The organism is Rugosimonospora africana (assembly GCF_016862975.1).
Taxonomy (GTDB): domain Bacteria; phylum Actinomycetota; class Actinomycetes; order Mycobacteriales; family Micromonosporaceae; genus Rugosimonospora; species Rugosimonospora africana.
Genome location: NZ_BONZ01000079.1, coordinates 1 through 51666 on the forward strand (window position 1 = coordinate 1; position 51666 = coordinate 51666).

The 51666-nt window shown below is 68.8% G+C and carries 49 protein-coding genes and 23 tRNA genes; 50 read left to right on the plus strand and 22 right to left on the minus strand.

What is annotated here, in order from left to right; translation table 11 throughout:
- From Raf01_RS36975 to Raf01_RS36985, 3 genes are all read left to right on the plus strand, one after another.
- On the plus strand, positions 1-511 hold a 511-nt coding region (locus tag Raf01_RS36975), incomplete at its 5' end, for a carbohydrate-binding protein (RefSeq protein WP_203922769.1).
- 66 nt (positions 512-577) lie between these two features.
- Positions 578-2704 carry a DUF4832 domain-containing protein gene (locus tag Raf01_RS36980; protein WP_203922770.1) on the plus strand — a complete coding sequence of 709 codons (2127 nt, stop codon included), beginning with the start codon at positions 578-580 and terminating at the stop codon, positions 2702-2704.
- Positions 2656-3105: a hypothetical protein gene (locus Raf01_RS36985; RefSeq protein WP_203922771.1), complete on the plus strand. Its 450-nt coding sequence runs from the start codon at positions 2656-2658 to the stop codon at positions 3103-3105. Before Raf01_RS36980 ends, Raf01_RS36985 begins: the two co-directional genes overlap by 49 nt.
- 60 nt (positions 3106-3165) lie before the next feature.
- Here the strand turns inward: Raf01_RS36985 and Raf01_RS36990 are convergent, their stop codons facing one another.
- Positions 3166-3780: a hypothetical protein gene (locus Raf01_RS36990; protein WP_203922772.1), complete on the minus strand. Its 615-nt coding sequence runs from the start codon at positions 3778-3780 to the stop codon at positions 3166-3168.
- Between the two features lie 228 nt (positions 3781-4008).
- Entirely contained in the window at positions 4009-4386 is a 378-nt protein-coding gene (locus tag Raf01_RS36995; RefSeq protein WP_203922773.1) for a VOC family protein, read from the minus strand.
- 391 nt (positions 4387-4777) lie between these two features.
- On the opposite strand from Raf01_RS36995, the gene Raf01_RS37000 reads away from it, so the two are divergent.
- From Raf01_RS37000 to Raf01_RS37110, 23 genes are all read left to right on the plus strand, one after another.
- Positions 4778-4850: transfer RNA gene (locus tag Raf01_RS37000), tRNA-Trp, on the plus strand.
- 131 nt (positions 4851-4981) lie between these two features.
- Positions 4982-5058: transfer RNA gene (locus Raf01_RS37005), tRNA-Gln, on the plus strand.
- Position 5059: 1 nt separating this feature from the next.
- Positions 5060-5132 (plus strand) — tRNA-Leu (locus Raf01_RS37010).
- Between the two features lie 12 nt (positions 5133-5144).
- A tRNA-Gly gene (locus Raf01_RS37015) sits at positions 5145-5217 on the plus strand.
- Positions 5218-5252: 35 nt separating this feature from the next.
- A complete protein-coding gene (locus Raf01_RS37020) occupies positions 5253-5696 on the plus strand; it encodes an HNH endonuclease (protein WP_203922774.1) in 444 nt (147 codons plus the stop codon).
- 38 nt (positions 5697-5734) lie between these two features.
- Positions 5735-5808 (plus strand) — tRNA-Gln (locus tag Raf01_RS37025).
- Positions 5809-5814: 6 nt separating this feature from the next.
- Positions 5815-5891 (plus strand) — tRNA-Leu (locus Raf01_RS37030).
- Between the two features lie 5 nt (positions 5892-5896).
- Positions 5897-5969: transfer RNA gene (locus tag Raf01_RS37035), tRNA-Thr, on the plus strand.
- A 4-nt stretch (positions 5970-5973) separates the two neighbouring features.
- Positions 5974-6049, plus strand: a tRNA-Leu gene (locus tag Raf01_RS37040).
- 11 nt (positions 6050-6060) lie between these two features.
- Positions 6061-6136 (plus strand) — tRNA-Ala (locus tag Raf01_RS37045).
- Position 6137: 1 nt separating this feature from the next.
- Positions 6138-6214 (plus strand) — tRNA-Asp (locus Raf01_RS37050).
- Position 6215: 1 nt separating this feature from the next.
- Positions 6216-6301: transfer RNA gene (locus Raf01_RS37055), tRNA-Ser, on the plus strand.
- A 1-nt stretch (position 6302) separates the two neighbouring features.
- Positions 6303-6375 (plus strand) — tRNA-Ile (locus tag Raf01_RS37060).
- 60 nt (positions 6376-6435) lie between these two features.
- Positions 6436-6518: transfer RNA gene (locus tag Raf01_RS37065), tRNA-Ser, on the plus strand.
- Positions 6519-6523: 5 nt separating this feature from the next.
- Positions 6524-6610: transfer RNA gene (locus Raf01_RS37070), tRNA-Ser, on the plus strand.
- A gap of 1 nt (position 6611) precedes the next feature.
- A tRNA-Lys gene (locus Raf01_RS37075) sits at positions 6612-6685 on the plus strand.
- Positions 6686-6764: 79 nt separating this feature from the next.
- Positions 6765-6839 (plus strand) — tRNA-Arg (locus tag Raf01_RS37080).
- Positions 6840-7066: 227 nt separating this feature from the next.
- A tRNA-Glu gene (locus tag Raf01_RS37085) sits at positions 7067-7145 on the plus strand.
- A 1-nt stretch (position 7146) separates the two neighbouring features.
- Positions 7147-7219: transfer RNA gene (locus Raf01_RS37090), tRNA-Asn, on the plus strand.
- Positions 7220-7314: 95 nt separating this feature from the next.
- Positions 7315-7388 (plus strand) — tRNA-Val (locus Raf01_RS37095).
- A 1-nt stretch (position 7389) separates the two neighbouring features.
- A tRNA-His gene (locus Raf01_RS37100) sits at positions 7390-7464 on the plus strand.
- A gap of 4 nt (positions 7465-7468) precedes the next feature.
- Positions 7469-7549, plus strand: a tRNA-Tyr gene (locus Raf01_RS37105).
- 2 nt (positions 7550-7551) lie between these two features.
- Positions 7552-7623: transfer RNA gene (locus tag Raf01_RS37110), tRNA-Arg, on the plus strand.
- A gap of 10 nt (positions 7624-7633) precedes the next feature.
- Here Raf01_RS37110 and Raf01_RS37115 read toward each other — a convergent pair.
- Complete coding sequence (locus Raf01_RS37115) at positions 7634-9175, minus strand: DUF4214 domain-containing protein (protein ID WP_203922775.1); 1542 nt, start codon at positions 9173-9175, stop codon at positions 7634-7636.
- Between the two features lie 405 nt (positions 9176-9580).
- Here Raf01_RS37115 and Raf01_RS37120 point away from each other — a divergent pair.
- From Raf01_RS37120 to Raf01_RS37135, 4 genes are all read left to right on the plus strand, one after another.
- Positions 9581-9651: transfer RNA gene (locus Raf01_RS37120), tRNA-OTHER, on the plus strand.
- A gap of 115 nt (positions 9652-9766) precedes the next feature.
- Positions 9767-11332, plus strand: a complete 1566-nt coding sequence (locus tag Raf01_RS37125; protein WP_203922776.1) for a TROVE domain-containing protein — start codon at positions 9767-9769, stop codon at positions 11330-11332.
- A gap of 211 nt (positions 11333-11543) precedes the next feature.
- On the plus strand, positions 11544-12518 hold the full coding sequence (locus Raf01_RS37130; protein ID WP_203922777.1) for a quinone oxidoreductase family protein: 975 nt from the start codon (positions 11544-11546) through the stop codon (positions 12516-12518).
- A 3-nt stretch (positions 12519-12521) separates the two neighbouring features.
- Positions 12522-13982, plus strand: a complete 1461-nt coding sequence (locus Raf01_RS37135) for an FAD-dependent oxidoreductase (RefSeq protein WP_203922778.1) — start codon at positions 12522-12524, stop codon at positions 13980-13982.
- 12 nt (positions 13983-13994) lie between these two features.
- On the opposite strand, the gene Raf01_RS37140 is transcribed toward Raf01_RS37135, so the two are convergent.
- Complete coding sequence (locus Raf01_RS37140) at positions 13995-15050, minus strand: L-dopachrome tautomerase-related protein (RefSeq protein WP_239134268.1); 1056 nt, start codon at positions 15048-15050, stop codon at positions 13995-13997.
- A 121-nt stretch (positions 15051-15171) separates the two neighbouring features.
- Between Raf01_RS37140 and Raf01_RS37145 the strand changes: the two genes are divergently transcribed.
- The gene (locus Raf01_RS37145) at positions 15172-15858 is read left to right on the plus strand and encodes a hypothetical protein (RefSeq protein WP_203922780.1); all 687 of its coding nucleotides are present in this window, start codon (positions 15172-15174) and stop codon (positions 15856-15858) included.
- Between the two features lie 124 nt (positions 15859-15982).
- Positions 15983-16519: an IPT/TIG domain-containing protein gene (locus tag Raf01_RS37150; RefSeq protein WP_203922781.1), complete on the plus strand. Its 537-nt coding sequence runs from the start codon at positions 15983-15985 to the stop codon at positions 16517-16519.
- 2 nt (positions 16520-16521) lie between these two features.
- Here the strand turns inward: Raf01_RS37150 and Raf01_RS37155 are convergent, their stop codons facing one another.
- Entirely contained in the window at positions 16522-17322 is an 801-nt protein-coding gene (locus Raf01_RS37155) for an SAM-dependent methyltransferase (RefSeq protein ID WP_203922782.1), read from the minus strand.
- A gap of 145 nt (positions 17323-17467) precedes the next feature.
- Between Raf01_RS37155 and Raf01_RS37160 the strand changes: the two genes are divergently transcribed.
- Positions 17468-18241 (plus strand): class I SAM-dependent methyltransferase, encoded by a 774-nt coding sequence (locus Raf01_RS37160; RefSeq protein ID WP_239134269.1) that lies wholly within the window; start codon positions 17468-17470, stop codon positions 18239-18241.
- A gap of 31 nt (positions 18242-18272) precedes the next feature.
- Here the strand turns inward: Raf01_RS37160 and Raf01_RS37165 are convergent, their stop codons facing one another.
- Positions 18273-19061: a phosphotransferase gene (locus Raf01_RS37165; RefSeq protein ID WP_203922784.1), complete on the minus strand. Its 789-nt coding sequence runs from the start codon at positions 19059-19061 to the stop codon at positions 18273-18275.
- Positions 19062-19204: 143 nt separating this feature from the next.
- Here Raf01_RS37165 and Raf01_RS37170 point away from each other — a divergent pair, with 143 nt between their 5' ends.
- Both Raf01_RS37170 and Raf01_RS37175 read left to right on the plus strand, forming a co-directional pair.
- Entirely contained in the window at positions 19205-20722 is a 1518-nt protein-coding gene (locus tag Raf01_RS37170; RefSeq protein WP_239134270.1) for a tannase/feruloyl esterase family alpha/beta hydrolase, read from the plus strand.
- Between the two features lie 208 nt (positions 20723-20930).
- Entirely contained in the window at positions 20931-22124 is a 1194-nt protein-coding gene (locus Raf01_RS37175) for an FG-GAP-like repeat-containing protein (RefSeq protein ID WP_203922785.1), read from the plus strand.
- A gap of 62 nt (positions 22125-22186) precedes the next feature.
- Here Raf01_RS37175 and Raf01_RS37180 read toward each other — a convergent pair whose 3' ends face one another.
- The 3 genes from Raf01_RS37180 to Raf01_RS37190 form a co-directional block, all read right to left on the minus strand.
- Positions 22187-24184, minus strand: coding sequence for a M1 family metallopeptidase (locus Raf01_RS37180; RefSeq protein WP_203922786.1), 1998 nt, complete (start codon positions 24182-24184; stop codon positions 22187-22189).
- Entirely contained in the window at positions 24181-26190 is a 2010-nt protein-coding gene (locus Raf01_RS37185) for a S53 family peptidase (protein ID WP_203922787.1), read from the minus strand. Before Raf01_RS37185 ends, Raf01_RS37180 begins: the two co-directional genes overlap by 4 nt.
- A 158-nt stretch (positions 26191-26348) precedes the next feature.
- Positions 26349-26987 carry a TetR/AcrR family transcriptional regulator gene (locus tag Raf01_RS37190; RefSeq protein WP_203922788.1) on the minus strand — a complete coding sequence of 213 codons (639 nt, stop codon included), beginning with the start codon at positions 26985-26987 and terminating at the stop codon, positions 26349-26351.
- 52 nt (positions 26988-27039) lie between these two features.
- Here Raf01_RS37190 and Raf01_RS37195 point away from each other — a divergent pair, with 52 nt between their 5' ends.
- On the plus strand, positions 27040-28185 hold the full coding sequence (locus Raf01_RS37195; protein ID WP_203922789.1) for an FAD-dependent monooxygenase: 1146 nt from the start codon (positions 27040-27042) through the stop codon (positions 28183-28185).
- A gap of 29 nt (positions 28186-28214) precedes the next feature.
- On the opposite strand, the gene Raf01_RS37200 is transcribed toward Raf01_RS37195, so the two are convergent.
- Together Raf01_RS37200 and Raf01_RS37205 are read right to left on the minus strand one after the other, a co-directional pair.
- Positions 28215-28883, minus strand: a complete 669-nt coding sequence (locus tag Raf01_RS37200) for a response regulator (RefSeq protein ID WP_203922790.1) — start codon at positions 28881-28883, stop codon at positions 28215-28217.
- A complete protein-coding gene (locus tag Raf01_RS37205) occupies positions 28880-29998 on the minus strand; it encodes a sensor histidine kinase (RefSeq protein WP_203922791.1) in 1119 nt (372 codons plus the stop codon). Before Raf01_RS37205 ends, Raf01_RS37200 begins: the two co-directional genes overlap by 4 nt.
- A 101-nt stretch (positions 29999-30099) precedes the next feature.
- Here Raf01_RS37205 and Raf01_RS37210 point away from each other — a divergent pair, with 101 nt between their 5' ends.
- Positions 30100-30870 (plus strand): ABC transporter ATP-binding protein, encoded by a 771-nt coding sequence (locus tag Raf01_RS37210; RefSeq protein WP_203922792.1) that lies wholly within the window; start codon positions 30100-30102, stop codon positions 30868-30870.
- Positions 30870-31643, plus strand: a complete 774-nt coding sequence (locus Raf01_RS37215) for an ABC transporter permease (protein ID WP_203922793.1) — start codon at positions 30870-30872, stop codon at positions 31641-31643. Before Raf01_RS37210 ends, Raf01_RS37215 begins: the two co-directional genes overlap by 1 nt.
- Before the next feature lie 82 nt (positions 31644-31725).
- Here the strand turns inward: Raf01_RS37215 and Raf01_RS37220 are convergent, their stop codons facing one another.
- Positions 31726-32952, minus strand: coding sequence for a cytochrome P450 (locus Raf01_RS37220; protein WP_203922794.1), 1227 nt, complete (start codon positions 32950-32952; stop codon positions 31726-31728).
- A gap of 154 nt (positions 32953-33106) precedes the next feature.
- Between Raf01_RS37220 and Raf01_RS37225 the strand changes: the two genes are divergently transcribed.
- Entirely contained in the window at positions 33107-34498 is a 1392-nt protein-coding gene (locus Raf01_RS37225) for a serine hydrolase domain-containing protein (protein WP_203922795.1), read from the plus strand.
- A 66-nt stretch (positions 34499-34564) separates the two neighbouring features.
- On the opposite strand, the gene Raf01_RS37230 is transcribed toward Raf01_RS37225, so the two are convergent.
- Positions 34565-36067 carry an FAD-binding oxidoreductase gene (locus Raf01_RS37230; protein WP_203922796.1) on the minus strand — a complete coding sequence of 501 codons (1503 nt, stop codon included), beginning with the start codon at positions 36065-36067 and terminating at the stop codon, positions 34565-34567.
- 300 nt (positions 36068-36367) lie between these two features.
- Here Raf01_RS37230 and Raf01_RS37235 point away from each other — a divergent pair, with 300 nt between their 5' ends.
- Positions 36368-36562 carry a hypothetical protein gene (locus Raf01_RS37235; protein WP_203922797.1) on the plus strand — a complete coding sequence of 65 codons (195 nt, stop codon included), beginning with the start codon at positions 36368-36370 and terminating at the stop codon, positions 36560-36562.
- A gap of 76 nt (positions 36563-36638) precedes the next feature.
- Here the strand turns inward: Raf01_RS37235 and Raf01_RS37240 are convergent, their stop codons facing one another.
- Both Raf01_RS37240 and Raf01_RS37245 read right to left on the minus strand, forming a co-directional pair.
- Complete coding sequence (locus Raf01_RS37240) at positions 36639-37400, minus strand: class I SAM-dependent methyltransferase (protein WP_203922798.1); 762 nt, start codon at positions 37398-37400, stop codon at positions 36639-36641.
- A 75-nt stretch (positions 37401-37475) separates the two neighbouring features.
- Entirely contained in the window at positions 37476-38324 is an 849-nt protein-coding gene (locus Raf01_RS37245) for an alpha/beta fold hydrolase (protein WP_203922799.1), read from the minus strand.
- A 161-nt stretch (positions 38325-38485) separates the two neighbouring features.
- On the opposite strand from Raf01_RS37245, the gene Raf01_RS37250 reads away from it, so the two are divergent.
- Both Raf01_RS37250 and Raf01_RS37255 read left to right on the plus strand, forming a co-directional pair.
- On the plus strand, positions 38486-39265 hold the full coding sequence (locus Raf01_RS37250; RefSeq protein ID WP_203922800.1) for an AraC family transcriptional regulator: 780 nt from the start codon (positions 38486-38488) through the stop codon (positions 39263-39265).
- 67 nt (positions 39266-39332) lie between these two features.
- On the plus strand, positions 39333-40124 hold the full coding sequence (locus Raf01_RS37255) for a hypothetical protein (protein ID WP_203922801.1): 792 nt from the start codon (positions 39333-39335) through the stop codon (positions 40122-40124).
- A gap of 38 nt (positions 40125-40162) precedes the next feature.
- Here the strand turns inward: Raf01_RS37255 and Raf01_RS37260 are convergent, their stop codons facing one another.
- Both Raf01_RS37260 and Raf01_RS37265 read right to left on the minus strand, forming a co-directional pair.
- Positions 40163-40831 (minus strand): DUF4097 family beta strand repeat-containing protein, encoded by a 669-nt coding sequence (locus Raf01_RS37260; RefSeq protein WP_203922802.1) that lies wholly within the window; start codon positions 40829-40831, stop codon positions 40163-40165.
- Between the two features lie 142 nt (positions 40832-40973).
- Positions 40974-41189 (minus strand): hypothetical protein, encoded by a 216-nt coding sequence (locus Raf01_RS37265; protein ID WP_203922803.1) that lies wholly within the window; start codon positions 41187-41189, stop codon positions 40974-40976.
- Positions 41190-41270: 81 nt separating this feature from the next.
- Here Raf01_RS37265 and Raf01_RS37270 point away from each other — a divergent pair, with 81 nt between their 5' ends.
- Complete coding sequence (locus Raf01_RS37270; RefSeq protein WP_203922804.1) at positions 41271-41939, plus strand: hypothetical protein; 669 nt, start codon at positions 41271-41273, stop codon at positions 41937-41939.
- Entirely contained in the window at positions 41845-42654 is an 810-nt protein-coding gene (locus tag Raf01_RS37275) for a septum formation family protein (RefSeq protein WP_203922805.1), read from the plus strand. The genes Raf01_RS37270 and Raf01_RS37275 overlap by 95 nt, the downstream gene beginning before the upstream one ends.
- A 50-nt stretch (positions 42655-42704) precedes the next feature.
- On the opposite strand, the gene Raf01_RS37280 is transcribed toward Raf01_RS37275, so the two are convergent.
- Entirely contained in the window at positions 42705-43541 is an 837-nt protein-coding gene (locus Raf01_RS37280) for a hypothetical protein (protein WP_203922806.1), read from the minus strand.
- Positions 43542-43673: 132 nt separating this feature from the next.
- Between Raf01_RS37280 and Raf01_RS37285 the strand changes: the two genes are divergently transcribed.
- A complete protein-coding gene (locus Raf01_RS37285; protein ID WP_203922807.1) occupies positions 43674-44477 on the plus strand; it encodes an SIR2 family NAD-dependent protein deacylase in 804 nt (267 codons plus the stop codon).
- A gap of 162 nt (positions 44478-44639) precedes the next feature.
- On the opposite strand, the gene Raf01_RS37290 is transcribed toward Raf01_RS37285, so the two are convergent.
- Positions 44640-45113: a P-loop nucleotide/nucleoside kinase family protein gene (locus Raf01_RS37290; RefSeq protein WP_203922808.1), complete on the minus strand. Its 474-nt coding sequence runs from the start codon at positions 45111-45113 to the stop codon at positions 44640-44642.
- 265 nt (positions 45114-45378) lie between these two features.
- Positions 45379-45573, minus strand: a complete 195-nt coding sequence (locus tag Raf01_RS37295; RefSeq protein ID WP_203922809.1) for a hypothetical protein — start codon at positions 45571-45573, stop codon at positions 45379-45381.
- 192 nt (positions 45574-45765) lie between these two features.
- Between Raf01_RS37295 and Raf01_RS37300 the strand changes: the two genes are divergently transcribed.
- The 3 genes from Raf01_RS37300 to Raf01_RS37310 all read left to right on the plus strand — a co-directional run bounded on the left by Raf01_RS37300 (position 45766) and on the right by Raf01_RS37310 (position 48177).
- On the plus strand, positions 45766-45987 hold the full coding sequence (locus tag Raf01_RS37300; protein ID WP_203922810.1) for a hypothetical protein: 222 nt from the start codon (positions 45766-45768) through the stop codon (positions 45985-45987).
- Between the two features lie 383 nt (positions 45988-46370).
- Positions 46371-47561 carry a serine hydrolase domain-containing protein gene (locus tag Raf01_RS37305; protein WP_203922811.1) on the plus strand — a complete coding sequence of 397 codons (1191 nt, stop codon included), beginning with the start codon at positions 46371-46373 and terminating at the stop codon, positions 47559-47561.
- 205 nt (positions 47562-47766) lie between these two features.
- On the plus strand, positions 47767-48177 hold the full coding sequence (locus Raf01_RS37310) for a hypothetical protein (RefSeq protein ID WP_203922812.1): 411 nt from the start codon (positions 47767-47769) through the stop codon (positions 48175-48177).
- Positions 48178-48393: 216 nt separating this feature from the next.
- Here Raf01_RS37310 and Raf01_RS37315 read toward each other — a convergent pair whose 3' ends face one another.
- Positions 48394-49809, minus strand: a complete 1416-nt coding sequence (locus tag Raf01_RS37315; RefSeq protein WP_203922813.1) for an amidase — start codon at positions 49807-49809, stop codon at positions 48394-48396.
- Between the two features lie 56 nt (positions 49810-49865).
- A complete protein-coding gene (locus tag Raf01_RS37320; protein ID WP_203922814.1) occupies positions 49866-50468 on the minus strand; it encodes a TetR/AcrR family transcriptional regulator in 603 nt (200 codons plus the stop codon).
- 54 nt (positions 50469-50522) lie between these two features.
- Between Raf01_RS37320 and Raf01_RS37325 the strand changes: the two genes are divergently transcribed.
- On the plus strand, positions 50523-51287 hold the full coding sequence (locus Raf01_RS37325; RefSeq protein WP_203922815.1) for an SDR family oxidoreductase: 765 nt from the start codon (positions 50523-50525) through the stop codon (positions 51285-51287).
- Positions 51288-51339: 52 nt separating this feature from the next.
- The gene (locus tag Raf01_RS37330) at positions 51340-51570 is read left to right on the plus strand and encodes a hypothetical protein (protein ID WP_203922816.1); all 231 of its coding nucleotides are present in this window, start codon (positions 51340-51342) and stop codon (positions 51568-51570) included.
- Positions 51571-51666: the final 96 nt, after the last annotated feature.

Below are 51666 nucleotides of genomic sequence, written 5' to 3' on the forward strand. Positions count from 1 at the left end.
CACCATCGCCACCGTGACCGCCACCCTCACCCTGAACGCCGGAACCACCAACACCATCACCATCGCCAACCCATCCGGCTGGGCACCCGACATCGACCGCATCACCGTTGCCACGGGTACCGCGCCGCCGCCCACCGGCTCGTACGAGGCTGAGGCGACCGGTAACGCCCTGGCCGGCGGCGCGGTCGTGGCGTCCTGCACCGGATGCTCCGGCGGCGCCAAAGTCGGGTACCTCGGCAACGGCGCCACCCTCAAGCTCACCGGCATCGACGGCGGCACCGGCGGTACCCGCACCATCACCGTCTCCTACACCTCCGCCGAAGCCCGTACTTTCACCATCGCCGCCAACAACGGCACACCCACCACCGTCAACGCACCCGCCACCACCGACTGGAACACCATCGCCACCGTGACCGCCACCCTCACCCTGAACGCCGGAACCACCAACACCATCACCATCGCCAACCCATCCGGCTGGGCACCCGACATCGACCGCGTCGTCATCAGCTGACCCGTTGCCATCCAAAGCGGGTGGGCCGACTTCTGTACGGCGGCCCACCCGCGGAAAGGAACGATCGTGTCCGCACCCCTCACGCGGCGCCGGTTGGCCGCAGCCCTGGCCAGCCTGACCGCGCTGGCAATAGTCGGTGTCGCCGGCCCGGCAGGCGCCGCCACCACCCGGACCGTCAGCTACACCGGCGACTTCGCCTCGGTCTTCACCAACCCCGACCGCGGCTTCCACAACCGGTACGAAATCATCAACGACGCCAACGTCAACGACTACGTCACCGCGCACAGCGAGGCAGGGTTCAATCCCGACGAGGTCGACCGCACCTTCGCCCGGGCGAAGGCCGACGGCGACACCCTCATCCACAGCTACGTGCACCTGGACAAGTACCAGACCGGCGACCTGCCCCAGGAGTTGCTCGACAACCTCGGCACCGGGCTGGCCGCGATCCGCGCCCAGGGCCTGAAAATCGTGCTGCGCTTCGCCTACACCTGGTCGGAGTACAGCGCCGTCACCGAAGCCCAGATCGACCGGCACATCGACCAACTCTCACCGGTCCTGACCGCCAACGCCGACGTCATCGACCACCTCGAAGCCGGGTTCCTCGGCGCGTGGGGCGAATGGCACGACAGCCCGTACACCGACGCGTTCAGCGCCGACCAGGCCCCCGTGCGGTACCGCATCGTCAAGAAGCTGCTGGCCGCCACCCCGGCAACGATCCCCATCGCCATCCGCTACCCCATCTTCGCGTACGAGTTCCGGCAACGCACCACCCCGCCCACCCCGTGCGGCCTGCCCGACAACTGCCTCATGACCCAGCAGGATCTCGACCGGCTCGGCTTCCACGACGACTGTTTCCTGTCCGACAGCGCGGACATGGGCACCTACGACCAGAACTCCTGGCTCGGCTGGTTCGACATCCCCACCAAGAAGAACTGGGTCTACACCGCCGCCACCTCCTACGGCGGCAACCAGGAAGTCGGCGGAGAGACCTGCGACGCCTCGGGCGGCGACGACGCCGCCGGCGTCAACGCCCAATACGAACTCAGCCACCAGCACTGGACCGAAATCAACGAGGACTACGCCCCGGTCAACATCAACATCTGGAGGTCGGCGAACCTGGCCGCATCCGGCAACGATCCCGCCGAGACCCTGTTCACCCGGGCCAAGCGCAAGCTCGGCTACCGGCTGCGGCTGGTCGACGCCACGTTCGACAGCACCGCCACACCCGGCCAGACATTCACCTTCGCGGCTCACCTGGTCAACGACGGCTACGCCGCCCCGATCCAGCGACGCACCGTCTACCTCACCTTCGACAACGGCACCCACCGCTACGACGTCCCGCTGCCCGGCGTGGACATCCGGACCTGGCTCGCCGGAACGGTCACCGTACCCACCCAGACCGTCAGCCTGCCGGGCGGCATGGCCGCCGGCAGCTACACCCTCGGCCTGTGGCTGCCGGACCAGTACACCAGCCTGCACAACAACCCCGCCTACGACATCCGGCTGGCCAACACCGGCACCTGGAACGCCACCACCGGCTACAACACCCTGGCCACCGGCGTCACCGTCGGCACCTGCCCCGGGGACTGCACACCGCCGACCACCCCGACGCTGACCCTGACCGGCAGCACCAGCAGCTCCGCATCGCTGTCCTGGACCGCCTCCACCGACAACGTCGGAGTCGCCGGGTATGACATCGTCCGCGACGGCACGAAGGTCGCCACCGTCACCGGCACCAGCTACACCGACACCGGCCTGTCACCCGGCGGATACCACTACAGCGTCAACGCCCGCGACGCGGCCGGCAACACCTCGCCCGCCAGCAACACCGTCAGCGTGAATGTCGGCTGCACCGACTGCTCCCCGCCCACCACACCGACCGGACTGACCTCGCCGTCCCAGACGTCCACCACCGTCACCCTGTCCTGGACCGCGTCTACCGACAACGTCGGTGTCACCGGCTACCGGGTCTACCGCGGCGCCACGCTGGCCGGCTCCCCCACCGGCACCACCTTCACCGACACCAGCCTGAACCCGTCCACCGCCTACACCTACACCGTCAGGGCATCCGACGCGGCCGGCAACACCTCGCCGGCTTCGGCCGCGTTGACCGTCTCCACCGGGCCCCGCCACCGGTCGGGCTGGTGCTCGATGACTTCGACGGCACCCCACCGTACCCATCCGCCGCCCTGAACGATCTGGGCAAGTGGACCGGCGGCAACTGCTTCGTCAACGGGGGCGGCTCCGGCGTCGAGGCCGGCGGAGCATTGGCGCTGCAGTACAACAACTGTGGCTGGTTCGGCAGCGACGTGAACACCGACCTGTCCGGCTACACCTACCTCGTCGTACGAGTCCGGGGCGCGGCCGGCGGAGAACAGGCACACTTCGACGTCAACCTGGGCGGCGTCACCAAAGTCTTCGGCAACTTCACCCTCGACGGAGGCGGCCACCCGACCATCACGACCTCCTACCAGGACATCAGGATTCCCCTGGTGGCAAACGGCATCAACCGCGCCGCACCGGGCCAGCTCGCCATGGGCTTCTGGTACGGCGGCGCCAGCAGCATCACCATCGACAGCATCACGTTCCAGTAGCCGAGCGACCGCTGGCGGACGGTGAGGCATCACCGCCGTCCGCCAGCGGCACGGCGCGCCCTACTTGTAGTACATCGGATCCGCTTCGCGGACGTTCGCCTTGGCCGGTGCCTTGACCTGCAGCGGCTTGCCCTGATCGCTCAGGGTCGTGGTCATGGTGAGCGTGGTGCCATTCGACGGCTCCAGCACGATGCGGATCTGGGACACCCGGCCCTGCTCGTCGGTCGTCGCGGTGAATGGCGCGTTACCGCCGCCGATACTCCACAGGCTGGGGGCGCCGATGGGCAGGAAGTTCGCGCCGCTGCCGTACGGGTCGAAATATCCTTGGTACGTATGGGGGTCGGGCTGCTCCACGGTGGCGATCTTTGTGATGAACTTCGCCAGGCCGGTCGGATCGGTCATGTCGAAGTACACGAGGCTGTCGTCCTTCTTCACTCGCGACAGGTCCAGGTGCACCCACGGCTCGCGGCTACTCTGGCGCTGATAGCTGTTGGTACCGACGACGATGCGCTGAAGCGTGCCCGCCGACGTGCCGCCGGTAATCGTGGTGGTCGCCTGGAAGAGTTTCGCGACAGGGTCGAATGCGCCAGTGGCCGACACGCTGCTGTTCTCGGGCAGGTTGCTCTTCACCGTGAACTTGTACGGCGCGGCTTGAATCCGCCGCAGCGCCGCCACCAACTCGTCCTGAGCCGGCGTGCTCTCCGGGGAGGGCGTGGACCGAGTTGACACTGGTACCGGATCTGGTCCGGTGTCGACGCTCGCACATCCGGTCGCCAACACGAGGACGCCGGAGAGGCCAAGCGCGAGTGAGACGATGGTACGGCGCACCGTGGATTCCCCGTTCCTCAATGGACACGCAGCCGGGCACGACAATAGCGAACCAACGCTCGCCGTCGACCTGCCCTACCAGATCTGGGAGTGTCGCTCGAAGGTCTCGGGGTCACTGTGCTGGGGAATGACGCACAGAAGGTGACCGCCCGGAGCGCGCAAGGTCCTGCAGTCGAGCCAACGACCCACCTCGACCGCTCCCAGTGCCACGAGTCGCGCCGTTTCCGCCTCGACGTCATCGGTTTCGATGTCGAGGTGGTAACGAGGTTCGGCGCGCACCTCCTGCACCGCCATGACAAGCTCCGGTAGAGCGCCCTCCAGCGCGGTGAACTGTTCCTCGCCGGGAACCGGTCGCGCCGGCGCTCCGAGTGCCTTCGACCAGAACGTAGCGGCGGCGGACGCCTCGCCGCTCGGCACGTCTACCAGCAGGGTCGAGAGTCGACTGCGGTGCATGCCGGCGAATATACCCGGAACACCGATCACCGCGGGGTCGCGAAAGGTCCTCCGCGTCGTCGCCACTCAGCGAGCGCCGCGCCGATCGAAAAACGCGTTGCCGTTCTCGATCACGATGCCGCATTGTAGGTGTCAGCTTCGGAACGCAGAGATACCGAGCAAGACGACGACTGGTGGGAGCCCGACCGTGAGGACCTGGAACGCAACGCACGCCCGGCGCCTGCCGGTGCTGCCTGCTGCGCTGCCCATGGTCCGACTCGAGTCGGCCAGCCAGTGCGACAAGCCGGAAGGTCACTACGCGGGCCGGTGGCGGACCTAGGGACGGAAGCTCCCTGAAGCCGCCCGCCCGCAAGGGAACCGGGCGGCTTTTTCGTTAGCGGCAAAACTTCATAGGGGTGTGGCGCAACTGGTAGCGCAACGGCCTCCAAAGCCGTCGGTTGCAGGTTCGAGTCCTGTCGCCCCTGCGAAAAGCCCCAGCATGCTGGCGGTACACGGCAACACGTTGAAAACTCCACAGTGGATGGCATAGAGAACGCCCGGTCGTCGCCGGTGGCAGCATCGACGACGGCCGGGTGGGGGGCGCAACCGCCCCCGTTCCGGGGTACGGCGTTGGCGTCCGTAACCGCGCTTTGAACGCGGAACCCGCAGGTTCGATTCCTGCACCCGGAGCCATGCCCCGGTAGCCCAACGGTAGAGGCGACGCGCTCAAACCGCGTTCGGTGCGGGTTCGAGTCCCGCCCGGGGTACCGCTGTTCCATGCGGATGTAGCGCAGTTGGTAGCGCGTCACCCCGCCACGGTGAAGGTCGCCGGTTCAAATCCGGTCATCCGCTCTTACTACCGCCGGACAGACAAGGGAGGTGACCCGGTGGACGCTGTTCTCGTCGTGAACGCAGACCTGGGGCCGCTGCACCGGGTCAGCGTGAAACACGCGATCCGGATGCTGTTGCGTCAGGTCGCGGAAATTCACGAGGCCGAGCCGGATCGGCTCATCGGCATCTACCCGATTCCTCGGGTGGTGCGGCTCGTGCAGTACGTCGTCACGAAGTGGCGTTACACCGCCGGGCCGGCCTGGTCCCGGTCGGGTGTCATCAACCGGGACGACGGACGGTGCGCGTACTGCGGCGGTCACGCGACGACCGTGGACCACGTCATGCCGCGTTCCCGGGGTGGCAAGAACAGCTGGCGCAACACCGTGGCCGCCTGCGGCGGCTGCAATCAGCGCAAGGGCGACCGGACGCCGGCCGAGGCACGGATGCCGCTGCGGTTCACCCCGCGGGTTCCGACGTGGGCCGCTCTCGTCGCACGCTGATGGTGGTCGGTGGGTCGCCGCGGCCCGCCGGCCCCCTTTGGGAGCTGGTCTAACAAGGTAGGACGCCTGCCTCTGAAGCAGGACGGTGGAGGTTCGAATCCTCCGCTCCCAGCTCGATGTCCTCGTGGCCCAACCTTGGGAGAGGCGCCAGGTCGAGAGCCTGGTCACGTGCGGGTTCGAATCCCGCCGAGGACACGCACGCCGACGAGGCGCGACTGGCAGCGCACCGGTCTTGTAAACCGGAGGGAGCGGGTTCGAGTCCCGCCGTCGGCTCGAAGCCCGGCTGGGCAAACTGGCAAAGCCGCCGCACTCAGACTGCGGAGATTCTCGGGGTTCGACTCCCCGGCCGGGTACGTACATTCATGGGCCTGTAGCTCAGCTGGTAGAGCGCCTGGTTTGCACCCAGGAGGTGGCAGGTTCAAGTCCTGTCAGGTCCACCATGGTGGCGCAGAGCAGCTGGAGTGCTCGCCTCCCCGTCAAGGAGGAGACCGCGGGTTCGAGTCCCGTCGCTACCGCCATGGAGGATTGGCCGAGTGGTAAGGCAGCGGGTTGCTAACCCGTAACGGGTCACACCGTCGTGGGTTCGACTCCCTCATCCTCCGCCATCCCGTCGTGGCCCAGCGGTTAGGGCACTGCTCTGATAAGGCAGCGATCGGTGGTTCGAATCCACCCGACGGGACGAGATGCAGAGTCCGCCGGGACCGAGAGGTCGCGGGTTCGAATCCCGCCAGCCGACGTTGGAGGAGCAAGCCGACTGGTGACGGCACCCCGTTCGAAGCGGGACGAGCGCAAGCCTTCGGGGTTCGACTCCCCGTTCCTCCGCCTGTGGTGAGGCCAGCCGATCGGCGCCGGCCGCGGTCCCGAAAACCGTTGGGGCACTGCCTGTGCGGGTTCGACTCCCGCCCTCACCGCCATGCGCCGCTAGCTGAGTGGTTTAGCACCGGACTCTTAATCCGGGGAGCAGGGTTCGATCCCCTGGCGGCGTACCACTTCCCCCGGCAGCTCGACGGATCGAGCAGCCCGTTTCTGCCGGGACGTGTGCGGGTTCGGGTCCCGCCCGGGGGTCTTCTCCTGCTAGCTCAATGGATAGAGCAGCGCTTTCCTAGGGCGTGGATCGGGGTTCGAATCCTCGGCGGGAGGCCATGTGTCGCTAGCTCATGCGTCGATTGTGGCGAACCGATCCAATCGTTCTGCAGTTCGACCACGTTCGCGGAACGAAGACGATGGGGATCGCCGAGCTCGTTCGGTACCACCAGCCCTGGGTGGTCATTGCCTCAGAGATCGCCAAGTGCGACGTGCGGTGCGCTAACTGCCACACCCGGAGGACGGCCAAGCAGCTCGGGTGGTGGAAGCATTTCAACCTGGCCCATGGCGCGGTAGACGAATTGGAAGAGTCGCCCGGCTTTCACCCGGGACATGTTGCGGGTTCAAGTCCCGTCCGCGCTGCCATTCCGTCATAGCTCAACTGGCAGAGCAGCCGGCTGTTAACCGGAAGATTGCAGGTTCGATCCCTGCTGACGGAGCGCATGGATGAGCTGGCTGGCTTCGGGACCGCCATTAGAACCAGCGGACACCCTCACCGGTGTCGTGGGTTCGAATCCCACCTCCTCCGTTTCATGCCCGTGTAGCTCAGTTGGGAGAGCGCTGCGTTCACACCGCAGAGGTTCCCAGGTTCGAATCCTGGCGCGGGCACGGTGACCGTGGTGTACAGGTGTGCACGCCGGGTTGTGGCCCCGGAAGGCGCGGGTTCGAGTCCCCGCGGCCACCCTCTTGGGAGCGCGCCGACGTTGGAGAGTCGGGCCTGTCTGTAAAACAGGTGCTTGTCTGAGGCGGTTCGAATCCGCCCGCTCCCACTGCCCCCGTAGCTCAGAGGAGAGAGTGCAACCCTCCGAAGGTTGAGGCGCCGGTTCGAGTCCGGTCGGGGGTACGACCGCTCTTTACAGGCACCCGTCGAGGTTGGTGTCCAGTGGAGTCGGGCTGAACGTACCCGACGCGTGGCCGCCGCGGATGTCGGCCGCGTAGTCGACCGCGGGGCAGCTTCCGGTGTGCACGTTGTGGACGAAGGACAGCTTGTTACCCGTCACCGTCGTGCCCACCATGCCGCTGACCGCCACGCCGGTGACCACCCGCGCGGAGAGCGAACCGGTGGTGTTCCCGGTGACCGAGCCGCCCGTACCGGTGTCGCTCGTGTATACCGTGGCGAACCAGGCCCGGGTGCCAACCGGTATGCCGATCACGAAGTGTGTGTCCGGGCCGGTCCACAGAGTGTTGCCCTCGATCGTGGCGCCGGTGAAGTCCCAGGTCGCCGGGGCCTGGCCGGCGGCCCGGAACAGCGGGTCGAGACCGATGCCGCCGTACATCGAGTTGCCGGCCGAGAGGACGGAGTTGTTGCGTACCACCGAATGTTGCGGGTGCGACGTGGTGCGGTACAGCACGATCGCGACGTCCGTCGAGTCGATGATCTGGTTGCCCGTGACCGTCGCACCTTCGCAGTCGTCCGCGATGCCGTCGGTCCAGGTGTTGGCCTGGTAGTTGTCGCTGGCGTATGCCGTGATCAGGTTGTCCGACGCGGTCGTGCTCGGGCAGGTGTACCCGTTGAAGTCTCCGAACAGGTACAGGTTCTGTGCGCCTTGGGAATCGCTGATGCGGTTGGCGGTGACCACGGTGTCCGGGCCGCCGTAGGTGACCACGTTGATCCGGCTGGGGTCCTCGTTGCCCGGGTTGCCCCGTGCCCCATCCACCCAGACGTTGCGCAGCGCACCTCCCTGCTTCACGACGACCAGCTTGTCGTTGAACGCGGAGCGGCGCACCAGCCGGCCCATCTCCGCGTAGTGGCGCGGGTCGGGCGCCCCCTGGGTGGTGAGCGTGACGCCGGACGGAACGGTGAGCGTGGAGGTCAACCACACCACCGCCTGCTGGGCCAGCACGACGGTGCCCCCACCCGCCGACGCGGTCGCGTCCAGCAGGCTCTGCAACGCGCTCTGGCTGTCGTTCGGGTGGCCCGCCACGCCGGTGAAGCCGCTGCCCGAGGTCGGCAGCGCGATGGCAGGCTGCGTGCCGAAGTGGTACGAGGAGCCGCTGCCGTCGACGACTCCGGAGCAGATCTGCGATACCAGCGTGGCGAATTCGCCGCCCGTGTAGAACTTCTGGACCACGGTGGCCCAGGACAGACCCGAAGCGAGCTGGTTCATCCAGTTGGTGAAGCCGGCCTGGTCGGGCTCGCGGTTGACCGAACCGCGGTATAGCGCCAGGATCCGGGCCGCGTTGCTGTATCCCAGGGCGTTGAACTCCGCCGAGGTGAACATCGTCTCGCCCTCGGTGGCAAGGTTGCCGGCGTTGCACCCGCCAGCCTGGCCGAACCAGCCGATCGCGGCCTGCCAGCCGGGCTGATCCGGGATCCGCCCGAGCGCCTCGGTGTATTGCTTCGCGATGAACTGTGCGGGCGCGTATGCCGAGGTGGCGGCCTCCGCGCGCGGCATGAAAAAGACCCCCGTGAGCACTACCGCCATCGCGAAGAGTGCTGCACTGTAACGCCGTCGCATGTCCCGTCCCCCCGTCGATCCGGACTCGGGTGATTGTACAGAGTCGATGCGACAACCCTTGAAATCGGTCGACGGCTCGAGTCCCCTGGCGGAGCTGCCATCCACTGTGAACACCGTGGGCGGGCCGGCCGCCCAGTCGCCCCTCATACCGGCGACCCGCCTGGATCGACACCAGGGCCCACGACAAGATGACCTGAAATGCCTTGCGTCGCAAGACTTCCGGCAGCTAGGGTCGTCGACAGCTCCTCGGTGCGAAGCCTTCGGGTACTTCAATTTCAACATTGAAAACTACCCCCGCGGGCGAGTTTTTCTCGGGGAGCCACAACTTCAGAGTGTGCGGGTGCCCGGTGCGCAGGTCGCGGTTACTTCGACTGATAATCGAGAGGTTGCAGGTTCGAGTCCTGCCGCCGGCATCGTGCCGGTGTAGCTCAAGGGCAGAGCACTAACGTTCCGAGACCGACTCCTTCTCGGGCACCCCACACTCTGGACGAAGGGCTCCCCCACGATGTTGGGAGGGAGCCCTTCGTCATGTCGAAGTTCAACATTGCCAAGCTCCGGCCGGCGCGCGGACGCGGTCCGGTCACGACAACCAAGCGCGGCGTCACCCACGAGGGTGCCCCGGGTTACGTGCGCGACGTCAAGGGCGAGCTGTTCATTCTCGCCGTGTGCAACCTGACCGGCGAGGACACGTTCTACGAGTCGGCCGGCCAACGCGACGACCGCTTCGCTCAGCTCGTCGGCGCCGTCGCGGTGGACGACGTCGCCTGGCTGCTCCGGTTCATCAAGTGGCTACGGACCGGGGCGAACCTGCGCTCGGCTCCCCTGGTCGCGGCCGCCGAGGCGGTCCACGCTCGGCTCGCCGCCGGCCGGGTCGGCGACAACCGCGCGCTCATCGACGCCGCGCTGAACCGGGCCGACGAGCCCGGCGAGCTGCTGGCGTACTGGCAGAGCCGGTTCGGCCGCGCGCTGCCGAAGCCGGTGAAGCGTGGTCTCGGCGACGCGGCCCTGCGGTTGTACGCGGAGTACCCGCTGCTCAAGTACGACACCGGCGCGAAGGGGGTCCGGTTCGCCGACGTGCTCTGCCTGGCGCACCCGGCCGGCCGCCGGGGCGGCCAGTCGAAGGACGACCTGTTCCGGTACGCGATCGACCGCCGCCGGGGCCGGGACGCCGCGCCGGCGGAGACGCTGGCCATGGTCCGGGCCAACGCGGCGCTCCGCGGGTTGGCCGACGGCGACCCGCAGGCGTTGCTGGACGCGGATCGGCTGCGGGCGGCGGGCATGACGTGGGAGGACGTCCTGTCGCTGGTCGGGTCGAAGCTGCCGAAGGCGAAGCTGTGGGAGGCGCTGATCCCGTCGATGGGCATCATGGCGCTCGCGCGCAATCTGCGGAACTTCGACGAGGCCGGCGTGTCCGACCGGGTCGCCGCGGCGGTGATCGCCCGGTTCACCGATCCGGCGCAGGTCGCGAAGTCGCGGATGTTCCCGTTCCGGTGGCTGTCGGCATACGAGGCGGCTCCGTCGCTGCGCTGGGGTCACGCCCTGGACCGGGCGTTGCAGGCGTCGTTGTCGAACCTGCCGGCACTGCCGGGCCGGACCCTGGTGCTGGTCGACACCTCGGGGTCGATGACCGGCCTGGGGCTGTCGGCGCGGTCGAAGGTCACGCCGCTCAAGACGGCCGCGGTGTTCGGTGTGGCGCTGGCCGCCAAGGGTGAGGCTGTGGACCTGGTCGGGTTCGCCAACGGCGTGTTCACTCACCCGGTCGGCAAGGGCGCGTCGGTCATCCGTGAGGTCGACCGGTTCGTCAAGCGGTCCGGTGAGGTCGGGCACGGCACGAACATCGCCGGGTCGCTGCGGGCGTCGTACGCCGGCCACGACCGGGTGGTGATCGTTTCGGACATGCAGACCATGGGTCGGGACGTGTCGACCGCGATCCCGGAGTCGACCATGATGTACGGCTTCAACCTCGGCGGTTACCGGGTCACGGCGCTGAACACCAGCCGATCGAACCGGGTGGAGTTGGGTGGCCTCACGGACGCGACGTTCCGGATGTTGCCGCTGATCGAGGCCGGCCGGAACGCCGACTGGCCGTTCTGACGCGTTCCGACCGGTCTGGCTCGGCGCCGTCCGGCGCCGAGCCACGACGCAGACCAGTCGGGAAGACCGGGCCCGCCACCAGCCGGTGGCGGGCCCGCCTGCCTGCGCGCCCCAGCGAATTCTTCGACGTGCCGATGCTCGCGACACCCCTTGCAATGGTTCGTATCACCAACTAAATTAGTTTGTGTCGCCAATCTATTGGGGAGTACCGATGGACATCACCGCCGCCGTGGTCCGCTCCTTCGACCACCCGCCCCGCTACGAATCGTTCGATCTGCCCGCAACCACCGGCGAGGACGAAGTGGTCCTCGACGTGCTCGCGGTCGGGCTGCACCCCCGGGTGCGCACCGGTGCCTCCGGCCGGCACTACACCAGCACCGGCAAGCTGCCGATGGTCCCGGGCGTCGACGGAGTCGGCCGGCTTTCGGACGGCCACCTGGTCTACTTCGTGGCCGACGACGAGCTGACCGGCCCGATGGCCACCCGTACCGTGGTCGACGCGCGCCGGTGCATCCCGCTGCCGGAGACCGTGGACGTGGTCAAGGTGGCCGCCGCGATGAACCCGGCCATGTCGTCCTGGGTGGCACTGCGCCGCCGGGTGCCGATCCAACCCGGCCAGTCGGTGCTGGTCCTCGGCGCCACCGGCAACGCCGGCCAGATGGCGATCCAGGTCGCCAAGCGGCTCGGTGCCGGACGAGTGGTCGGCGCCGGCCGCGACCGGGAGCGTCTCGCTCTACTCCCGAAGATCGGTGCGGACGCCACGGTCGCGCTCACCGACGACGCCAACGCCACCGACGCCGCGCTGGCCGAGGCGGCCGCCGAGGTGGACCTGGTGATCGACTACCTGTGGGGCAAGCCGGCCGCCTCCGCGATCATGGCGCTGCTGCTCGGCCGCTCGGACCGCGGTCGCGAGCTGAACTGGATCCAGATCGGCGCGATGGCCGGTCCCACCATCGAGCTGCCGTCCGTGGCGCTGCGCTCGGCGAACTTCCGGCTGCAGGGCAACGGGCAGGGTGCCGTGTCTGCCCGGGCCTACCTGCAGGAGCTGCCGTCTCTGACGAACGAGATCGACCGTGGCGGGATCGCGGTCACCGCGCGAGCGCTTCCGCTGGCCGACGTGGAGTCCGTGTGGACCGCCACCGAGGTACCCGGCGTCCGCACCGTACTGGTCACCGGAGAGGTCTGAGCCATGCCCGAAGTGATCATCTCCGGCGCCGGCCCAGCCGGTCTCACCCTGGCCATCGAACTGGCCCGGCGCGACGTGGATTTCCTGCTGATCGACAAGGCACCGGGTCCGTTCATCGGATCCCGGGGCAAGGGGATCCAGCCCCGGACTCTGGAAATCTTCGAGGACCTCGGCGTGCTGGACCGGATGGTCGCGGGCGGCGGCGAATACCCCGCCCAGCGCGTCTACACCGACGACGGCCCGGTCGACCGGCACGTCATGGAGCGCCAGGACCCGTCGCCCGCGGAGCCGTACCGCAATCCGCTCATGCTTCCGCAGTTCCGCACCGAGAGCGTGCTGCGCGACCGGCTGGCCGAGTTCGGCCACGCCCCGCGGTACCGGCACGAGTTGTTGGATTTCGAGGACGCGGGCGGCGGCGTGACCGCGCGGTTCGGCACACCGGACGGCGAGTCGACCGCGCGGGTCGCGTACCTGGTCGGCACCGACGGCGGCTCCAGCCTGGTGCGCAAGACGCTCGCCATCGGGTACCCGGGAAAGACACTCGGCGTCCGGGCGTTCGTAGCCGACGTGCATGTCGACGGCCTGTGCTCCGATGCCTGGCACACCTGGCACGAGGGCACGCCGCGGCAGATCGCGATGTGCCCGCTGGCCGGCACCGACCTGTTCCAGTTCCAGGGCGGCGTGCCGCTCGACGGCGAGGTGGACACCTCCGCCGACGGGCTCACCACGATGCTGCGCGAGCGCACCGGAAGTGCCGGCATCGTCGTCCGCGACGTGCGATGGGCCTCGGTGTACCTGATGGGCGCTCGGCTGGCCGACGCGTACCGAGCCGGGCGGGTCTACCTGGCCGGCGACGCGGCGCACGTACACCCGCCGACCGGCGGGCAGGGACTCAACACCAGCATCCAGGACGCGTACAACCTGGGCTGGAAGCTCGCCTCGGTGCTGCGTGGGGCACCCGAGTCGCTGCTCGACTCGTACGAGCAGGAGCGCCGGCCGATCGCCGAATCCGTGCTCGGGCTGTCGACCCGGCTGCTCGACGAGGCCGCACGACGCGGGATGCGACGCGACCGGGAGGCACAACAGCTCGATCTCGGGTACCCGCTCTCGCCGCTGGCCGGCCCCGGCGAACTTGCCGGGTACCGGGCACCCGACGCGCCGCTCACCGGTGCCGGCGGACAGCCCGTGCGCCTGTTCCAGCTCCTCGCCGGTCCACAGTGGACACTGGTTGGGTACGGGGTGCCCGGCACCCCGCAACCGCGCGCGGGGCTGCGCGTTCACACCACCGGTCTCCACGGCGACATCGTGGACAGCGGCGGCCACCTGCGCAGCGCGTACGCCCTGTCGCCCGGCGACTGGGTCCTCGTCCGGCCGGACGGATACGTCGCACTGGTCACGGCCGATTTCGTCACCGTCGAGTCCTATCTGGACCGGGTCGGGTTGTTCCAGCCGCGGAATCGATAGCAGAGTTGGCTGTCAGGCGTGGTCGTTGGCCGGCGGGCCCGCGTCGATGCGCATCTTGAAGATGCGAATCGGGTACTCGATGGCCTGCCGGCCCCCGGCGAACACGGCGGCCCGGTTGAGCTGCGAAGAGGGAATCCACAGGAAGCCATCGCCGTCGACCCACATGGCGTCCGTCCAGATCAGCCGGGAGTCCTCGACAAGCGTGTCGATTCGCTTGTCCGGCCACAGCCGCAGAATGCGTCGGCGCTGGACATCGCCGAGGTAGATCACACCGTTGGCGTCGATGGCGGTACCGCCGGTGGTTCCGGCGTCCACCCACTCCTCGACCCGCTCGCCGAGCGACGCGGCCGGCACGTCCGCGTCGTCCAGCCACCGCGTCTCGATCCGCGACAACGGTCCAGAGGCCGGTTGAAAGTACAGGTACTCGCCATCCGGAGACACCTCCAGCTGGTCGGAGTGAATCCGTACTTCGTCGCCGTGCGGGTCGCGCAGTACCCGTCCGTCGGCGGACATCGGTCGCCGGTCGACCGTGCCCGGGTGGTGGTCGAGCGCACGGCGCAGGTCGCCGGTCGACCGGTCCAACACGATCAGCCCCGGCTGGCCCGAATCGGTGATGTAGACCAGGTCGCCGTTGAACCGGATGTCGCCGACATAACTGTGTTCCCCGGTCACCCGGCCGAGCTCGTACACGTCGATGACCTCGTCCGACCCGATGTCCACGACGACCAGCCTCGGGCCGTAGGGCACGCTGGGCGCGCCGAGGTCGGGGGCGCCCGAGTCGACGATCCACAGGTGCCCGTCGGGGCCGATGCGCAGGGCATTGACGCGGACGAAGTGGCCGGCCGGATCGTGGTCCTCGCGGACCGCGTTCCAGCTTTCGTCGGGGTACGGGCGCGTCGAGGAGTCCGCGGCTACCTCCGCCACCTGGACACCGGGGCCGTCCGCTGACGGGAAGCTCACGAAGCAGCGGCCGTCGGTCGTGGTGGTGACGCCGGTGCAGACGCGATCGAGCCGGTACGCCTCGATGAGGCGCGAATCCTGCCCGGTCGGGAGTTCGGTGGTACCCACTCCCCCGGTCTTCCCCGCCAGGCCGGAGGCAAACGGCACGGCCGGCGGCGAACGGCACGGCAACGGCGCCGGGCACCGCGCTCGGGACCGGTCCCAGAACCGGACCGTTAGGCTTCCGCGAATGAATCTTGGCACGGGCTGTCTCATCTTCTGCGTCAGCGTGATCCTGCTGGGTGCGATCATCGGAATGGCCCGCGCCCCCAAGGCCAAGGCCCGCCACAACGCCATCAATGACGCCATCCAGGCGATGGCATCCCAGTTCGGCTGGCGGTTCGATCGGAGCCCGACGCCGTACCTGAGCAGCATCCCGAAAATCAACAGCGTGCTGGGCGGGTACGGGGTCGACACCTTCGGAACCGCGATCAATGTCAAGCTCGTGGGCGAATGGCGCGGAGTGCCGATCACCGCTCTGCAGATCACCAATCGCAACACCGACCGCATCATGGTCGACGTGATCCAGACCAACACCATGCTGTTGGTGCCCCGCCCGGTGCCCGGACCGGACGTGGCGCTCACGCAACAAGGGCTGTCGTGGAAGAACTTCCTGGAGCGGGATCGGCAGGTCGGCTATCCGCCCTTCGACTCCCTGTACCACGTGCACGCCCATGACGACCGGGCCGCCCGTACGGTCATCACCCAGCCCATCGCCGAGTTGCTGGCCACCGACCCCCGGATGCGGGAGAGGGTGTTGTTCTTCGGTCCCCAGCATCTGGCGGCGTTGTTCCCCGGCCTCGTCGCCCAGCCGCGGGCCGTCGCGGCCACCGCGGACCTGCTGGTCCAGGTCGGGCAGCTGATGGCAGGCCGCTGACCGTCAGCGGCCCCCCACAAGCCATTCGCGCTTGCCGTAACTCCCCGTTTGCGGGCCCGTTACTCCGGTGAGCACTTCTCGGCCACTCGAGGAGGTTCCGGCTTCGCTGACACGGGGGAAAATCATGGGCTACTTCTGGCGGAAATCGTCAACGGCGTTACTGACACTCGCATTCACCGGCCTCGCGAGCTTCGGCCCGGCGCCCGCAGACGCGACAACCGGCGGTGCGAACGCCTCAGCCGGCTTCGCGAAGTCCGTCGAGCCACAGCCGATCGTGGGCATCGACTCGGTCACCCCCGACGAGGGATCGATGCGGGGCGGCTTCACCGTCACGGTCACCGGGGTCGGCTTCGCGCCGGGCCAGACCACCGTCCGGATCTGCGGCATCGACATCCCACCGGCCAGTGTCCCGGTCAACCCGCAGGGAAACATACTCACCTTCACCGCGCCGGCGTGCACGGCCGGGCAGACGCAACTTCTCGTCACCACGCCGACGGGTTCGGCCTCGACGGTGTTCGTGTACGACGAGGAGACCCTTCCGGTCACCGGCAGCCAGATCCGGGCGCCGCTCATGGCCGGTACGGGCCTGATCGTCGTCGGCGCGCTCACGCTTGTCCTGGCACGCCGCAGGCCCCGTACGGCGGCCGCCGTGACGAAGTGACGTCAGGGTTTCCTGCCGACGGCACCGAAGATCGATGCCTGCAACGGAGTGGGGTGCTCGGTGGCGTCCGGATCGGGTCGCCATTCGCTCACCGCGACTATGCCGGGCTCGACCAGTTCGAGCCCGGCGAAGAACTCGCCGAACCCGGCCCGGTCGCGCGGGTATACATCGGACTGGCCGCTGCGCAGCGTGGCGTCCCAGTTTGCGGCCAGTTCCGGAGTGAGGAACTCCTTGGTGGCGCAGGACATGGTCAGGTAGCTGCCCGAGGGCAGCGACCGGAGCAGCGTGTGCACGACGTCCCGCGCGTTCGCCTGGTCGGGTAGGAAGTGCGCGATCGCCACCAGCATCAGAGCGACCGGCTGGTCGAGGTCGATGGTCCCCGCCAGGTCGGGATGAGACAGGATCCGCTCGGGGTTGCGCAGATCCTCTTCGAGATAGACGGTGCGGCCCTCCGGTGTGCTGGTCAGCAGGGCCCGGGCGTGGGCCATCACCATCGGATCGTTGTCCACGTATACCACCCGGCTGTCCGGGACGATGCGCTGCGCCACCTCGTGCGTGTTGTCGGCGGTCGGCAGTCCGGTGCCGACGTCCAGGAACTGGCGGACGCCGACCTCTTCGGCCAGATACCGCACCGTGCGCCGGAGAAAGGCCCGGTTGGCGCGGGCCGCGATCCGGGCTGCCGGATAGGACTTCGCGAGCAGGTCGCCGGACTCCCGGTCCGCGGCGAAGTTGTCCTTCCCGCCGAGCCAGTAGTTGTACCGCCTGGCCGGATGCGCGACCCCGGTGTCTAGCCCCTGATTCATCCCGTCTCCCCACTCGGATGCCGCCATCGTAGTGAACCGCGACGCCGGCACCATCGGTCGCACGGTCTGCTTCCACGTCGGGGTCGCCACCCACCTCGGCGGCCGACGGAGTTGGCCGCCGAGGATCGGCAGGATTGGGCCTAGAATGCGCGAGGTGAGCTTTGAGGTGGGCGCGGACGCTTACGGCCGGTTCATGGGGCGGTATTCCGAGCCGTTGGCAGCGAAGTTCGTCGCGTTCGCCGGCCTCACCGAGGGACGGCACGCTTTGGACGTCGGTTGCGGGACCGGGGCGTTGACCGCCGAGCTCGTCGGGCGTCTCGGTACCGAAGCCGTCTCCGCGGTCGATCCGTCGAACGCATTCGTCGCGGCGGCCCGGTCGCGCTTCCCCGCCCTCGACATCCGGCGCGCCAGCGCGGAGCGGCTGCCGTTCGCCGATGACGCCTTCGACTTCGCGCTTGCTCAATTGGTCGTGCACTTCATGAAGGACGCGGTGGCCGGGCTGCGGGAAATGGCCCGGGTCACGCGTCCGGACGGTGCGGTCGCCGCCTGTGTGTGGGACCACGCGGGTGGCGGCAGTCCGGTGAGCGTGTTCTGGAAAGCCGTTCTGGACCTCGATCCGGACGCACGCGACGAGTCGGCGCTCGCCGGCGCGCGGGAGGGACAGCTCGCCGAGTTGTTCGCCGCGGCCGGGCTGCACGGCATCGAGTCCACCGCGCTGACGGTTCGGTCGAGCTTCGCGAGTTTCGAAGAGTGGTGGGAGCCGTTCACGCTCGGAGTGGGCCCGGCGGGAGAATACGTCCAGGGGCTCGACGCGAGGCGGCGTGAGGCGTTGCGGGACCGGTGCGCGACACTGCTTCCCCGGGAGGGGCCCATCGAGATCGTCGCCTCCGCGTGGGCCACGCTCGGACGCGCATCCTGACCGTTCGGAACGGGGCTCGCGGCGGTTCAGGTCACAGCGCGGATCGAAGGTCCGCGGAAATGGCGCCGAGCCACCGCAGTTGGCCGGCGAGATACTCGAGGGAAGCCGCGGCGTCGGAGGGGCCGACGGGTGCGTACTTGACGCGCTCCACGTCGCGAAGCTTGGCCCGTTGCAGGGCGGGAAGGATCGCGAGCCGATCGGTCAATCCGTAGGCGTCCACGAACAGGCGAAGCCGTGCCGGCAGGTCCGGCACGGGATCGAATCCCGCTTCCCGTAGCTGGCCAGGAGGGCTCAGGGGCACAAAGCCCCAGGCCGCTGCGGCGAGGTCGTCGATCGGGTCCACCGGTTGAGCGGCGTCCCAGTCGATGAACGCCGCCGGGATCCCGTAGCGGTAGACGGTGTTCCACGGACCGAGGTCGCCGTGCGAGACAATCTCGCCGGGCCGGGGCGCCGCCGGGTGGAACCGGTAGTCGACGACTGTCGGCGTGAAACCGGCGGCCGCACGGTGCAGCCGCCGCACGAGCTCCGCCGCACCGGCCAGAGCGCGTTCGGTCCGGGCGTACGACGGCAACCGAGCCCCGTGGCCGGGTTGCCACTGTGGGTCCGTCGCGACGTCCCCGTCGAGATAGGTCAGGATTTCCCGGCCGGCTTCGATACCAACCACACGTGGCGCTCCGGTGAATCCGGCCGACTCCAGGTGGCGCAGGTACTCGTGCACGGCCGCGGACCACGAGCCCAACGGGCGGTACACCCGGTCGCCACGACGGGCGATGTTGTCGGTCATCCGGCCGCCGGTCAGCGGCTGCTCGTCGTCTTCCATCAGAGTGCTATCCCAGGTACAGCGAGAACTGGCGGGGTTCAGTATGCCGGCTCCTCCGTCTAGAGGATGAGCGCGAGTCCAATCCCTGGACCGATCCGCCGCACCGGCATCAGTCACTAGCGTCCCTCGATGAAGGAGGGAGCATGATGATCCGGAAACTACTCACCCTGCTCGCCGCGGCCCCGCTGGTGCTGAGCGGGGCGACCGCCGCCGCCGCTCAGGGCCCGGCCCCGCGCGGCTGCGCCGGGCTCACCACCGCTCACATTCCACAGGGGACGGTCGCCTCGGCCACCGTCGCCGACGGCTACTGCCAGGTCCAGGGCGTACTGAAACCGGCCACCAAGTTCACCATCAAGCTGCCGGTCAGCGGCTGGACCGGCGAGTACGTCCAACAGGGATGCAGCGGCCTGTGCGGCCAGGTCCCCGACCTGACGTTCCCGCTGTTCGCGTTCAGCTGCCCGGCCGCACTGGCCAAGACGCTGGTGGTGGCCGGCGACGACACCGGGCACACCGGTGACCCCGAGGGTGCGCAGCCGGCCACCTGGGGCGCCGACCCGCGGGCCCGCGTCGAGTTCGGGCTGACATCCGAACACCGGCTGCGGCTGGCGTCCGACGCGCTGATGACCGCGTACTACGGGCACGGCCCGGCGTACCGGTACTTCGACGGCTGCTCGACCGGCGGCCGACAGGGGCTCAACCTGGCCCAGCGCTTCCCGGCCGACTTCGACGGCATCCTGGCCGGCGCCCCGGCCAGCAACCTGGGACCGCTGGTGCTGCTGGAGGCGTGGGTGGCCACCCGCAACACCGACTCGCACGGCAGGCAGATCCTCGGCCCGGAGAAGATCCCGGCCCTGCACGATGCCGTGGTCAGGGCGTGCGGCGACGTCATCCAGGACCCCCGGCAGTGTGGCTTCCAGCCGTCGTCACTGCGCTGCCCGCCCGGCGTGGACCGGCCGACGTGCCTGACGCCGGCACAGGTGGCCGCGGTGGTGGCGTTCTACCGCGGACCGAACGGCCTCTACAACGGGGGGATGCCGTACGGGTCCGAACTCGGCTGGATCGACCAGTTCGTGGTCCGTTCCGGGTCGCCGCTGAACGGCAACGCCGGGACGATCGCGTTCAACTCCCTCAAGTACCTGGCGTACCCGACCGTGCTGCCGGACAGCTTCACGCTCACCGACGTCCAGTTCACCAAGGCCACGTACGACCGGCTCAGCCTGCTCGGCGACACCCTGTACAACGCCAACAACCCCGACCTGTCGGCGTTCCGGGCGCACGGCGGCAAGCTGATCCTGTACCACGGCTGGGCCGACCCGTTCATCCCGCCGTTCTCCACAGTGGACTACTACCGGGCGGTACAGGAGCGGGGCGGCGCCGACGCGTACACCCGGCTCTACATGATTCCGGCGGGCTACCACTGCCTGTTCGGGCCGGAATCAGACGACAGCCCGTCGGAGATCGGCGTGCCGGAGTTCCTTCAGCCGCTGATGGACTGGGTGGAGAAGGGCACCGCCCCGGGCGTGATCAACGTGCCGACGGTCAACGGTGACCTGACCGACGTGATCCGGGACCTCGACGTGGCGCCGTTCGACGCACTCGCCCCGGTCAAGACCGCGCCGGGCAGCCTGAACGCGAACTACCACTACGTCGGCAGCTATTGACCGGGCGTTTCGCCGGGGCCAACGGGACGTAGCACCCGACGCATAGCGAACGGATAGCGAACGGATAGCGGCGGTTGTGAGGCTTGTGACCGGCCCGCAGGACGCGGGCCGGTCCGGACAGCGATCGGGCTGTCCGTCCCATCACACCGGTAACGGGGGAACTATGTCTCATCGAAAGAGACTCACCGGAGTACGCAGGATGCTCGCGATGGTGGGAGTGCTCGCGGGGTTTGTCGGCGCGGGCGCGTTGGTCGCGCCGCAGGCGGCGCAGGCGGCCGGCGTCCGGGATCAGATCGCGAGTGTCGCGCTCAGCCAGGTCGGCAAGAGCAACTGTCCGGGGTTGCCGTACGGTCTCTCCTGCGGGATCGACTGGTGCTCGGCGTTCGCCAAGTGGGTCTGGGGTCAGGCAGGCGTATCGGACCTGGCCGGGCTGACGGCGGAGTCCGGCTCCTTCTACACGTACGGGCAGAACCGCGGCACGCTGCACAGCACACCGCAGGTCGGCGACGCGGTGGTGTTCAACTACCACGGCGGCGGCAACGCGGACCACGTCGGGCTCGTCGTCGCCGTGGGTACGGGCACCTTCACCATGGTCGCCGGCAACGAAGGCAACCTCCCCGCGAACCAGAGCCATGTGCAGAAGGACAACAACGTCCCGGCGCACCTCGGCGGGGTCTACGGCGGACAGACCATCGACGCGTTCGTGTCCCCGGCCGGCGCGGGCGGCGGAACCCCGATCCAGCCCGATCTCAACGTCGACGGCATCTCCGACCTGGTCAGCCTCACGTCGAGCGGCGACCTGCACGCCTACCCCGGCACCGGCCAGATCGTCGACGCCAGCGCCGGCTCCACCTTCTGGGCGCCGAGGTCGATCGGCCACTACGGCAGCCTGGCCAACCTGGCGCTGGGCGACCTGAACCACGACGGCATCGCCGACCTGATCACCCAGCACACCGACGGAAACCTGTACGCCTATCCAGGAACCGGCCAGCTCGTCGACAGCACCGCGGGCCTCACCTTCTGGGCACCGCGGTCCCTGGGCAACTACGGCAGTCTGGCCAACCTGGCGGCGGACGACATCACTCAGGACGGCATCGCCGACCTGGTGACCCAGCACACCGACGGGAACCTGTACGCCTACCCGGGAACCGGCCAGCTTGTCGACGGCACCGCTGGCCTCACCTTCTGGGCACCCCGGTCGCTCGGCAACTACGGGCAACTGACCGACCTGGGGCTGGGCGACCTGGACCACGACGGCATCGCCGACCTGGTCACCCAGCACGCCGACGGCAACCGCTACGCCTATCCCGGCAGCGGAGACCTCGACTCCACGACGAGGCCGGCGTTCTGGGCACCGCGCGCCCTCGGGGTGTGGGGCGGGCATGTGAGGCTCGCGCTGTAACCACGCACGTCGTCCGTCGGGGCTCGCCCGGCCGCCGGCCGGGCGAGCCCTGACGGATGCGCCTACCTGACCACGGTCGGCTTGCCCGTCCCGTACACCCAGTCGTTGAAGATGTCGTCCAGTTGCCGGCCGGACACGCGCTCTGCCGTGGCCTGGAAGTCGGCGGTGGTGGCGTTGCCGCCCTTGTACGTGGCCACCCAGGTACGCAGGATCTGGAAGAATTTCTGGTCGCCCACCCGGTCACGCAGCACCTGCAGCGTCATGGCGCCGCGCTCGTACGCGACCGGATCGTTGACGCCGTCGGGACCGGGATCGTTGAGCGGCTCGGCCCAGTACGGCGAGTCGACGTCGAAGTTGGCGTAGTTGTCGTCGAACTTCTGTTGCGCCGTGACGCCGCCGTTGTGCTCGGCCCAGAGCCACTCCGCGTAGGTGGCGAAGCCCTCGTTCAGCCAGATGTCGCGCCACCGGTCGAGGCTCACCGCGTCGCCGAACCACTGGTGCGCCATCTCGTGCACCACCACGCTGACCGCCTTGTCCTCGAACATGAACATGTCCGGCGAGTACGTGGGGCGGGTCTGCGTCTCGAGCGCGAAGCCGAACGGCGCGCTGTCGACGACGCCACCGGCCTCGGTGAACGGGTACGGCCCGAAGTCGCCGGCCAGGAACGTCATGATCTCCGGCTCCCTGGACAGCGCCCGGTCGATCACGTAACCGGCCGAAGGCGCCTGGTCGGCGGTGATCGATTCCCAGCCGTTGTCGTCCGAGGCCGGGCTCGCTGTCCAGCCGTCCATCGTGTCGCCGTCGTCCTCGAACGACGTGGTGCCCTGACCGGTCGAGACGGTCACGTCGTCGAGGAACACGCCGAGGCGCTCGGTGGTGTCGTCGTCCGGGCCGGCGGCCGGCTTCGCCGCGTACGTGATGGACAGCTCGACCTGCTTGCCGGCGTACTGGGACAGGTCGAACGTGAACGGGTTGTCGTCGCCCGGGCCGTAGTTGAACGAGCTGTCGCCCCACCAGACACCGGTCGTGCCGGTCGAGCTGCACGTGCCGTCTGCCTCCCGGGTCGTGTAGTGGGCCAGGAACGGCAACGCGCCGTCGCACATCGACCCGGCCCAGTCGCGCATGAGGTTGTCCTCATCGGGCAGAGTGGTCCAGTCGTCGGCGCCGACGGTGTGCGCCTCGACGAACAGGTACGCGTCATTCTCGGCCGTGTTCACGTTGGCGTAGAAGCTCAGCGAACCGCCGCTGGCGGGAACGTCGACCACATGGCTGATCCGCTTGTACGCCGGGTCACCGGCCTGCGAGTACAGCATGCGCGACCCGGTGCGCGGCGTGTACTCGGGCGCGTCCAGGCCCGAGTCGACGGCGTCGGTGTAGTGCACCCCGTTCGCGGTGTACGCGTGGACGTCGTAGTTGCCCACGCTCACCGTGGCGAGGTACGACGCCATCGGCGCGGTTTCGTTGTAGTTCCAGGTGGTCCGGCCGCCGCTGGAGGACTTGCCGGTGAGCGTGCCGTTGGCGATCGCGGTCAGGTTCTTCGGCACGGTGACGTGGAAGGCGTACGTGGCCTTGTCGCTCGGGTGGTCGTTGACCGGGTACCAGGTGGCGGCCCCGTGCGGCTCACCCGCGATGACGAACCCGTCATCGGTGCGCATGAAGCCGGAGGTGCCGATCCCCGGGTCATCGATCGCCGGCGGTACACCGGAATAGTCCACGACCACGGCGAACGCGGCCTTGTTGGCCAGCGCGGCCTTCGGGGTGATGACCAGCTCGCCCCCGTCGCGGGTCCAGGCGGCCGCCCTGCCGTTGACGGTCACGCCGCTCACCGTGAGCCCGGTCAGGTCCAGGTCGAACGCGGACAGGCTCTGCGTGGCGACCGCGTCGACGGTGGCGTGTCCGGTGAGGACGCCGGAGGCGGGGTCGTAGCCGACGGCCAGGTCGTAGTGGCCGACGTCGTACCCGCCGTTGCCGTCCTGAGGAAAGTACGGGTCGCCGGCGCCGCTGGCACCGGGAGCGGCCATGACGACCGCCAGCACCGAACTCACGAGTGCGTGTTTCATCGATGATCACTCCCTGTGCTGGCGAGAATGCCGACGAACGAGGTCGTGGGCGCGCCGAGACCGGTCGCGTCGTCGTAGCCGGCCGTCACGGTGAGCAGTTCGTCTTCGCCGAAGGTGGTCAGCTGGCTGGGGTCGATGCTGACGCTCTCCTGCGCGCCCAGCGCGATCGGCGGGTCGGTGGGGTCGACGGGCAGGATGTCGCGCAGCGCCTTGCCGCCGTTCAGCCGGTACAGCGCCGGATTGGCGAACCCGAGCGGATGGCCGGCGGCCTGCATCGCGTCGGCCTCGATGCCGGCGATCAGCGGCGACGCCGCGCTCGTGCCGCCGCCCCACGGCAGTTCCACGTACACCCCGTCGTCGAGCAGGCCGGTGGCGCCGATCAGCCACGGGTTGCCGGCCCCGGCCGAGATGTCGGGCACCACCCGTGCCGCCGACGCGGTGCCGTTGCCCGTGGCCAGGCCGGCGGGCACGACCGGCTTCTGGTAGCCGGGCTCGGCGAACATCGTGCTGAGGCCACCGCCGGAGCCCCCGTTGAACTCACCGGGCGGAGCCTCGTCGTACCCGGTGCCCTCCGTGTTGATCGGAGCGAGGTTGTCGCCCCACACATAGTCGGCGACCACCGAGCCGTTCCTGCCGATGGCCACGCTCGTCCCGCCGATCGCCGTGGTCCACGGGTCCGACGCCGGGAACTGCGCGTCGTGGACGTCACCGGCGGCACCGCCGTCGCCGGAGGAGAAGTCGAACCCGACGCCCTCCAGCGCGCCCTGCTCCAGGATCGGGTCCCACGGTGCCAGGCCGGCGGGCGCGTAGGACTGCTCCGGAAGGCCGAAGGAACCGGTGGCGACGTCGGCGAGGTGCGCGTCGACGACCCGCATCGCGCCGTCCAGCCAACTCTGCAGCAGGTCTCCCGCGGATTCGGCGCAGTCGACGCCGACGTAGACGATGTGCGCGTCCGGCGCCGCGAGGTGCGCCGACTGCACGTCGATGGACTCCTCCAGCGGGTCGCCGTTCGGGTCGTACTCGGCCGCGCACGTGCTGTCCACGTCCGGGCCGATGTTCTCGGTGTACTGCCCCGGGACGAACGTGGGCTCGCCGTGACCGGCGAAGAAACGGTTGGCGTCGGCGAGTTCGGTGGACGAGTGGCCGTTGAGGATGACGGCGATGGTGGTGCCCTTGCCGGTGTACGGGCTGGACGCCAGGCCGTACGCGTGCCGCACCTGATCCGGCGTGTACCCGCACAGCTGAGTCGGTGCCGTGGTGTGCCCGAAGGCCGCCGGAATCGGTCGGGTGTACTGGCCCCAGTACTGCGAACACGGGAATTCGGTGTCGGCGGCCACCGTGCGGGCCTGCGCCCGTCGCGGGGTCGTCACGCGACCGGTCGCGGAGCGAGCCCCGGAGTCGGTCTGCTCGGCCCCGGTCGCGCCACTGAGGTCGAGCTGATCGATCCCGGTCACGCTGAGGATGTCGCCCGCCAGCGCCGCCGGCACCGAGAACCCACCGACCACACCCGGCTGGCGGATCGTGGTCGAGCCCTTGGGGCCGGTGATGACGGTGTCGAACTCGCTGACCCGCGTGTCGAACGCGGCGTCGGCCTGCGCCACTGTCGCGGTCACGGCGACGTAGTGCGGTGTGCTCGCGGTGATCGTCATGCCCTGCCCGGTCAGCCAGGTGCGGACGGCGGTGGCCTGCGCGACGGTCGCCCCGTACTGGCGGGTGACCTGGGTGGGTGTGAGGAAGTGGCCGTAGCGGGGGTTGGCCGGATCGGAGACCGCCTGTGCGGCGGTCGCCAGCCCCAGCTGGTCGGCCAGGTACACCCGGAGGGCCAGTTCGGCGATGGGATCGAGGGATTTCACGGTACCGGTGGTGCCGGGCACGTTCGGGCTGGGCAGCTCGACGCGCGACGGGGTGCCCGCGGTGGCCGGCAACGCTGTCGCCATGCCGAACACCAGCACGGCCGAGCCGACCAGGACACCACCTCGGCGGAAGAGCCTCGTATGTGTCGTCACACCGGGATGTTGCCGATTTGAGGCGGAACCGTTCAGGACGAGTCCCCGGCCCGATGAACTGCCCGGCCCGACGTAGGTTCGCTTGTCCTTCCCCAGCGATAGTGTCCCGGGAGCGCTGACGCTAGCGTTCCGGCGTCCCGTTTGGCTGCCAGAGCGGATCAGACCAGGCCGGAGAGCAGCACGGCCACCTCGTCGGCGAGCGCGTCGTCGGGGATACCCGGCCGGGAGAACGCCGATTCGACCGTGGTCGAGAGCAGCCGCGCCCGCTCGTCGCGCGTACTCTCCGAGCCGACCTCACGCTCGGCGTAGATGAAGCCCTCGAACACAGACTGGAAGGCGTAGGTCAGCTCCGGCGGCGCCAGATCCTTGCGCACCAAGCCCCGCACAGCCAGAACGTCCATATAGGACGCCATCACCGCGTTGTGCCGGCCGCCGTCGTAGCCGACCTCGGACCCGACGAGCTTGCCCCACATCTGCACGTCGCCGATCACCATCCCGTACAGCAGCGGGCGGCGCAGGATCGCCAGGAAGAACTCCGCGGCGAAACGGTGCAGCAGCGCGACGGCGGGGTCGGCGCGCAGGGCGGCCACCATGTCGGCGACCGCGGCGCTTATCTCGCGGGCGAACACGGCGCCGAACAGCTCCTCGCGCGTCTTCCAGTGCAGGTAGACGGTGCCCTTGCCGATGCCGGCGGCACCGGCGACGTCATCGATGGTGACGCGGCGGTAGCCGTGCCGGACCAGCAGGTCGGCAGCGACATCGAGGATCTTGGTCTCGCGATCGGTGCGGGGAGTCACATCGACACTCTAACACTTGACCAGATTTCAAATTTGGTCATACAGTCAACGCATGACCACGAAGACCGTTCTGATCTCCGGCGCCGGCGTGGCCGGCCCGACCCTCGCGTACTGGCTCGCCCGCAACGGATTCGCGCCGACGATCGTCGAGCGGGCCACCGGGCAGCGCTCCAGCGGCAACCCCATCGACGTGCGCGGTCCGGCCTTCGACATCGCCGGGAAGATGGGCCTGCTCCCCCGGCTTCGCGCTGCCGCGACGGCGACGACCGGCCTCGCCTTCGTCGACGCCCAGGGACGCCGCAAGAGCCGCGTCGACCTGTCGGTCAACCGGGCCACCGAGGTCGAGGTTCCCCGGGCCGACCTGGCCACGCTCATCAGCGACGCCGCGGCCGACAGTGCCGAGTTCATCTACGGCGACTCCGTCTCGGCCCTCAGTCAGGACGGCGGCGGCGTCGACGTCACGTTCGAAGGGGGTGCGCCGCGCCGGTTCGACCTGGTCATCGGCACCGACGGGCAGCACTCGACGGTCCGCAGCCTCGCCTGGGGGCCGGAGAGAAACTTCGTCTCACACCGCGGGCTCTACGTGGCCACCCTGCCCGTCGAGCGCGAACTCAATCCGACCACCGATGTGCTCCTCTACGGCATGCCCGGCCGCCTCGCGTCCGTCCATCCGGTGCGCGGCGACGGCGGCATCGCGGCGTTCATCTGGCGCAGCAGACCCGTGCCCGGCTACGACTACCGCGACACCGCCCAGCACAAGCGCATCGTCGAGCGGGCATACGCGGGTGGCGGCTGGATCGTGCCCGATCTGATCGAGCGCGTACGCGACGCCGGAGACCTCTACTTCGACGCCGTCAGCCAGGTACGCCTCGACACCTGGTCCCAGGGGCGCATCGGGCTCCTCGGTGACGCCGCGTCCTCGGTGTCACTGTTCGGCGAGGGGTCGAGCCTGGCGATGGCGGGGGCGTACACGCTCGCACGGATGCTGGCCGAGCACCGCGACGACCTCGGGCAGGGCCTGAAGGCGTACGAGTACGAGCACCGCAAGCTCATCGCCCCCAGGCAGAACGGCTTCGTCACGGCCGCCACGCTCATGGTGCCGGCCACCCGGATCGGGGTGGTCCTGCGCGACAACGGGGCCCGCCTGCTCACCGGCTGGCAACGGTTGACGGCCGGGCGCGGTAGGAAAGGGCGGTAGGAAAGGGCGGTAGAAATGGGCACCGTCGGTCACGACGCCGGCGTCACCAGGCCCGATTCGTATGCCGCGATGACGAGCTGAGCCCGGTCGCGCGCACCGAGTTTCGCGAGCAGGTGCCCGATGTGGGTCTTCACGGTCGCCGGGCGCAGCCGCAGCTGTTCGGCGATCTCCGGGTTGGACAGGCCGCGGGCGATCAGCACGAGCACCTCCCGCTCCCGGTCGGTGACCCCGTCCAGGCCGCTGCCCACCGGGCGCGCCGGAGGCGTGTGCCGGGCGAACTCTGCGATCAGACGCCGGGTCACGGTGGGCGCGAGCAGTCCTTCGCCCGCGGCGACGACCCGGATGCCGGCCAGCAGGTCGGCCGGTGGGGCGTCCTTGAGCAGGAAGCCGCTGGCGCCCGCGCGCAACGCCGCGTACACGTACTCGTCGAGGTCGAACGTGGTCAGTACGAGCACCCGCGGCACCGGGTCGGGTTCGGCGCAGATGCGCCGGGTCGCCGCGATGCCGTCCATCTCGGGCATCCGGATGTCCATGAGGACCACGTCCGGTCGGGTACCGCGGGCGAGCGTGACCGCCTCGGTACCGGTGCCCGCCTCGCCGACCGTCGTGAGCCCGGGTGCGGTGTCCACGAGTACCCGGAAGCTGCCTCGTACCAGTGCCTGGTCGTCGGCGATGAGTACCCGGATCGGGTCGGTCACGGCTCATAGGGTAGGCGCGCGGACACCGTGAACCCGCCATCCGGGCGCGGCCCGGCGTGGAATGAGCCGCCGTACATCAGCACGCGCTCCCGCATGCCGATCAGCCCGTGCCCGGCGTGCCGGTCGGGCGGCAGTACCCGTTTCCCGGGCCCGTCGTCGGCCACCTCGACCCGGACCTCGCCGCGCCCGACCACTATCGACACGCCGCAGCGGGCCGGTGCCGCGTGGCGGACCACGTTCGTCACCGCCTCCTGCACGATGCGGTACACCGACAGCGCCACGCCCTCGGGCAGCCGGTCCGCGCCCCGCACGTCGAGTTCGACCGGCACGCCGGCCTGTTCGGCCCGCTCGACGAGCGTGGGCAGTCCGTCCAGTCCGGGAGCCGGGGCCAGTTGGGCGGCGTCCGGACCGGAGCGCAGCACGCCGAGCAGTTGGCGCATCTCGGCGAGCGCGGTGCGGCTCGTCGACTCGATGACCCGCAACGCGTCCTGCGCCTCATCGGGCCGTACCGCCATGACGTGGTTGGCTGTGCCGGCCTTCACCGCGATCAGGCTCATGCTGTGCGCTACCACATCGTGCAGTTCACGGGCGATGCGCAGGCGCTCCTCGGCGGCCGCGCGGCCGGCCAACTCCGTGGCGGAGCGCGCCGCGTCCGCTCGGCGGTCCCGCACCATCCGGCCGGCGGTCCACGCGCCGGCGAGGAATCCCGTGCCGAGCAGGATGACGCCGAACCGGTGCGACGATCCGTAGGGCGAGCCCGCCACCGAGCCGCCGACCAGCACGGCCGCCGCTACCGCCGCGGTCACCGGGGTGGGCAGCCAGGCACGCCGGACGGCGACCGCCACCGGGTACAACGCGAACGAGGCGGCGACGAACGGATCGACCAGCACATCGGCGGCCAGCGCCGCCATCGAGGCCGAGAGCACGACCAGAAACACGGGTACCGGCCAGATTCGGCGCGCCGCCACCGGCACCCCGACCGCTACGACGAGCGGCACCGCGAGCCAGGCCGGCGCGCGGGCGGTGGAGGGAACAGAGAACAGCAGGTAGCCGACGGCGGCCAAGCCGTCGAGCGCGATCAGGTCACGGCGGCGCAGCCGCCTGCTCCGGTCCACTCCGCCGACGGTATCGGTGGTCCCGGACCGGCACCTCCCCCCGGGGTAGGTCATACCGTGCTCCGATGTGTCGGGCGCCGCCGTCGTGCATGGTGGCCGGCGTGATCGAAGTCAATCAACTGACCAAGCGGTACCGGGCCAACGTGGCCGTCGACCGGCTCTCCTTCACCGTGAAACCCGGCATGGTCACCGGGTTCGTCGGCCCCAACGGCGCCGGCAAGACCACCACCATCCGGTTGCTGCTCGGGCTGGCCGCGCCAACCGCCGGTCAGGCACTCGTCGGCGGTCGCCAGTACGCGTCGATCCGCCGCCCGCTGCACGAGGTGGGCGCCCTGCTCGACGCGAACGCCGTGCACCCCGGGCGGTCGGCGGTCAATCACCTGCGCTGGCTCGCCAGGACCAACGGCATCGGGCCGGCACGGATAGTGTCCACATTGGAGCAAGTCGGCCTGGCCGGGGCGGCACGCAAGCGGGTCGGTGCCTTTTCGCTCGGCATGCGGCAGCGGCTGGGCATCGCGGCGGCTCTGCTCGGCGACCCCGGCGTCCTGATCCTCGACGAGCCGATGAACGGACTGGATCCGCAGGGCGTGCGGTGGATCCGCGACCTGATGGGGGCACTGGCCGCCGAGGGCCGAGCGGTACTGCTCTCCAGCCACCTCATGGGTGAGATGGAGCTGATCGCGGACCGGCTGGTCATCATCGGCCGGGGTCGGCTCATCGCCGACACCACGGTCGGCGAGCTCATCAGCAACGCCCCGACGGGTCGTGGTGCGACGCCGGACGCGCCCGGCCAGAAAGCGACCTCACTCGAAGACGCGTACCTGCGGCTGACCGACGAGGCCGTCGAGCACCGGGCGGGCGGTGACCGGTGATGACCGCACTGCTCTCGGCCGAGTGGCTCAAAATCCGCTCGGTACGCTCGACGACCTGGTGCGTGTCGCTGACCATCGCGCTCAGCGTCGGGCTCGCGTACCTGGTCGGGCTCAGCTTCCGGACCAACTTCCCCGACCTGCCGCCGGACCAGCGCGCGACATTCGATCCGCTGTTCGCCACCTTCTACAGCCTCACCATCGGGCAACTCGCGCTGGTCGTGCTCGCGGTGTTGCTGGTCACCGGCGAATACTCCACCGGCACGATCCGCGCCAGTCTCACCGCGACACCGCGGCGGGGTCGTTTCTACGCCGCCAAGGCTGGCACCGGTACGCTGCTGGCCGCGGCGGTCGCCATGGTGACCGTGCTCGCCACCTTCGCCGCCGCCCAGGCCGGCCTCGGCCCACACGCCACATCCCCGCGCGCGGACGGGGTCCCGGCCGCAGCCGCCGGCGCGTGCCTCTACCTCATGCTGATCTACCTGTTCGCGACCGGGCTCGCGGCGCTGCTACGCAACGCCATTCCGGCGCTGGGCATCCTGCTTCCGCTGCTCTTCCTCGGCTCCCAGGGGCTGGGCAACGTGCCGAAGCTGAAGACCGTCACGCAGTACCTGCCGGACCAGACGGGCATGGTGATCATGCACATCGTCGGGCAGGCGAATGACCCGCGCTTCGCGCGCCCCTACGGCCCCTGGGCCGGACTGGGGCTCACCGCGCTGTGGACGGCGGCCGCACTGCTCGCCGGGTACCTCGCCATGCGTCACCGGGATACCTGAGCGGTGCGGCCCGGTCGCGCCGGCCCGGTCAAGGGCGATCGCTCGCCACATCGGCCCGTAGCGCCACGCGCCGGCCGGCGGTCTACCGGGCCGTTTCCGTCCAGGTGACCGGCAGTTCGTGGACGCCGTAGATGTTCATGTCGGTCCTGAGCCTCACCTCGCCGGCCGGGACGGCGAGTTTGAGGCCCGGGAACCGACGCAGCAGCCCCTCGAAGCCGGCGCGCATCTCGATGCGGGCCAGTTGCTGGCCGAGGCATTGGTGGACCCCGTGGCCGAAGGACAGGTGACCGCGGGCCTTGCGGTGGATGTCCAGGGTGTCGGGATTGTCGAAACGCTCGGGGTCGTGGTTGGCGGCCAGCAACGAGACAACGACGGTCGATCCCTCGCGGATCGTCTCACCGCCGAGTTCGATGTCTTCCGTGGCGTACCGGTAGAAGATGTCGGCGATGGACAGGTAGCGCAGGAGTTCCTCGACGGCATCGGGCATCAGATCCGGGTTGGCGCGCAGTTCGGCCAGTTGCTCGGGGTGCTCCAGGAGCGCGAAGGTACCCAGTGCCAGCATGTTGGCGGTGGTTTCGTGGCCCGCGAGCAGCAGCAGGAAGGCCGCGCCGGTCAGCTCCTCGATGGTGAGGTCGTCGTGGCGGGCCAGGTCGGACAGGATGTCTTCGCCGGGTTCGGCGCGCTTGTGCGTGACCAGTTCGGCCAGGTACATGGTCAGCGCACCGTACGCGGCCATCTTGTCCTCGAGCGTCACTTCCCTCTCCAGGAACTTGGCGGAGTTGGCCTGGAAGGTCTCCCGGTCCGCATAGGGGACACCGAGCAGCTCGCAGATCACCAGCGAGGGGACCGGCAGCGCGAACTCCTTGACGAGGTCGACCGGCGGGGTGAGGCGTGCCAATCCGTCCAGTTGCCGCTGGACGATGTCGTTGATCTGTTCTTCGAGCATCTTCATGCGTTTGACGGTGAAGGCGCCGGTGAGCCTGCGCCGCAGCCGGGTGTGGTCCGGCGGGTCCATGGCGATGAACAGGCCCGGCACCTGCGGGGACGGTTCGGTAGCGGTGGGCATGCCGGGGGTCTCGTAGGGCGTGTGGATAACGCCGAGATCCAGGCGGGAGCTGAACCGCGTGTCGGCCATGAGCTGGCGGACCGCCTCGTACCCGGTGACGAGCCAGCCCTGGTGCCCGTCGGGGAAGACCATGGGACTGACCGGGCGAGCCTCGCGCAGCCGGCTGATCTGCCGGGGCGGGTCGAAGGGGCTCGCGTCCCGCTCCATCGGCAGGCCGTGCGGGATGTCGACCGTTTGACTCATCGGATTTCCTTCCGTCGCGGTTGTCCCGGTAACGATCGCCGACGGACCTGACACGGAACCGTCACGGCTCTGACACCGACCGCGCCCGAGACCCGGCCGTCGCCGCCACAGTCGCTTGACCTTGCCCCAGGGGCAGGGTTGGACGATCGACAGCATGAACGAGATCGCACACATCAGCGAGCGAGCCGCCGCCTTCTGCGAGGCCACCCGGGTTCCCGGATTCGTCGCCGGCATCTACCACTCCGGAGAGCAGGCGGTCATCGCCCACGGTGTGGCGAACGTCGCCACCGGGGCGCCGATGCGCGAAGACACCGGCTTCCTGTTCGGGTCCATCACCAAGATCATGACGACCACGCTCCTGCTTCAACAGGTCGAGCGGGGCATCCTCGATCTCGACGCGCCGGTCGTCGACTACCTGCCGGAGTTCCGGCTCGCCACGCCCGGCACGGCCGAGAAGATCCGCGTCCGCCACCTCGTCACGCACACCAGCGGAATCGACGCCGACCTGTTCTTTCCGGACGCCGCGGGCCGCGACGCCCTGAAGACCTACGTAGAGCGGCTCGGCAAGGAGTGCGGCACCCTCTTCGAGCCAGGCGAGTACGTCAGCTACTCCAACGGTGGCATGATCGTCGCCGGCCGGCTGCTGGAGGTGGTCACCGGCCGGCCGTACCACGAGCTGATCGAGCACGACGTCTTCGCGGCCACCGGGATGGCCGGCGCGTGTACCTCCGCCGAACGAGCCATCCTGCGCTCCACCGCCATCGGGCACTTCGCCGACCCGGTCACCGGCGCCGCACGGCCGACCGGCATGTTCATGCTGCCGCAGACGTGGGGTCCGGCCGGCAGCACGCCGATCGGCACCATCGAGGACCTGCTCGCCTTCGGGCGAGTCCACCTCGGCGACGGCGTGGCGCCGTCGGGCACCCGGGTGCTCTCGGCGGAGTCGGTCGCCCTCATGCGGTCGGTCACTTATGACCTGGGTACGCCGAACACCTCGCCCGTCGGCCTCGGCTGGCTGGTGCGGTCCCTCGGCGGCACAACGGTGCTGACCATGTCGGGTGCGTCGCCCGGCGGGATGGCGGTCCTGGTCGTCGTCCCGGAACACGAGCTGGTGTTCGCCGCCTACGGCAACGACCCGCGGGCGCTGGCTCTGCACGACGAGTTGCTGTTCTGGCTCGCCGGGCAGTTCGGCGAGGTACAGGCTCCAGCCTATGCGCCAGAATCGATCGACCTTCAGCCGTACGGGGGGACGTACCGCTCGAACCAGCTCCGGATCGACGTACGCGTCGTGGACGGTGGACTGGAGGAACGGGTCACCTACGAGCCGGCGGACGACGAGCAGGAGCGCATCTTCACCGGCTTCGTGGGCGGCTCGTTCACGGCGCCCCCGCAGCGGTACGTGCCGGTCGGGAAGGACCTCTTCGCCCCGGCCGGGGTGCCGCTTGCGGGGCTGCCGTCGCACTATCTGGTGTCCTACCACGGCGGGGCGGCGTACCGGTGCGCCGGCGGCCGGATGAGCCGGCGCGAGTCCGCGCTTCCGGGCTGACGTTCCGTCGGGATCGGACCCCCGGCCGACCCGCGTGGCGGGTCGGCCGGTTCGGGTGGCGGTGGGTCAGCAGGATGCGGGTGGGACGCTCTGCTCGTACTGGAAGATGTTCTGGGGGTCGTACTTCTGCTTGATCCGGCGAAGCCGGTCGAAGTTGGATCCCCAGTAGGCGGTCTCCCACTCCTGCATCCCGATGTTCGGCACGTTGACATAGGCGCCGTTCACATAGGGCCGCAACGCCTGGCTGAATTCGGCGATCCATGCCTGGGCGATCGGGGTGGTGGGATCGTCGCAGTCGGGATTCGCACGGTCGCCCCAGCCGGCTCCGGGCTCGGCGTAGAACAACGCGTCGCGGTGGTTGAACGCCGACCCGCCGCGGGGTTGCTTGGTCTGAGCCCCGGTGCCGAATGCCTGAGTGAAGTAGTTGCTGTCCTCCGAGGGCGCGTCGTTGATGAAGGAGCGGATGATGCTGATCGCCTTCTTCGGGAACGGGTCGGTGGTGAACTGTGAGAAGAACTTCCAGAACGCGGGTTCGTCCGCGACCGGGGTCTGGAAGCCGGCGTAGATGTCGCCCCAGTTCCCGGTCTGCACGGCGACGTCGGGGGTGTCGATCGAGAGGATCGGGTCCAGCAGGTGCCTGATCTCCGCCGCGGTCCCCTCGGCGAGGACCGCGAACAGCAGGATCTGGGACTTGTGGATCTCAAGCTGGGAACCGAGCCGGAAGTCGGACAACGGCGCGGTGCGCTGCCAGGTGTCGAAGATGCCCTGCAGGTCGCTGAGGCCGTCCCAGGTCGCCGTCAGATAGGCGACGCTCTTGAGCGGAGACGCTTTGTAGGTCAGTGAGGTGACGATTCCGTAGTTGCCGTTTCCCGCTCCGCGCAGCGCCCAGAGCAGGTCCGAGTTGTTGTTCAGGTCCGCCTTGATGGCCTTCGCGCCGTCGATACCGGTCGGGACGACGACCTCCGCGCCGACCAGGCTGTCGCAGGCCATGCCGAGGTAGCGGAGGAGGAAGCCGAGGCCGCCGCCGAGGGTCGCGCCGGACAGGCCCACACTGTCCTCCGTCCCCGTCGTCACCGCCAGGTCGTGCTTCGCGAGCGCGGCCACCGCCTCCCCCTGGTTGAGCCCGGCGCCGACCTTCGCGATGCCGGTGGCGGTGTCGATGTGGGTCGACTTCAACTCGCTGACGTCGATCACGATGCCGTTGTCGACGTTCGACCACCCCTCCAGGGCGTGGCGGCCGCTGCGTACCCGCAGCGAGACGTTGTTCTGCCGCGCCCAGGTGAGGGCGTTGACCACGTCCTGGGTCTCCTGCGCGAAGACGATGACCAGTGGGTAGTGGACGAACAGCTCGTCCCAGCCAAGGCTCGCCTCGGGGTAGTCGGGGTCCTGGGGACGGACGATGCGGCCGGTGAGCTTCGCCGGCGGCTCGCATTCCGCCTTGCAGTCTGAACCCGAGCCGTATGCCGCAACGTCCGACATGCCTCCGGTCACAACAGCGGGGAGAATGACCGCGCCGGCGCCGGCGGCCGCCGTCGCCTTCAGCAGGTCACGACGAGATAGGTCTGGCATTGCCGGTATCCTCTCGATCGAGCTTCATCAGTATCGACCAGAGGACCCTTTTGCTCCCATCTGGCGCGAAACCAACGCTAATTCGGGAGGCTTCCTCGGAAATTCGAAAATTTAACTCGAAACCCTGTCGGGTGATGCCAGCCGGCAGTGTGCGGGCGGCGCATCTACCGTTTCTCCACCCTGATCGCCCTTGCGTTCACCGCACCGTCACCGCCGACGGTGCCACAGTGACGCGTACGGGTGTCGCCCGCCTTCCGCGGGCACCCAGTGGTGCGGGAGGAGATTCACATGAAGGGTCGGATGCTCGATATCGCGCTCGTGGCGATCTGGGTCGTGTCGTTCTTCGTCGTTGCTGTCGTCCACCCGAGCGTCGCCAACCTGGTGATCGCCTTGGGCGGAGCGATTGCCCTCGGCTGGTACGACGCCACGGTGCGGCACACCCTGAAGGGCTACCGGTTGCGTGCGCGATGGTGTCGCGCCACGAACGTCGGCTGAGCCGAGTCGGTCACGGCGGTCTGAGCACCGGTTGGAAGCACCGCCAGCCGGCCACTCCCTGCCGCGCCTCCCGCGGCTATCCCGCCGTGGCGGACGCCATGACCCGTCGGGACAGGGTCTGGAACTCCAACACCCGGCCCGCCTCTTCGTGCAGTGCGCGCAGGGCCGAGTCCTCGCCGGGGTCGATCCCCGCGGCCTCCAACCACAGGCCGTGTTCGACCGCCTGCCAGTCCGGTCGATCGTCGACCACAACGTCGATGAAGCCCGCAGCGGTCAATCCCGTGCGGAGATCGATCGCCCGCAGCCGATCCGGCAGCCGGGCGTCCTGCGGGTCGACCGGTTCCCAACAGGTCAACACTGCCCGCCCACCCGGAGAAAGGACCCGCCGGATCTCGCGGTACGCAGCGTCGGAGGGATCCGCGAACTGTACGGCGTCGATGCACATCACGGCGTTCACCGACGCCTCCGGCAGCCCGGTAGCGGTCAGGTCGCCAACCTGGAAGCGTCCCGACCGACCCAGCTCTCGGGCGTACTCCCGGGCTTGTCGTACCGCCTCAGCCGAGAAGTCGACTCCCCACAGGTGCGCCCCGCTCCGGTGGGCCACTTCCAGTCCGTAGCCACCTCGTCCACACGCGAGGTCCAACAGCACCTGGCCGGCCGACAACCGCAGTGCGGCATTGATCTCGGCGATCGCGTCCCAGGGCAGCAGACTCGTGGACAACACGTGGGCGGGCAGGCCAAGGTGGCGCCGCTGGATCTCGTCCTTGGCCGGCGAGGTGACCATGTCTGCGTACCACTGATCGAAGTACTCGGCTGACAACCGGGACTCAGTACTCATGCGATCATTCTCGCAGTTTCCGCCCAGCGGCCAGGCCGGGCATGTGACCGTAGAGAACCTGATATCTCTCGGGCATCAGTCGTCGTGCGGGGAGTGGTTCGCGGCGAAGGCCAGGAGAGGTGCGGCGGTCCGCGGCGGATCCTCAAGGATGGGCGTGTGCCCGACACCCGGCAACATCTCGACCGTCGCGCCGGGAACGACACGGTAATCCGCGGCGGACGACGAGCGCCACCTGCGATCGTCCTCGCCGAAAATCACCAGCAGCGGCTTGCCGAGTGTCGCCAGCCGCTGCGGGAGTGCCTGCTCCTCCAGGTACGCGCTGCCTGCCTGCGAGGCCGCGGCGAACACGTGGAAATCCATGGCGCGCGCCTCGTCCAAGAATGGCTGGGGAATCTCGAAGCCGGAGCCGAACGCGGGGCTCATGATCTGCCGGAGTTGCTCATCGGTGAGATCCGGCCCCTCCGCCAGCCCGACGGCGAGATCCTTTGCGATGAACGCGACCATGTTGGGCCCGGTGTTGACGAGCGTGAGCGCGGTCACCAGGTCGGGCCGTCGCTCGGCGAGGGCGGTCGCGACCGTTCCACCGCTGGAATGGCCGACGACGATGACCTGCTCGACGCCGAGCCGGTCGAGTGCCTCGCCGACCCGGCGAGCCTGGTCCGGAATCGCATAGCTCGCACCGTCCGGTCTGGCTGACTGTCCGCACCCGAGCAGGTCGATCCGGATGACCCGATGAGACCCGGTCAACAGCGGAACCATCGCGTCCCACGTGCGCAGTGACGCGGCGGTGCCGTGGATGAGCAGGAGCGCGGGGGCGTCACGGGGGCCGTCCTCGCGCACGTGGATTTCGCCGTCGTCCAACGGGAGGTTCGTCTCCTCCGTGGCCCCGGCGGACACGCGCGACGTGTTGTCGGAAACAGTCATGCGTAGATTGTCGCCGCCGGTGCGTGCCGGTGGCTTGGACAAATGTTCCCGTCGGCCGGCGTACGTAGCATGGGGGAATGTGGTCCGGCGCGTCCGAGCGGGACGGGATGTTGTGGGACATCGCATGCCCAGCTCAGCCCAGTCGGGTGCCCGGAGTCGCGATGGCCGGGTTCGGCGACCGCGGCATCACCCCGCCTGAGCTACGGCTGATCCCGCACCCGGCCGTGACCCTGCTTCTGGTGTTCGACGGCACGATTGCCGTGGAAAGCGCCACAGGGCGGCGGCATCAGGGCAGTTTCGTTGCCGGCCTCGGGTTCGGCGAGGTCCTCCGCGCGGTGCGGGCGACGAACTTTGAGTGTCTGCAGGTGCGCCTGTCGCCGGTGGTCGCACACGCGGCGCTGGGTGCCGCCGTGACCGACCTGGGCGGCGCCGTGGTGACCCTCGATGACCTGTTGGGCCGGGAAGCGGCACGAGTCAGCCAACGCCTGGCCGATCTCCGCTCCTGGGACGATCGCTTCGTGTTGGTCGACGCGTGGCTCGCCCGCCGTTGCGCGGCGGCGTCGCGGGTGGCGCCGGAGGTGGCCTTTGCCTGGCGTGGAATCGTCGCCAGCCGTGGCATGGTCCGGATCGAGCGCCTGGCGGCCGAACTCGGCTGGAGCCGCAAACGCCTCTGGTCCCGGTTCCATGCGCAGCTCGGCCTGCCGCCCAAGCGCGCCGCGAAGCTGGTTCGCTTCGACCATGCGGTCCACAGTCTGGTCGCGGGCCGGGACGCGGCCGGAGTCGCGGTCGACGGCGGTTACACCGATCAGTCGCACCTGCACCGGGACGTCGTGGCGTTCACCGGGTTGACCCCCGCCGCCGTCGCCGACGAACCATTTCTCGCGGTCGACGAGATCGCATGGGGCTGGCCCGGACCGCGAAACCCCGGGCGATCGGCCTGAACCGGTTGCGGTAGACAGCCCCAGCCGGCACCGACCTGCGCTGGGGGGGACGGTAAGCTGCCGGCAAGTGGAGTCCCTGCTGCCGAAGCTGTTCCTCGCTCCCCTGTTGGTCGTGATGTCCACGCTTGCCGGCCGCCGGTGGGGACCTGACGTCACGGGCATTCTCGTCGCCTTCCCGATTGTCGCCGGGCCGATCCTGTTCATCACCTACCAGCAACATGGCGCGAAATTCGCCAGCGACGCGGCCAGTTCCTCTCTTCTCGGGCTCGTGTCGCTGGCCACGTTCGCGGTGCTGTTCGCCCGCACCGCGCGCCGGTTCGGCTGGCTCACCACACTGGCCGCGAGCTGGGCAGCCGTTCTGGCCATGGATGCCGCGCTATCCGTCATCCAGGTCGCGATGCTCGTCGCGCTGGCGCTCACGCTGGTCGCGACTGCGGCCGCGATGGCCCTCATGCCGACAATCGAGTCTGAACGGTCGGGTGAGTCAGAGCGTCGGGCGTGGCCCGTCTGGGAGTTGCCCGCTCGTGCGACCGCGACCGGCGTCCTGGTACTTGTCGTTACGACAGCTTCCAGCGCCATGGGCCCGCATTGGACCGGACTCCTGGCACCTTTCCCCATCGCGACAAGCGTCGTAGCGGCCTTCGTCCACGCGCAGTACGGTCCCGCCGTGACCGCGCGGACCCTGAGCGGTGCGGTCATGGGCTTGTTCAGCTTTGCGGCGTTCTGCGTCTCGGTCGCGGTCCTCCTACGCCCGATCGGCGGCGCCGCGTTTGTGCTGGGTGCTGCGGTGGCCGTCGCCGTCCAACTTGTGGCAGCACACGCGCGAGGCAGACTACGGATGCGGTCCTCGAACGAGTAGTCCGAGGACCGCATCGAGTTCGTCTTGTCGCTGTCCGATCAGAGGCTGCGGGCGACGATGTCGCCGACGGCGGTGGTTGCGTGGATGGTGAGCTGGGCGGCGGCGCCCTCGGTGTTCCTGAGGGAGTTGTGGATCCGGCCGTGGGACGTGCCGGCGTCCAGGCTGGCCGAGACTCCGGCGGCGACGCCGACCTCCACCTCGCCGGCATCGGTGCGCAGCACGACCGCGCCGCGCACGGCCTCGGCGATGCGGATGTCGCCCTTGCTGGTGCGGATCTCCGCGGGGCCGCCCACGCGGCCGACCGAGACATCACCGGCAACAGTGGTGAGGCGGGCGCTCGCGGCCTCGTCGAGGCTGATCGAGCCGTGTTCGCTCTCGACAGCGACGTCGCCGAACCGCCCAACGGCCCGGAGCTCGGCGCTGGCCGCCTTCACCTCGATCCGGGAACCGGCGGGCAACTGGACCGTTACCTCGATGGATCCCGAGGGACCGAAGTACTGGTTCTTCGCCGATGCCGCGATCCGCAGAATCCCGTCGGTGTATTCGACCCTGGTCTGCTCCGCTACCTTCACGTCGCGGCCCTTCGAGGCGTCCGCGGGCAGGATCTCGACCGTGGTGTCGGCCCGGTCGGCTGCGACGAACTGAACGCGCCCCGCGGGGATGTCGAGGACGGCGGAGATCGGGGCGGGGGTGTTGAACGTTGGCATCGCGGTACCCTCCTGGGGATTTGCCGGGCGTCCCCGCTGGTGGGGAACTGGTGACGGGATCCACGATCGACGGTTGCCCTGACACCGGGCAGCCACCGCACTGACGCGGCCCCTGACACGGTTGCCCTCTCCCAGCGCTCCGCTACTCGTCGTCGATGAGCGCGCGCAGAGACGCGGCCCGGTCCTGGTCCTCGATGTCATCGACCCGGGAACTGACCATCGTCCACGGAGTTGCGCACGGTCCCTCGTGGGACTCATCCGGACACAGAGCCCGCGCTATTGCGTCCGTCGCCTGCCCCAACTCGGCCTCGGTCGCTCGCAGCACGATCTGTACCTGCCAGACATCGCGCTCATCCATCCCGGTTCACGAGCGCGATGATAGTGGCGCAAAATCGCGTCCGGGCTCCTACACACCTCGCATAGCCGGGACAATGCACGCATGCGACCCGACGCCCCCGCAGACAGCCCCTCCACGACGCTCGACAGCCCTCCCGCCCAACCCGGCTACGAGTCGTGGTCGACGCAACCACCCCGCTACGGCGATCGTCACCGACTCCGTAGTCTGCTGGTGGCCGCCGCGTGCGTCGTACTTTTGGTCGCCGTCGGCGTGGTACTCGCCGTACGACTCGGCACGAAACAGCCAGCGACACCGGACACCCGGCCCCTCCTCGTACCGGTACCGGCCGGCGCACTCGCGTGTGCACAGAACAACACGCTGATCAGCGGCAACCGACTCGCACACTCCGACGGGGTACCCGCCGCTCTAGGCTCCACGCTCAGCGGATCCGGCCTGCTGAGCATGGCCTACCGCTGCTGGCTGCCGATCATCGGCTCCGAGGTCGACGTCATACTGCTGCGCTTCGACACAGCCGAGCACGCCCAGGGCATGGTGCTCGGCGACCAGAAGGCGCTCGGTGGGACTGCCGCGATCAGCGAGGTTCCCAGCGTCCCTGGCGCGCTCAACTTCAGACTTCGAGCGCAGCCCGCCCGGCTGTGGGTACTCGGCGCACGGCATGCGACCGCGTTCGCGATCCTCGCCACCACCGGCCAGGAGTTCGACGCTGACGCGATCGACGAAATCGCCGCGCAACAGTACGCGCGACTATGACGACGGATCGACGCCTGGACTCCGCGTCGGCTCGACAAGATCTTTCACCGGGAGCATCGCCGGGCGGTCGACCGCCCCGGCCGAGGACAGCCCGTCCCGAGCCGTCGCTGACGCCCAGTGCCTCACCGGCGCCGCAGACTACCTGGGCGGTGACTACCACCTCGGTATCTTCGATCTGAACCTGGTGCTGCCCAGTAACGCGGCATGGAGCGGCGGCGCCCGCTGGTTTCGCTGCGACCTCGTCCGGTATACCGACGCCAACGCCACCATGTTCGGAGTGACCAACAGCGTCAAGAGCGGGCTGAGAGGATCCGGACCACTGGCCTCCATCTGCCGGACCATCACCGACGACGGCCACGGCAGTCTGACCGACGAGCAGCTGGCCGACTGCACCCAACCGCACAACAGCGAACTGGCCGGCTTGTTCACCGCCCCGGACCTGCCCTGGCCAAGCGACGAACAGGCTCGAGACGACCTGGCCTCACAGGGCTGCCAGCGAGTCGTGGCCAAGTATCTCGGGTTCAGCGGTGGCGAGGTAGACAGCCCCTACCTCGGCTGGGGATACGAGTCTTTCACCGAGGCTCAGTGGGACCTGGGTGATCGCACCATCCGATGTTCCGCACTCGGGTTCCACGGCGCCTCATCCAACGGAATCCGATTCATCGGCAGCGTCAAAGGACTCCGGAACAGCAAGCCTAAAGGCTGGCACGGATAGCACGGGCGAACCACGGGCCCGCCTACGGCACGAGCGCGCGTCGGACAGCTCTATGGCGCCTGCTCCACAAACGTGTCGTCGAATGGCCATCGGTCGGTGCCGAGATCGGTCCGGATGCTGCACCGGTACCTGAGAAGGTCGATGCGGTCCGCGTCGCTAAGGTCGCTGTCTGGCTGTCTCGACGGGTCGGCGTCAATGTTGTAGTGCAGCTGTCCCTCGTCGACGTAGTCGCGACGGAAATCGGTAGCCCATTGCGAGTTGTGACCCCAGCCATGGGACAGATCAACCGCTCTGCGGTTGCGTCGCCACCAGGCCCAGTACAGTGCCGAGCGTGCCGCCACGTCAATGTTCATGTGGCGAGCGCCCGCCCGGATCACCACGCCCGCACGGGCCACCAGCATGCCGCCGACGATCGCGCCCGGCCAGCACTCGCCGACAACGCTCGGCGGTTCGTCAGCGTCGTCGCTGACCTGCACCGAGACGATCTCGTGGAAGAACGGGTGGAACGACGATTCGGCCAGCGATACCGCCCCGATCGCCGCGCAGAAATCTGGCCACGCCGACGTGCTCGGGATGGTGCCCCGCCACCACGGCTTGCCGCTGGTCCAGTCCAGCAACTGAGGATCGGGATTGTCCGGTTGAAACGCCGACACCAGCACGTCGAGGACACGACTCAACGCGTACAGCCCTTCCAGGACCGTGTAGTGGTTGCCCCCGCGCGGTACCCGCACTCGGCGGCTGTCCGGACGACCCAGCTCACGCAGTTCCTCAACGAGGTGCGGACGCATCTCAAGCCACGGCTGCAACACGTCGCCGCCCCAACCCGCAGCCGGCCCATCCCGCAACTCGATGAACAAATCCCGGAATTCCCAGAGCATCGACGGCACGCCGTGCACCGTAAGCCACTCACACCGTGGCGACAACGGGATTCCGACCGGACATGCCCGAGTACTCGTGGGGGCGGCAGCCCGCTGCAATTGCATAGCTCGGGCGAGTCAGGCACCGGTACCGTCTTCCCCATGCCGAAGCAGGTTCCCAGCTGGATTAGTGACGTGACGCGGGTCGCGGTGCTGTCCGGTGCCGGCATCTCGACCGGCTCGGGCATCCCGGACTACCGGGGGCCGGACGGGGTGTGGACCCGGGACCCCGCGGCCGCGGCCGCATTCACCCTTGATACCTACCTGGCCAACCCGGACGTCCGCGCCAGGTTCTGGCGTACCTACGTCGACCACGCAGCCTGGCAAGCCCAGCCCAACGCCGCCCACCAGGCACTGGTGCGACTCGACGAGTCCGGAATCGCGGTGCGTGTACTGACGCAGAACATCGACGGGCTGCACCAACGCGCCGGCCTGGCCGACCGCAAGGTACTGGAACTTCACGGCACCATGTGGACCACCACCTGCACACGATGCCGCAGCACGTTTCCGACCACGGCGGTACGGGCCCGCGTCGCCGCTGGAGAGCACGATCCGCACTGCACCGCGTGCGGCGGCCTCCTCAAGCTCGATACCGTGCTGTTCGGGCAGAACCTCAACCCCGACATCATGGGTCGGGCCGTCGCGATCGTCTCCAATACCCCGCTGCTGGTCGCCGTCGGCTCCTCGCTACTCGTCGAGCCGGCCGCGCAACTGTGCCGGGTCGCGGTCGAGCGGGGTGCGCACCTGGTCGTCATCAACCGCGACCCCACCCCGTACGACCAACTGGCGGTCGAGGTAATCCGCGCCGACATCACCGATGCGGTCGCCGACCTCGTCGACCAACTCATCACCCCAGGCGCTCGGGTGCGTGGGGCCGACGACGCGCGTCGGAGGATGCCGGCATGAGTGGTCGCGGACCAGCCGTGGACGCCGGTTCCCGGAAGACCCGCAGACCCGCCTCCCGCTCATCGACAATCCGGTCGATCGGCAAGCTCGCCCGACACGCGGCTACTTATTTACTGATGGCACGACCGCAGCCCGGCCATGAGAGCGAGTGTTTCGCCAGCGTCAAGTTTCGACAACCTCGAAATGTTCGTGAGTGCCGAGCTCCTCGAAACGCGCCTTCAGGTCGCGATACGCGGCCGCGTCGATGATGAACGCCCTTCCCGGGTGGTCGTTACGAGTCAGGCAGCGCGACAAGGCGGTTTCGTCGTCGGTGCGCACCCAATGCAGGCGGTGGTCTGCCGACACAGACCTGGCCAGCTCGCGGGTCAGGTCGCGCTCCGACCTGCGCCAGAAGCCGAAGTCGAGGACGACGTCCACACCGGCACGCAGGAGCTGGGGCCAATGGCCATGCAGCACGCCTGTGAGCCGGTCCAACAGCTCATACTCCTGATGGGAAGTGGGGGCTCCGTCGGTGTACAGCCGGAGGTACCACTCGTCCAACGAGATCAACACGGCACCACTTCGGTCAGAGAGTTCCCTGGCGAAACGAGTCTTTCCGACGCCCAGGTAGCCATGGATGAGATGAACCGTTGCCACGCCACAATCATGCGGCACGGCGTCGCTGGTGAGGCTAACGGCGCATTCTCCTCGAGAGAAGCGGAAGCCGAGTCGTGCGCTGTTCGAACAGTCCGGCCATCATGGGCTCGGGTCCGCGGACGTAGCAGAGCCGATAGCTGCCCGCGTGCTGCGCCAGCTCTCCGACGGGGTTCGGCGCTGTGGGTGCGCAGGCGGGCAATGACGTCCTCGATGTCGTCAACGGCGAAGCGGCGTACTCGGGCAACCCCGGCGCTTAACGGCCCGTCTAGCCGCGGTGGTCGTCCTCGTTGAGGCCCGCCTCACGCTGCTGGTCCAGGACGTCGACCGGATCAGCCTCGAACGGGGTCCGCAACCGCCGCATGACCTCGTCGTCGACCCACGGCCGGCGTTGCACAGCCCCGTCAACGTCCAGCCCCTCCAAGAACGGACTGCCAACATCGGATCCGCTAGCGTTCATCATGCAGCACTCCCGTACTTCGGAACGAGATCAGGACCAGTCTCGGAGGATACGAGACAGGACCGACACTCCGACCTCCGATGCGGAGCACACGATAATCGGCACCTCGCTAACCGGCAGGAGTGCCATGGTCGGCGGCACGTCCGGCCGGGCGACCAGCTGCCCTCCACCTGGCAGTTGGTCCAGGAGTGGGGCGTGGCGATGGCCACCGCCAGCAAGGCCCTCACCATGCTGCGGCAGAGGGCTCACCGCTACAGACACGTAGCCGGCAAGGATCACCTTGTCACGCTCATGGCCGACCCGGCCGGCTTGGCGTGGACTGCCTGCGATTCGGCGACGAAGTTGACGATCAGGTCGAGCCTGTGGGGGGTGAGGCACCTGCTCGACGTCGGCGATGTCGGCATGCACGAAGGCTGATCTGCTCGCGCACGTCGGCCAGATCTACTTCGGTGCCCGCGGTAAGCCAGGGCGTCCAGCGCGACGACGCTGTCGTCGAGGTCGGTCGACCAGCGTGCCGACCTACGCGCCGTCGGCGCACATCAGTGGCGTTCGCTGGTACGTGTTGACGAGCAGGCTCAGCAGTGGTCCGGCTGCGGCGGATCAAGCTCGTCTTTGCTGGTGATCCGCCGTTTCCTTGGGTGGGCGCCGCGTCGGAGTCGTGTCAGTGCGGTGACAGACCTGTGTCAGGGCGGTAGGCGATCGTGGCCGCTGTGATCAGTTCACGGATCGTGGCCTCGTGGCTGCGAATAAGCAGGGGAACGAAAAACAACAGGGTGCGGAGGTCATGGCTCTTCCGGCGAGTGGGGCTCCTGGCGCTGGCGGTCACGCTGCCGGCCGCGGCGGCCGCACCCGCAGCGGCCAACGCGAATAGCAGAGCCGTGTCGAAGGCCGCTACCGGGCAGAGTCGCCCGCAGCTGCAGGAGGCCATCCAGGAGATCGTTGATGCCGGTATCGCCGGGGTGCAGCTGCGCGTCCACGATCAGCGGGGCGACTGGGCCGGTAGCGCCGGGGTGAGCAGGTTGGGCGCTGCCGCGAAGCCCCCGACAGACGGGCGGTTCCGGATCGGCAGCACCACCAAGACCTTCACCGCGACTGTGGTGCTGCAACTGGTCGGAGAGGACAAGATCGGGCTGGACACCCCCGTAGCCGACTACCTGCCACAGTTCGGCTTGGACCGGCGGATCACCGTGCGGATGCTGCTGCAGCACACCAGCGGGTTGTTCGAATTCACCGGCCAGTCCTACCCCGACGGGACGTACGTAGCGGGGATCCCATGGTCAGGCAAGGAGTGGGTGGACAACCGGTTCCGTACCTACCGGCCGGAGGACCTGGTACGGTTCGCGCTGTCCAAGCCCGCACTGTTCGCGCCGGGCACGGACTGGAGCTACTCCAACACCAACTACGTGTTGGCCAGGCTGCTGATCGAGAAGGTCACCGGCCACTCGTACGCCGACGAGGTCCAGCGGCGGATCGTGCGGCCGCTCGGACTGTCGGGCACTGTGGTGCCGGGCACCTCGCCGCAGATCCCCGGGCCGCACGCCCACGCCTACTACCAGTATGAGGAGGCCGGGCAGCCGAAGACGGTCGACATCACCCGCCAGAACCCCTCCTGGATCTCCAGCGCCGGTGAGATGATCTCGACTACCAAGGACCTCAACACGTTCATCTCCGCACTGCTGGGCGGGAGGCTTCTGCCACGCCCGTTGCTGGCCGAGATGCTCAAGCCGCACGCGACCAGTGACCCGACGAGCGACTACGGCCTCGGGTTGTTCGAGCTGCACGCGGACGCGAACTGCAGCGGCACCATCCTGATCAACCACAACGGCAGCGTCCAGGGCTACGCGACGCTGATGTACAGCACGCCCGACGGCAGTAAGTCCCTGACGGCCTCGCTGACCTACGTGGACGACGTTGCCGCCGCATCGTCCCTGCAAGGGGTGTACACGACGGCGGTGCAGATGCTCACCAAGTTGGAGTTCTGCGGCGGGTAGGCCGGCTGACGGGGCCGAGCGCCTTGGACCCGTACGCCCTGAGGAGAAATGCAGTCAATGGCGAGATGGTAGGCAGTCCAGAGCAGCGCCCCGTATGCGCGCTCAAGGACAGCAGACATCTTCTATGCGCGTAAGTTACCACCCACTCGAGAAGCATCCCTGCCTGAGGAGGTACATATTCATGCGACGCAGACGCCAACCGGCTATGTCGATCGTGAAGCGCACGACAACCTGGCTTGCCGTCACGGTGGCCGCGGCAACCACGGCCACGGTCGTGGGTGCCAGCCCATCGTCCGCCGCCACCGTTCCCACCAGCGTCACAGCGACGTCACCGGTTGGTTATGCGTATTTCAACGCCGACACCCAGGTACTGAGCATTCACGATTCGCGCGCGGACGGCTACGGAATCGCGGTCATCAACTATCGGTATGACCTGGCCAACGTAGGGCCCTACTACGGGTGGAACCGCGAGGGCAACGGCACCACTACCTACTACTACCTGCACATGCCTTACCTCGGCGAAATCAAGTTCCGCGTATGCGCCGAGCAGGACGGCGTAGTCCTGAATTTCGACTGTAGTGTCAACGTATTTGGATACGCCGGTGGAGAGATTTAGCATGACAGTCCGGCCGGGACTCGAGGCGTAGACGCTCATCGCCGGTCGCGACCACGCTTCGTATAGTTGGCGTGTTCTGTGGGCATGCAACGGCCACTGCACAACGATCGTCTCTTGTGGAGTACGACAACCGTGCAGTGGCCGTTGCCGCGAATCTGCTTGTCGCTGCCTCAAAAAACGTCCACTGATCGTGCGAACGTAATCCCGCGGTGGAGGTCACGCCGGGGTGCCAGGACGGCGGCCGGCCCATGGCCGGGCCTGTTCGAGCTGGTGCGCCACCCGCAGTAGCAGGTCTTCGCGTCCGTACGCGGCGACGAGCTGCACGCCTATGGGCAGGCCGTCGTCCGCGGACCAGTGCAGCGGCAGGCTGATCGCGGGCTGGCCACTGATATTGAACGGCTGGGTGAAGGCCACACACTGGCCCGACCGCGCCGCCAGTGCGGACAGATCGGCGGTGTCCCCGGCGAACGCGCCGATCGGGGCCGGCGGCTCGCCGAGCGTGGGCGTCACCAGCAGGTCGAAGCCATCCGCCCACCATTGCTGGACAGCGCGGCGCAGCAGCGTACGGCTTTCCAGTGCCCGCACGTGGTCGACCGCGCTGACCTCACGCGCCTGCTCGGCCAACGCCCAGTTCACTGGCTCCACGTCGGCGGCGGTGACCGGGCGGCCCAGCGACTCAGCGAGCCGTGACACCATGGCGCGGATGTTGACGGCGCGCAGGACGCCGACACTTCGCCAGGGGCCGCGGTCGGCGAGCGCGGCGGGAAAGCCGGGTTCCACTCGGTGGCCGAGAGACTCCAGGAGCCCACCCGCGTCACGCGCCGCCGTCGCGCTCTCCTCGTGCACCGGCTCGCCCCAAGGGTAGTGATCGAGGAGCCCGATGCGAAGCGAACCGGGGTCGGCACCGAGTTCACACACGTACGGACGCGCTGGCGGCGGCGCGATCACCGTGTCGCCCACGCCGGGACCGCTCACCGCGTCGAGCATCGCGGCGGCGTCACGGACGGAGCGCGTGTGGCAGAAGTGCACCGCGGGTCCGCTCTCGTCACCGTACGGCCCGAGCGACACTCGCCCCTGCGACGGTTTGAGACCGACCACACCGCAGCACGACGCGGGAATCCGGATCGATCCGCCGCCGTCGCTGGCGTGCGCGACGGCGACCATGCCGGACGCGACCGCCGCAGCGGATCCGCCACTTGAGCCGCCCGCCGAACGGTCCGTGAGCCACGGATTACGGGTCGGTCCCCAGACCAGCGGTTCGGTCGCCGGGAGGCTCCCGAACTCGGCGCTGTTCGTCCGTCCCACAGTGACCAGCCCCGCGGCACGGAAACGCGCGACGACGGTAGCGTCTGCGAGCGACGGCACCGCCGCCTCCTTCAATCGCTGGTTACCGTCACTGAGCGGCTGCCCCGCGTACGCCACCAAAAGATCCTTAAGCAGGAAGGGCACCCCGCGGAACACCCCACCCGGCACCGGGCCGGCCACCGTGGCGCGCGCCGCGTCGAACCACCGCATCACCACGGCGTTCACGCTCGGATCGAGGTCGATGATCCGCTCGATCGCCGCTTCGAGCATCTCGGCTGAGGTCACCTGCCCAGAACTCACCAGCCCGGCCTGCCCTACCGCGTCCATCCACCGCGTCTCCTCCGCGAGCGAGCCCATGCATCCCTCCCACCGGATCGCTGAGGTTATCCCCGTCGGGGTGTGCCGTCGCCGAAGGCTGCCGCGAGCGCCTTCGCGATCAAGTCGGGTAGATCGGTACGCCCGTCGTCCTTCGCCCACCGCACCAGGGCGGTATGCATTGCGGCCAGGCAGGCGCTGGCCGCCGCCGCGGCTTGGAAGGCCACGTCCGGATCGGCGGCCTCGTCCCCGAGGCCGTCCACGATGGCTTGTTGAAGCACATAGTGGTTGTCCAGGTGCCGGGCGCGTAGGGCGGGCGTCGAGATCATCAGCCGCAGGCGGGCCAGCAGAAATCGATCGTCGCCAGCGGCCAGCGTCCGCGCTGAGTCGACGAGCGCGTTGCCGATGCGGCGCACCAGGGGCTGCCCGGCCGGCGTGGCGGCGATCTGTTCGGCGACCAGCAGCGCGTTCTGATCGACCAGCACGAGGTCCTCCTTCGTGGGGAAGTGCCGATACACCGTCATCGGAGACACGCCGGCGGCTTCGGCGATGTCGTTCACGGTCGCACCGTCGTACCCGCGCTCGACGAACAACCGCACCGCATGCACCTGGATCATGCGCTGCGTTTCGGCCCGCCGTTGCTCCCGCAGTGTTGAGTGCCGCTCGCGCATGTGATAGACACTACCGCACTGTTAGTGACTAACAATAAGGGAGTGACTCACACTATGAGTGATCTGATCGGCAGGACAGCCCTGGTGACCGGCTCCTCGCGCGGCATCGGACAGGCGATCGCGATCCGGCTGGCGGCGCGGGGCGCATTCGTCATCGCGCACTACGGCACGGACAAGGACGGTGCGACGGCGACGGTCGACCAGATCGCGCGGGCCGGCGGAACGGCGTGCGCCGTCGGCGCGGAACTGGGCGTGGACGGGGACGTCGAGACACTGTTCGCGGGGGTCGACGCCGGCCTGGCCGGACGGCCGCTCGACATCCTCGTCAACAACGCGGCGGCGTCACCCGCAGGCCCGCTCGGTGCCACGACACGGGCGGCGTTCGACCATCTGTTCGCCGTCAACGTGCGAGCGCCGTACTTCATCACCGAGCGGGCGTTGCCCCTGCTCTCCGACGGCGGCCGGATCATCACGATCTCGTCCGCAGCGACCCGGATGGCCAACGCCACCCAGACATCGTTCGCCATGACCAAAGGCGCGGTCGAGACGATGACCCTTACCTTGGCCAACCAACTCGGCGCCCGGGGCATCACGGTGAACGCGGTCGCGCCCGGCGCCACTCGGACGGCCACCAACGGATCGGTCTTCGAGACACCGGGCCTGACCGACCTGATCACCGGAATGACGGCACTCGACCGGCTGGGCGGCCCCGACGACGTCGCCGACGTGGTCGCGTTCCTCGCCTCCGACGCCGCGCGCTGGGTCACTGGACAGGTCATCGACGCGAGTGGCGGCCTATTCCTGGGCCCGCGCGCCTGACCGCCAATGCGCCCGCCATCGCGCGCACCACCAGCCGCCGATCCTTCACGGCATGCACTTCCACGACCTACGCCACACCCAGAAGACCTGGCTGATCGAAGGCGACATACCGGAGATCGCCCAAGCCAAACGACTCGGCCGCCGCATCCCCGGGGTACGCGGCATCTACAGCCACGTCACCCCCGCCATGCAACAACGGACCACCCAGGCCCTCCAACACCGCTGGGAGGCCACCCACCGCCAGCCGCCCGCCCCGGCGGTACGGCGCCTACGGGCCGCCTAGCCGCTTCCGGAAACGAAGCAGTGCCCGGACGCGGCGGATCCGCCGCGTCCGGGCATTTCTCTTCCAATCAGGAAAATGGGTCACTCGAATTGCAAA

Coding starts and splice junctions, on each gene's coding strand:
- Raf01_RS37130 (WP_203922777.1), top strand. CDS start 11,544: ATGGACATCACCGCCGCCGTGGTCCGCTCCTTCGACCACCCGCCCCGC.
- Raf01_RS37235 (WP_203922797.1), top strand. CDS start 36,368: ATGCTCGATATCGCGCTCGTGGCGATCTGGGTCGTGTCGTTCTTCGTC.
- Raf01_RS37125 (WP_203922776.1), top strand. CDS start 9,767: ATGTCGAAGTTCAACATTGCCAAGCTCCGGCCGGCGCGCGGACGCGGT.
- Raf01_RS37215 (WP_203922793.1), top strand. CDS start 30,870: ATGACCGCACTGCTCTCGGCCGAGTGGCTCAAAATCCGCTCGGTACGC.
- Raf01_RS37295 (WP_203922809.1), bottom strand. CDS start 45,573: ATGATGAACGCTAGCGGATCCGATGTTGGCAGTCCGTTCTTGGAGGGG.
- Raf01_RS37315 (WP_203922813.1), bottom strand. CDS start 49,809: ATGGACGCGGTAGGGCAGGCCGGGCTGGTGAGTTCTGGGCAGGTGACC.
- Raf01_RS37150 (WP_203922781.1), top strand. CDS start 15,983: ATGGGCTACTTCTGGCGGAAATCGTCAACGGCGTTACTGACACTCGCA.
- Raf01_RS37265 (WP_203922803.1), bottom strand. CDS start 41,189: ATGGATGAGCGCGATGTCTGGCAGGTACAGATCGTGCTGCGAGCGACC.
- Raf01_RS37320 (WP_203922814.1), bottom strand. CDS start 50,468: ATGCGCGAGCGGCACTCAACACTGCGGGAGCAACGGCGGGCCGAAACG.
- Raf01_RS36995 (WP_203922773.1), bottom strand. CDS start 4,386: ATGCACCGCAGTCGACTCTCGACCCTGCTGGTAGACGTGCCGAGCGGC.
- Raf01_RS37250 (WP_203922800.1), top strand. CDS start 38,486: ATGGCCGGGTTCGGCGACCGCGGCATCACCCCGCCTGAGCTACGGCTG.
- Raf01_RS37310 (WP_203922812.1), top strand. CDS start 47,767: ATGTCGATCGTGAAGCGCACGACAACCTGGCTTGCCGTCACGGTGGCC.
- Raf01_RS37330 (WP_203922816.1), top strand. CDS start 51,340: ATGCACTTCCACGACCTACGCCACACCCAGAAGACCTGGCTGATCGAA.
- Raf01_RS37270 (WP_203922804.1), top strand. CDS start 41,271: ATGCGACCCGACGCCCCCGCAGACAGCCCCTCCACGACGCTCGACAGC.
- Raf01_RS37165 (WP_203922784.1), bottom strand. CDS start 19,061: ATGGAAGACGACGAGCAGCCGCTGACCGGCGGCCGGATGACCGACAAC.
- Raf01_RS37175 (WP_203922785.1), top strand. CDS start 20,931: ATGGTGGGAGTGCTCGCGGGGTTTGTCGGCGCGGGCGCGTTGGTCGCG.
- Raf01_RS37245 (WP_203922799.1), bottom strand. CDS start 38,324: ATGACTGTTTCCGACAACACGTCGCGCGTGTCCGCCGGGGCCACGGAG.
- Raf01_RS37115 (WP_203922775.1), bottom strand. CDS start 9,175: ATGCCGCGCGCGGAGGCCGCCACCTCGGCATACGCGCCCGCACAGTTC.
- Raf01_RS37160 (WP_239134269.1), top strand. CDS start 17,468: ATGCGCGAGGTGAGCTTTGAGGTGGGCGCGGACGCTTACGGCCGGTTC.
- Raf01_RS37180 (WP_203922786.1), bottom strand. CDS start 24,184: ATGAAACACGCACTCGTGAGTTCGGTGCTGGCGGTCGTCATGGCCGCT.
- Raf01_RS37275 (WP_203922805.1), top strand. CDS start 41,845: ATGCGACCGCGTTCGCGATCCTCGCCACCACCGGCCAGGAGTTCGACG.
- Raf01_RS37240 (WP_203922798.1), bottom strand. CDS start 37,400: ATGAGTACTGAGTCCCGGTTGTCAGCCGAGTACTTCGATCAGTGGTAC.
- Raf01_RS37325 (WP_203922815.1), top strand. CDS start 50,523: ATGAGTGATCTGATCGGCAGGACAGCCCTGGTGACCGGCTCCTCGCGC.
- Raf01_RS37225 (WP_203922795.1), top strand. CDS start 33,107: ATGAACGAGATCGCACACATCAGCGAGCGAGCCGCCGCCTTCTGCGAG.
- Raf01_RS37155 (WP_203922782.1), bottom strand. CDS start 17,322: ATGAATCAGGGGCTAGACACCGGGGTCGCGCATCCGGCCAGGCGGTAC.
- Raf01_RS37135 (WP_203922778.1), top strand. CDS start 12,522: ATGCCCGAAGTGATCATCTCCGGCGCCGGCCCAGCCGGTCTCACCCTG.
- Raf01_RS37170 (WP_239134270.1), top strand. CDS start 19,205: ATGATGATCCGGAAACTACTCACCCTGCTCGCCGCGGCCCCGCTGGTG.
- Raf01_RS37145 (WP_203922780.1), top strand. CDS start 15,172: ATGAATCTTGGCACGGGCTGTCTCATCTTCTGCGTCAGCGTGATCCTG.
- Raf01_RS37260 (WP_203922802.1), bottom strand. CDS start 40,831: ATGCCAACGTTCAACACCCCCGCCCCGATCTCCGCCGTCCTCGACATC.
- Raf01_RS37285 (WP_203922807.1), top strand. CDS start 43,674: ATGCCGAAGCAGGTTCCCAGCTGGATTAGTGACGTGACGCGGGTCGCG.
- Raf01_RS37195 (WP_203922789.1), top strand. CDS start 27,040: ATGACCACGAAGACCGTTCTGATCTCCGGCGCCGGCGTGGCCGGCCCG.
- Raf01_RS37230 (WP_203922796.1), bottom strand. CDS start 36,067: ATGCCAGACCTATCTCGTCGTGACCTGCTGAAGGCGACGGCGGCCGCC.
- Raf01_RS37220 (WP_203922794.1), bottom strand. CDS start 32,952: ATGAGTCAAACGGTCGACATCCCGCACGGCCTGCCGATGGAGCGGGAC.